Below are 56,521 nucleotides of genomic sequence, written 5' to 3' on the forward strand. Positions count from 1 at the left end.
CATGGCAAGTTGAGTCATCCTGACGGACGCATCGTTCGTACCTGGAAGACACGTCTGCCGAAGGACTATCTCAACCCGGCAAAAAGCTTCCAGGCTGGCGAAAAAGCGCTGACCAATGACGAGATGCCGTTCGAGTTCCTGATGAACGCGCTGCGCCTGACCTCCGGGGTGGAATCGCGCCTGTATCCGGAGCGTACCGGGCTGTCGCTGGAAAGCCTCGCCGAAGGCCGGGCAGCAGCAGAACAAAGCGGTCTGTTGCAGGTCGAACCGTCACGTCTGGCGGCCACCGAGCGCGGACAGCTGTTCCTCAACGACTTGCTGCAACAGTTTCTGAACTGAGCCCAACCCTCAACTTCAGCCCCAAGGAAAAACCCATGGATTTGATACTCGACCTGCTCGCCACCGTCTCCCGCTGGAGCCGCAGCAACCTCTCGGAAATCGCCCTGGCGCTGGTCGGCTGCCTGCTGGTGCTGTTCGGTGCCGACTTCAAAGGATGGGTCGAGCAACGCCTGGGCAGCATCGCCGGCGCCCTGCGCATTCCGCTGATGTCGCTGCTGTGCGTGATCGGTAGCGGTGCGGCGCTGATTTACGCCACGCCTTGGGTGATCAAGGGTTTGAGCCAGTTCAACAACTACAGTTTGGCACCCGTCCTGCTGGTAGTCCTCGTCCTCATCGGCGTAGTCGCCGACCGCCGCTGATTCCGCAAACACCCCAAAACAACTGTGGGAGCGAGCCTGCTCGCGAATACGGTGTGTCAGTCAACATCAGTGTTGAATGAACATCCGCTTTCGCGAGCAGGCTCGCTCCCACAGGTTTTATTGCGTAATGCTTAAGCGAGTTTCTCGAACTTCAGATCCCACACGCCATGGCCAAGACGTTCGCCGCGGCGTTCGAACTTGGTGATCGGGCGTTCGGCAGGGCGCGGTACGCACTTGCCGTCTTCGGCGAGGTTGCGATAGCCCGGGGCGACGTTCATCACTTCCAGCATGTATTCGGCGTACGGTTCCCAGTCGGTGGCCATGTGCAGAATGCCGCCAACCTTCAACTTGCTGCGCACCAGTTCAGCGAACGACGCCTGAACGATGCGACGCTTGTGGTGACGGCTCTTGTGCCAAGGATCCGGAAAGAACAGCATCAGGCGATCGAGGCTGTTGTCGGCGATGCAGCGGTTGAGCACTTCGATCGCGTCGCAATCGTAGACCCGCAGGTTGGTCAGCCCCTGGGTCAGCACGCCATTGAGCAGCGCGCCGACACCCGGACGGTGAACTTCAACACCGATGAAATCCTGCTCCGGCGCCGCGGCTGCCATTTCCAGCAGCGAGTGGCCCATACCGAAACCGATCTCCAGCGAGCGCGGCGCCGAACGGCCGAACACTTGATCGTAATCCACCGGTGCGTCGGCCAACGGCAGCACGTACAGCGGCGCGCCCTGATCCAGACCGCGTTGCTGGCCTTCGGTCATGCGCCCGGCGCGCATCACGAAACTCTTGATGCGGCGGTGTTGGCGCTCGTCGCCTTCTTCCGTCTGGATAGGCGTGTCGTTCGATTCAGTCATCAATGGCTCTTACTTGATCAGACCATCCAGCGGCGAAGAGGCGCTGGCATAGAGTTTTTTCGGCATACGACCCGCGAGGTAGGCCAGGCGGCCCGCAACGATGGCGTGTTTCATGGCTTCAGCCATCATCACCGGCTGCTGGGCGTGGGCGATGGCCGAGTTCATCAGCACCGCATCGCAACCCAGTTCCATGGCGATGGTGGCGTCGGACGCAGTGCCGACACCGGCATCGACCAACACAGGAATTTTCGCTTCTTCGAGGATGATCTGCAGGTTGTACGGGTTGCAGATCCCCAGACCGGAACCGATCAGGCCGGCCAGCGGCATCACCGCGATGCAGCCGATTTCTGCCAGTTGACGGGCGATGATCGGGTCATCGCTGGTGTACACCATCACGTCGAAGCCTTCCTTGACCAGCGTTTCGGCGGCCTTGAGGGTTTCGATGACGTTAGGGAACAGGGTCTTCTGGTCGGCCAGCACTTCCAGCTTCACCAGGTTGTGGCCGTCGAGCAGCTCACGGGCCAGGCGGCAAGTGCGCACGGCTTCGATGGCGTCGTAGCAGCCGGCGGTGTTCGGCAGGAAGGTGTAGCGCTCCGGCGACAGCACGTCGAGCAGGTTCGGCTCGCCTTCGATCTGGCCCAGGTTGGTGCGGCGCACGGCGAAGGTGACAATCTCGGCACCCGAGGCTTCGATGGCCTGACGGGTTTCTTCCATGTCACGGTACTTGCCGGTGCCGACCAGCAAACGCGACTGGTAAGTACGACCGGCCAGCACAAAAGGCTTGTCGCTACGAACGATGCTCATGGGGAATCCTCTTTAAGGGTGAGGGTCTTGCAGAATTCTGTGCCCTTGCGGGCCGGGCGATCAGCCGCCGCCGATGGCGTGCACGACTTCAACGTTGTCGCCATCGTTGAGCGTGGTGTCGGCATGCTGGCTGCGCGGGACGATATCCAGATTGAGCTCGACTGCCACCCGGCGTCCGGTCAGTTCCAGACGGGTGATCAGGGCCGCAACGGTTTCACCGTCGGGCAGTTCAAGGGATTCGCCGTTCAACTGAATGCGCATGCGTAACGCCGCCATCATTTTTAGGGGCTGGCATTCTAGCCCGATCAGTCAGGCTGACCCAAGCCATTCGTCTTGAAACCGGTCCCCGCAGGAGCTGCCGAAGGCTGCGATCTTTTGATCTTGAAAGACAACGGCAAAAGATCGCAGCCTTCGGCAGCTCCTACAAGTTGGCGCCAGGCTCAGGTCAGGCGCCAGGCGGCGAGCCCAAGGCACAGCCAACCGACCAGAAATGCCAGGCCGCCGAACGGGGTGATGATGCCGAGCTTGCTGATGCCGGTGATGGTCAACACGTACAGGCTGCCGGAGAACAGCAGAATGCCGACGGTGAACGATACGCCGGCCCAAGTGATCAGTCGGCCCTGAATCTGCGTGGCCAACAGCGCCACACCGAACAGTGCCAGAGTGTGCACCAATTGATAGGTGACGCCGGTGTGGAAAATCGCCAGATACTCAGGTGTCAGGCGGTTTTTCAAGCCATGGGCGGCAAATGCGCCTAAAGCGACACCGGTGAAACCGAAAAAAGCGGCCAGCATCAGAAAGCCACGCAGCATTGGGAACTCCAGTCAGACGCGATCGGCAGGGTCTGTATAATGGCCCGCTCCACCGGTTCGGCCAAGCCATCTCTATGCTGCGTTCAATTTTCCGTCGTCTCACGAAGGCCCTGCTCTGGTTCGCCGGCGGCAGCATCTTGCTGGTCCTGGTGTTTCGCTTCGTGCCGCCGCCGGGCACGGCGTTGATGGTCGAGCGCAAGATTGAATCCTGGGTCGACGGCGAGCCGATCGACCTGCAGCGTACTTGGAAGCCTTGGGACGAGATCTCCGACGATCTTAAAGTCGCGGTCATGGCCGGTGAGGATCAGAAATTCCCGGAGCATTGGGGTTTTGATTTCAGCGCGATCCAGGCAGCGCTGGCACACAACGAACTCGGCGGCTCGATTCGCGGCGCCAGTACGCTGAGTCAGCAAGTGTCGAAAAACCTGTTTCTGTGGGCCGGCCGCAGCTATCTGCGCAAGGGCCTGGAAGCGTGGTTTACGGCGCTGATCGAGGTGTTTTGGCCCAAGCAACGGATTCTTGAGGTGTACCTGAACAGCGTCGAGTGGGATGACGGGGTGTTTGGTGCCGAAGCTGCGGCCCGCCATCACTTTGGCGTGAGCGCCAAGTCGCTGTCACGGCAGCAGGCGAGTTATCTGGCTGCCGTTTTGCCCAATCCGCGCGTCTGGAGTGCCAGTCATCCGACCGCTTATGTGTCGCGTCGGGCCGGGTGGATTCGCCAGCAGATGAGTCAGTTGGGTGGGGATAGCTATTTGCTGGGGCTCAACGATTCGCGGCGAGCGCCTTGGGCGCGGTGATGCCATAAAGCAAAAGATCGCAGCCTTCGGCAGCTCCTACAGGGGATTGCATTTCACCTGTAGGAGCTGCCGAAGGCTGCGATCTTTTGATCTTCTAAATGAAAACGCCCCGATCATCGCTGATCGAGGCGTTTTTTTATTGCCTGCTCGCCGGTTATGCAGCGATCGACAACTTGAGCTTGTTCATCGCGCTCTTCTCGAGCTGACGGATCCGCTCGGCCGACACGTTGTACTTCTGCGCCAGGTCGTGCAGCGTGGCTTTCTCTTCTGCCAGCCAGCGCTGGTAGAGGATATCGCGGCTACGTTCGTCCAGCACTTCCAGCGCTTCGTGCAGGTTGCTGTTGGAGTTGTCGCTCCAGTCGGCATCTTCCAGTTGACGCGCCGGGTCGTACCGGTGGTCTTCCAGATAGTTGGCCGGCGACTGGAAAGCGCTGTCGTCGTCGGCTTCAGCAGCCGGGTCGAAGGCCATGTCGTGGCCGGTCAGGCGACTTTCCATCTCGCGCACTTCCCGCGGCTCGACGCCGAGGCTTTCCGCCACACGGTGGACTTCCTCGTTGTTCAGCCACGCCAGACGTTTCTTCTGGCTGCGCAGGTTGAAGAACAGCTTGCGCTGGGCCTTGGTGGTCGCGACTTTCACAATGCGCCAGTTGCGCAGGATGAACTCGTGAATTTCCGCCTTGATCCAGTGCACGGCGAACGACACCAGACGCACACCCATTTCCGGGTTGAAGCGCTTCACGGCCTTCATCAGGCCGACGTTACCTTCCTGGATCAGGTCAGCCTGAGCCAGACCGTAGCCGGAATAGCTACGGGCGATATGTACAACAAAGCGCAGGTGGGCGAGCACCATCTGCCGAGCCGCCCCCAAATCCTGCTCATAGTAGAGACTCTCGGCCAGTTCACGCTCCTGCTCCGGCGTCAGCAATGGAATGCTGTTGACGGTGTGCACGTACGCTTCCAGGTTCGCACCCGGAACCAACGCATACGCAGGCTGCAAAGAATTGGTCATACGAAAAAACCTCCCACTTACATACTCGTGCCTCTCGGCACTGCGAAAAATTGACCGGGAATTCAAGTACAAGTTCCCAAAAAAACCGCAAGGTCAATCACGCGCAAAAAAGATTCTACTTCGGCGCCAGCTCCCTGAGATGACGTGCGACTGCAATCCATGCACCGATATAACCCAACAGCACCGCGCCAAGCAAGAGCGACAGACCGTCGGCAACTGGCACTCCGGCCAGCGCGAAATCACTGCCGTACAAGCCGGCCAGCCCAACCACCGCATCATTCAGCCAGTTCAAGCCAAACGCCAATACGCCCCAGGACAGTAGCCCCGCACCGAAGCCATACAACGCGCCCATATAAAGGAAGGGGCGACGCACATAGCTGTCAGTGCCGCCGACGAGTTTAATCACTTCTATCTCTGTGCGGCGGTTTTCAATATGAAGACGAATGGTATTGCCTATCACCAAAAGTAATGCAGAAACCAAAAGCACCGTCAGACCGAAGACAAAACGATCGCCAAGCTTGAGGATGGCGGCCAGACGCTCGACCCAGACTAGATCAAGTTGCGCCTGTTGTACCTTGGGCAGTTCGGAAAGTTTTTGTCTTAATGCTTCCAGCGTCGGCTTGTCGACTTCGTTCGGGGTGACCAGCACCACGCCCGGCAACGGGTTTTCCGGCAGTTCGCGCAGGGCTTCGCCCAGTCCGGACTGTTGCTGGAACTCTTCCAGCGCCTGATCACGACCGACATATTCAGCATCCGCTACGCCGGGCATGCCCTTGATCTGTTCACGCAACGACTCGCCCTGCTCCGGACTGGCGTCGAGTTGCAGATACAGCGAAATCTGCGCCGCACGCTGCCACGAACCGCCGAGGCGCTCAACGTTGTTAAGCAACAGCGACAGGCCCATCGGCAGGCTCAGCGCCACGGCCATCACCATGCAGGTGAAGAAGCTGCCGATCGGCTGTTTGCCGAGACGGCGCAGGCTATCGAGCAAGCTGGCACGATGACTTTCGACCCAGGCACGAAAAAGCGTGGCGAAGTCCGGACCGTCGTCTTCGTCGTGTTTTTTCTTCTTCGGCGGCTGCGGATCGGCGGCTTTCGGGGCCACACGTTCGGAAACCTTCGGACTGCGTGTCGCACTCATACCCCGGCCTCCCCGTCGCCGATCAGTCGGCCACGTTGCAGGGTCAGCATGCGGTGACGCATGCGCGCGATCAGCGCCAGGTCGTGACTGGCGATCAGCACGCTGGTACCCAGACGGTTGATGTCTTCGAACACGCCCATGATTTCCGCCGCCAGCCGCGGGTCGAGGTTACCGGTCGGTTCGTCCGCCAGCAGCAAGGCCGGGCGGTGCACGATGGCGCGGGCAATGCCGACACGCTGTTGCTGACCGGTGGACAGATCGCCCGGGTACAGATCGGTTTTATCCGACAGCGCCACGCGCTCCAGCGCCGAATCGACACGCTTGGCGATTTCGGCCTTGGACAGCCCGAGAATCTGTAGCGGCAAGGCGACGTTGTTGAACACCGTGCGATCGAACAGCAACTGGTGATTCTGGAACACCACGCCGATCTGTCGGCGCAGGAACGGAATCTGCGCGTTGCTGATGGTGCTCAGGTCTTGTCCGGCAAGCAGCAGTTTGCCGCTGGTCGGACGCTCCATCGCCAGCAACAGGCGTAACAAAGTGGATTTACCGGCGCCGGAGTGGCCGGTGACAAACAAGAACTCGCCACGACGGACTCGAAAGCTCAGCTCATGCAAGCCGACGTGACCGTTCGGGTAGCGTTTACCGACCTGTTCGAAACGAATCATGAACGCTCCCGCTCGGCAAACAGTGCCTGGACAAAGGGTTCGGCTTCAAAGGTACGCAAATCGTCGATGCCTTCACCGACGCCGATGTAGCGGATCGGCAGGCCGAACTGCTTGGCCAGGGCGAAAATCACCCCGCCCTTGGCGGTGCCGTCGAGCTTGGTCAGCGCCAGGCCGGTCAGTTCGACGGTCTGGTTGAATTGTTTGGCCTGGTTGATGGCGTTCTGGCCGGTACCGGCGTCGAGCACCAGCAGCACTTCGTGCGGCGCGTCGGCGTCGAGCTTGCCGATCACCCGGCGAACTTTCTTCAGCTCTTCCATCAGGTTGTCTTTGGTGTGCAGACGACCGGCGGTGTCGGCGATCAACACGTCGATGCCACGGGCCTTGGCGGCCTGCACGGCGTCGAAGATGACCGAAGCCGAGTCGGCGCCGGTGTGCTGGGCAATCACCGGGATCTTGTTGCGTTCACCCCAGACCTGCAATTGCTCCACCGCAGCGGCACGGAAGGTGTCACCGGCGGCGAGCATGACTTTCTTGCCTTCCAGTTGCAGCTTCTTCGCCAGCTTGCCGATGGTGGTGGTCTTGCCGGCGCCGTTGACGCCGACCACCAGAATCACGAATGGCTTGTTCTGCGAGGCGATCTTCAGCGGTTGTTCAACCGGCTTGAGCATCGCGGCCAGTTCGGCCTGCAGGGATTTGTACAGCGCATCGGAGTCGGCCAGCTCTTTGCGCGCGACCTTCTGGGTCAGGCGCTGGATGATCTGCGTGGTGGCTTCGACGCCGACGTCAGCGGTGAGCAGACGGGTTTCGAGGTCGTCGAGCAGATCGTCGTCAATGGTTTTACGGCCGAGGAACAGGCTGGCCATGCCCTCGCCGATGCTCGCGCTGGTTTTCGACAGACCCTGCTTGAGGCGGGCGAAGAAACCGGCTTTGGTTTCTTCGGTGCGCGGGGCTTCGACAGGGGCTTCAGCGGCCACTTCAACCGGCACGACTGGAGCTGCAACTACGGGAGCAGGTGCCGGTGCTGGCTCGGGCTGTTGCACGACTGGAGCAACTGGAGCATCAACGACCGCAGCAACAGGCTCAGTAGCAATAATTTCAGGAGCAGCTTCAGCCACAACGGGCGCAGGCTCGACAACCGGCTCAACCACAGGCGCCGGCGCCACTTCGGGCACAAACGCAGCAGGCGCAGGAATCACCGGCGTAACGTGCGGCGCAGCCTCTTCAACCAATGCCACCGGCTCTTCCGCCACCGGCAAGGTCAGCCACGGCTCGGCCGCCGGGGTCAGCGGCAGTTCAGCCGCCACTGGCGCTTCTGGCTCTGGCTCAACCGGTTGCAATACCGGTTCGGCAATCGGCAGAACGATCGGTGCCGGCTCTTCTTCTATTACCGGAGCCGGTGCCGGGACGGATTCAGGAATCGCGGGCGGCTGTTCGACAACGGGTTCCTGCGGTTTCTTACGCAGCCATCCGAACAGGCTTTTCTTCTCGCCAGCCGCAGCTGGGGTCTTCTTGTCGTCGTTGGAACCAAACATGGAGGACGGCTATCTCACGGTAGCGACGCGCCATAAGGGCGCCCCGGCAAATAAATATTCGATGCAGAACAGACTGTGTTTCATCCAGCTTGTTCACGCGCAACATTTTGTCGAGGCGCCACAGGCACCTCAAAGGTCGATTAATACGAAGGACTGGAACGGCATCGTCGGCGAAAACGCAGAGTTTAGCTGACAAACTCAAAGCTTCTGCCGGGAACCCATACAACCTATCGACCGATCAGTGGCTTGATAGGCGTGGCCGCCAGTAAAACGGATCAGTATCCTAGCACCTCCTCGCCCGCCTAGGCTAAGACCAAGCGGGCAGCCCAACAGGTTAAAAAACGAATGAATGCTCTAGCCCGCCGCGCTGCAGGCCTGCTGCTCAGCACAGTCTGCCTGCCCCTTTCGGCCCTGGCGGCCGACCCGCAACCGACCCACGAATTCACCCTCGACAACGGCCTCAAGGTCGTCGTGCGCGAAGACCATCGCGCGCCGGTGGTGGTCTCGCAGGTCTGGTACAAGGTCGGCTCCAGCTACGAAACCCCGGGCCAGACCGGTCTGTCCCACGCGCTTGAGCACATGATGTTCAAGGGCAGCGAGAAAGTCGGCCCCGGCGAAGCGTCGCTGATCCTGCGCGATTTGGGCGCCGAAGAGAACGCCTTCACCAGCGATGACTTCACCGCGTACTATCAGGTGCTGGCCCGCGACCGTCTGGGCGTAGCCTTTGAACTGGAAGCCGACCGCATGGCCAACCTGCGCCTGCCGGCCGACGAGTTCGCCAAGGAAATCGAAGTCATCAAGGAAGAGCGCCGCTTGCGCACCGATGACAAGCCGATGTCCAAGGCCTACGAACGCTACAAGGCCATGGCCTACCCGGCCAGCGGCTACCACACGCCGACCATCGGCTGGATGGCCGACCTTGACCGCATGAAGGTCGAAGAGCTGCGCCACTGGTACCAATCCTGGTACGTGCCGAACAACGCCACACTGGTGGTCGTCGGCGACGTCACTCCAGACGAAGTGAAAACCCTCGCCCAACGCTATTTCGGCCCGATCGCCAAGCGCGACGTGCCGCCGGCGAAAAAACCGCTGGAACTGGCCGAGCCTGGCGAACGCCAGATCACCCTGCACGTGCAGACTCAGTTGCCTAGCCTGATGCTCGGTTTCAACGTGCCAAGCATTGCCACCGCTGAAGACAAGCGCTCGGTCAACGCCTTGCGCTTGATCTCGGCCCTGCTCGACGGCGGATATAGCGGGCGCATCCCGACACAACTGGAGCGCGGTGAAGAACTGGTCTCCGGCGGTTCTTCGAGCTACGACGCCTACACGCGAGGCGACAGCCTGTTCACCCTGTCGGCAACCCCGAACACCCAGAAGAAAAAAACCATGGCGCAAGCCGAGGCCGGTCTGTGGAAACTGCTGGAACAGCTGAAAACCACCGCGCCGTCCGCTGAAGAACTGGAGCGCGTGCGTGCACAAGTGATCGCCGGCCTGGTCTTCGAACGTGATTCGATCACCAGCCAGGCCACGGCGATTGGCCAGCTGGAAACAGTCGGTCTGTCGTGGAAGCTGATGGACACCGAACTCGCCGATCTGGAAAGCGTGACCCCGCAAGACATCCAGAACGCCGCCAAGCTGTATTTCACCCGCGAACGTCTCAGCGTCGCCCACGTCCTGCCACTGGAGACGACTCATGAGTGAGCGCAAATCCCCACGCCTGCTACTCGGTTTGATCGCTGTCGCCGTGATCGGCTCCGCCGCGTTTTACCTGACGCCAAGTGCTGACAGCAAAGCGAGCGAAGCCCTCGACAACGCCAAGTCCAGCCAGAAGCTGCAATCGCTGGCCGAACTCGACGGCAAGGCCCCCGCCAGCCGCAAGCTCGATGTGCAGACCTGGAGCACCGCCGCAGGCGCCAAGGTGCTGTTCGTCGAAGCCCATGAACTGCCGATGTTCGACATGCGCCTGATCTTCGCCGCCGGCAGTAGCCAGGACGGCAATGCGTCGGGCCTGGCGGTGCTGACCAATGCAATGCTCAACGAAGGCGTCGCTGGCAAAGACGTCGGCGCCATCGCGCAAGGCTTCGAAGGCCTGGGGGCGGATTTCGGCAACGGTGCTTTCAAGGACATGGCGCTGGCATCACTGCGCAGCCTGAGTGCGACCGACAAGCGTGAACCGGCGCTGAAGCTGTTTTCGCAAGTGGTTGGCAAACCGACCTTCCCGGCCGACTCGTTCGCGCGCATCAAGAACCAGATGCTCGCCGGTTTCGAATACCAGAAACAGAACCCCGGCAAACTCGCCAGCCTTGAGCTGATGAAGCGTCTGTACGGCGATCACCCGTACGCGCATTCGAGTGACGGCAATCCACAGAGCGTGCCGAAGATCATCCTTGCGCAATTGCGTGAGTTCCACGCCAAGGCTTATGCCGCTGGCAACGTGGTGATCGCGCTGGTCGGCGACCTGTCTCGCACGGAAGCCGAGGCGATTGCCAATCAGGTCTCTTCTGCCCTGCCGAAAGGCCCGGCGCTGGCGAAGATCGCCCAGCCGCAGGAACCGAAGGCCAGCACTGGCCATATCGAATTCCCGTCGAAGCAGACCAACCTGATGCTTGCGCAACTGGGCATCGACCGTGACGACCCGGATTACGCCGCGCTGTCGATGGGCAACCAGATCCTCGGTGGCGGCGGTTTCGGCACGCGCCTGATGAGCGAAGTGCGCGAAAAACGTGGCCTGACTTACGGTGTGTACTCGGCGTTCAGCCCGATGCAGGCGCGCGGTCCCTTCATGATCAACCTGCAGACCCGCGCGGAAATGAGCGAAGGCACGCTGAAGCTGGTGCAGGACGTGCTCGCCGATTACCTGAAAACCGGGCCGACGCAGAAAGAACTCGACGATGCCAAACGTGAGCTGGCCGGCAGCTTCCCGCTGTCCACCGCGAGCAACGCCGATATCGTTGGCCAGCTCGGCGCGATGGGCTTCTATAATCTGCCGCTGAGCTACCTGGATGATTTCATGCGTCAGTCGCAAAGCCTGACCGTGGAACAAGTCCGCGATGCCCTGAACAAACACTTGAGCACGGACAAAATGGTCATCGTCACCGCGGGTCCAACCGTGCCGCAAAAGCCGTTACCGGCCCCATCTGATAAACCTGCCGAGCAACCGCTCGGGGTTCCGGAGCATTAATGGCGACTCGTTCCCCAAAAAAACCTGCGCACAACGTCCACAACGGTGTGAACCAGTTGCGCATCATTGGCGGCCAATGGCGCAGCCGCAAGCTGAGCTTCCCCGATGCGCCGGGCCTGCGCCCGACGCCGGATCGCGTGCGTGAAACCCTGTTCAACTGGCTCGCGCCGTACGTTGAAGGGGCCAAGGTGCTCGACCCGTTCGCCGGCAGCGGTGCGCTGTTTCTCGAAGCCCTGTCCCGTGGCGCGGCCATGGGTCAGGCGCTGGATGCCAGCAACATTGCGGTGTCCAGCCTGAAAGAACACCTCGGCACCCTGCGCTGCACCAACGGCCAGGTGCAGACCGCCGACGCTCTGCGTTATCTGGAAACCCAGACCGCGAGCGCGTTCGACTTGGTGTTCCTCGATCCGCCGTTCAACCAGAATCTGTTGCCGGCCGTTTGTACCCTGCTGGAAGAACGCCAGTGGTTGGCCGCCGACTCGTGGATCTACACGGAAAGCGAAACCGCGCCGTCGACGCTGGGTTTACCGGGTAACTGGCGCCTGCACCGCGAGCAGAAATCCGGTCGTGTGTATTACGCGCTATGGCAACGCAGCGCCTGATCAGCGGATTAACCGGCGGTATCTGCGATATATAGATACCGCACGCTGCACCCCGAATCTCGCCACAGTGGTAGCCGCAATCTGCGTTAACCACTTTGGACGATTCATGTATGGATACGTTATGCAGCCGGATGCTGCTCATTCTTTGCCTGGCGCCATTGATGTCTTTGGCCGCCCCGCCCGCGCCGACCCACCGATTCACCCTCGACAACGGTCTGAACGTGCTGGTGCGCGAAGACCATCGCGCGCCCGTGGCGACCTCGCAACTCTGGTTCAGAGTCGGCTCCGCCGATGAGGCACCGGGCCAGAGCGGACTGTCCCACGCGCTCGAGCACATGCTCTACAAAGGCAGCAGCAAGACCTGCGCCGGCGAAGCCTCGGCGATCCTGCAAACACTCGGCGCTCGGGAAAACGCCTTCGCCAGCAAAGATGCCACGGCTTATTACCAGACCCTGGCGCCGCAGTATCTGGGTGTCGCTTTCGAGTTGATGGCCGACCTGATGTCGACCGCCCACCTGCATGGCGAAGACCTGACGACGGAACTGGCGGTGATTCGCGAAGAGCGCCGTACGCGCACCGACGATAATGCCCATGATCTGGCCATTGAACGGTTCACCGCTGTGGCACACCTGGCCAGTACCTATCGCACGCCGATTCTTGGCTGGATGCATGACCTGCACCGATTGAATGTCGACGATCTGCGCGGCTGGTACGAGACCCACTATTCACCGGGTAACGCCACGCTGGTGGTCGTGGGCGATGTGCAGCCGGATCAGGTCAAGCAACTGGCGCAGCGCTACTTCGGCCGGCTGGCAGCGCGAAGCATTGCGCCTGCACGGCGGCCCACCGAACTGGCCCAGCCCGGTGAGCGCAGGCTGACCCTGCATCTTCCCGTCCCCACGCCGCAAATCATCATGGCCTTCAATGTGCCGGCGCTAGCCACCGCGAAAAATCGCCGATCCGTGCACGCCCTGCGCCTGATCGACGTATTGCTGGGGGGTGCCAACAGCGCGCGTCTGGTCAAGCGCCTGCAATTCGCCGAACAATTATTCAGCAATGCCCACACGTCTTACGACGCCTTTACACGGGGCGACAGCCTGTTGTTGCTGACCGCCGAACTGGCCAGCAGCCACGCTGATGATCTCGACGCTGCCGAGGCGCGCGTCTGGCAACTGATTGAAGAACTGCAGGCCAGCCCACCGTCCCCTGCGGAGCTGGAGCGGGCACGTACACACTTGATCGCCCGGCAGATCTACAGGCAGGACTCTATCGTCGAACAGGCCCATCAGTTGGCCACTCTGGAAACTATCGGCCTGCCCTGGCAGTTGATGGAGCAAGATCCCGACGAGCTTGCCCGGGTGACACCGGCTGACATCCAGCAGGCCGCTTCCGTGTTTTTGACCCGCAAACGCCTGACAGTTGCGCATGTGCTCAAGGAGGCGGCTCATGAATAATCGCCTTCGTTACTGGCGGGGCACATTGCTCGGCTTTGGAGTGATCGCCGCCGTGACCGGCATTCAAGCGCTGGCGGATACGGCACTCAGCGCCTCGGCCAACGCTCCGGCGCCACGCCTGCAATCGCTGTCGGGCCTGCTGCCTGTCGCCGCGCCTTCACGCGCGCTGCACATCAAGGCCTGGAAGACACTGAGCGGCAGCAAAGTCTTATTCATTCGCACTACCGAACTGCCGATGTTCGACGTACACGTCAGCTTCGCCGCGGGCAGTGCCCGGGACGGCGATACGCCGGGACTCGCCGCCGCCACGTTCAGCATGCTCAGTGAAGGCGTGGCGGGCAAAGACCTCGCCGCCATTGTCGAGACCGTCGACGGTCTGGGTGCCCAGTTGGAGATGGGCATCGATCATGAGCGCGCCCATCTCGCCCTGCGCAGCTTGAGCGACGCGCGCAAAAGTACCCCGGCGCTGGCGCTGTTCGCGCAAATCCTAGGCAAACCGTTACTCGCTGAAGAGGCTCTGCCAAGGGTGAAAAACGAGCTGCGCGACAGTCTCATGGCAACCTCGCAGGATGCCGACGATCTGGCGGCACTGCGGGCCAAGGCATTGCTTGCCCCGAACAGTCCTTACTCGCGACCGTTCTACGGCACCGATCAGGGACTGCAGGCGCTCACCCGGACCGCCGTGGTTGATTTCCACCAGCGCTTCTATACCGCCGCTCATGCGCAAATCACCCTGGTCGGCGACCTGACACTGGAACAGGCGAAAGCGATCAGCCTGCAGATCAGTAACGAGTTGCCGGTCACACCACCGGGTACACCCGCCACGCCGATGCCCGCGCAGACAACGACCGGCACCGAAATGAGTCTCCATGAGGAACAGACGCTGACCCAGACTCACCTGATGCTTGCCCAACCCGGCGTGTCGCGACGGCACCCGGACTATGCGGCGCTATACGCGGCCAACCTGATTTTTGGCGGTACGGCCAACAGTCGACTGATGAAAGAACTACGGGAAAAACGCGGGCTGGTGTACGACGTTCATGCGCAAAACGCCGATTGGGCGACGACGGGCCTGATGATGATCACCCTGCAAGTCAGCCCGTCATTCAGCGCGGGCACGCTGGCCTTGACCCGGTCATTGTTCAGTGACTATCTGCGCGACGGGCCGACTCAACAGGAACTCGATCAGATCAAGCTGCAAGTGGCCAACATGAGTGCCCTGAACAGCGCCAGCAACCGGCAGATACTCCAGCAACTGGTGGCTATCAATCGCCATGATCTGCCGCTGGACCTCGATTACACCGTGCAGCAGGTGCAACGCCTGACACTCAAGCAAACCCACGAGGCATTGAACCGGCACCTGAGCGCCGACCAATGGCGCGTGGTGACGGTCGGGGCGACCGTCGAGCAACGACCGGTGCCAGCACCATCGGCGCCACCGCCCGACGCTTCATCCGGGAGCATGTGTCGCGCCGCCACAGGCTTTGTGGCAAGTTAGGTGCTTTCACTGAAAACGGCAGACGCCCGCTGCGCCTGCCGTTTCAAGCATGACCTGTCGAGATTTGCCGTGCCTTCACTGACCCCAGCTTCCAGCCCCCGCTTTACACCGGCCTTCGGCCTGGGTAATCCCCACCTGCAAACCTTGTGGGGGCCGCTGTGGCGCAAAACCGTGCATATCGAACGTGAACGCGAACGCCTGTGGCTTGATGACGGCGATTTCCTCGACCTCGACTGGCACGGTCCGCACAGCGCCGAGGCACCGTTGGTGCTGGTGCTGCATGGCCTGACCGGTTCCTCCAATTCGCCTTATGTGGCTGGCATTCAGAAGGCGATGGCTGAGCAAGGCTGGGCCAGTGTCGCGCTGAACTGGCGCGGCTGTTCGGGCGAGCCGAACCTGTTGCCGCGCAGTTATCACTCCGGCGCCAGCGAAGACCTCGCCGAAGCCATTCGCCACCTGCGCGCCAAACGCCCGCTGGCGCCGCTGTATGCCGTCGGTTATTCGCTGGGGGGCAACGTATTGCTCAAGCATCTGGGCGAAACCGGCAGCGCCAGCGGTGTGCTCGGCGCGGTGGCCGTGTCGGTGCCATTCCGCCTCGATCAATGCGCCGACCGCATCGGCCAAGGATTTTCCAGGGTCTATCAGGCGCACTTCATGCGCGAGATGGTCGCCTACATCAAAAACAAACAGCGGCAGTTTCAGCACGATGGGCGTGAAGACGGCCTCGCCGCGCTGGCCGCCCTCGGCTCGCTGGAGAACATGCGCACCTTCTGGGATTTCGATGGCCGGGTGACCGCGCCGTTGCATGGGTTCGAGGATGCCGAAGACTACTATCGCCGTGCCTCGAGCCGCTATTTCCTCGGCGAGATCCGCACGCCGACCCTGATCATTCAGGCGGCGGACGATCCATTCGTGTTCCCGCACAGCTTGCCGCAGGCCAGTGAGCTGTCGGCGTCGACGGCCTTCGAGTTGCAGGCTCGCGGCGGACACGTCGGCTTCGTCGACGGCTCGCTGCGTCAGCCGGGTTATTACCTGGAACGCCGCATCCCGCAGTGGCTGGCCCGCGTGCCTGCATGAGCGATCGGGGCGAGTCGATCCGCTTCTGGCAAACCGCGCCGCTGGCCGGGATCGAGTTGTTGTCAGCGCGCTACATCGAGCATCGCTTCGCCCCGCATGTCCACGACGGATTCGTGATCGGCATGATCATGGCCGGCGCCCAGCGTTATCGCTATCGCGGCGCCGAGCATCTGGCCGGCAGCGGCACGCTGGTGTTGATCAATCCGGACGAATTGCATACCGGTCACAAAGGCACTGAGGACGGTTGGCTGTATCGGGCGTTTTATCCCGATACTTCACAGATCGTTTCGCTGGTGGATGAACTGGAGCTGTCCACCACAAACCTGCCGGCGTTCGGCGCCACGCTGTATCGCGATGCAGATCTGGTCAACGGGTTCGCGCAATTGCATCGTTTGCTCGAAAGCCCGGCCACCGCGCTGCAACAGCAGACGGTGTGGCGCGAGATGATGTTGCTGCTGTTGCAGCGCCATGCGGCAGTGCCGGTGCCCGGTCGAGCCGGTAAGGAACACCGCGCGGTGCTGCTGGGCAAAGAACTGTTGCACGCACAACTGGCAGCGCCACCGTCACTTGAGGAGCTGGCGGCAGCGGTCAATCTGTCGCCCTTCCATTTCGCCCGGGTATTCCGCCGCGCGACCGGCATGCCGCCGCATACCTGGCTGATGCAACAGCGCATCGCCCAGGCCCGCGCACTCCTGCAGCACGGCTGCTTGCCGGTGGAAGTCGCCACGCAACTGGGCTTTGCCGATCAGAGCCATTTGAGCCGGCAGTTCAAGCAGGCTTATGGCGTCGGGCCCGCCGCGTACCGTAGCGCCCGGATAGAAAGCTAAAAGATCGCAGCCTTCGGCAGCTCCTGCAGGGAAATGCATTCCAATGCAGGGGCTGCCAAAGGCTGCGATCTTTTGATCTTATTCGCCGGTGGCAATACCGCGCGAAGGCTCGTTGATCCACTCACTCCACGATCCGGCATACAACGCAGCCAACGGATAACCCGCCAGGCACAATGCAAACAGGTTGTGACACGCCGTCACGCCGGACCCGCAATACGCAACCAGATCCGCAGGCGAACGCTCACCGAGCTTCGCGGCAAAACGCTGCTTGAGTTGATCCGCCGGCAGGAATCGCCCATCGCTGCCGAGGTTGTCAGTGAAGGCCGCACATTGCGCACCTGGAATATGCCCGGCAACTGGATCAATCGGCTCGACCTCGCCTTTGAAACGCGGCAAAGCCCGGGCATCGATCAACGTCAGTGCCGGTTGACCCAGCCGCTGTTGCAGTTGCTCGGCGCTGAGCAGCAAGCTCATGTCCGGCTGGCCACTGAAATGGCCCGTGGTGGTGGTCGGCGCATCCAGACTCAACGGCAAACCCGCCGCATGCCAGGCCTTGAGTCCGCCATCGAGAATGAACACGCCGTCACGCTTGCCCAGCCATGCCAGCAACCACCACGCCCGCGCGGCGTAGGCACCGGGGCCGTCGTCATAAAGCACCACATCGCTGTCATTGTTGATGCCCCACGCTTGCAGACGCTCGTTCAGCGCTGCCGGATCCGGTAGCGGATGCCGACCGGTCACGCCTTTGACCACTTTGCCGCTGAGGTCACGTTCAAGATCGGCGAAGCTCGCCCCGGCAATGTGCCCTTCGGCATAGCTGCGCTGACCGTAGTCCGGGTCTTCGAGGGCAAAACGACAATCGAGAATCACCAGCCCCGGCTGCGCCTTGCGGGCATCCAGTGCTTCGGGGCTGATCAGTTGCGCAATCGGCATAACGGGCTCCTGGGGGATTTCAACAGAACGGTTTATTTCACGTCTTCAAGGGCCTGGGCCAGCGGCACGTAGAACTCCTCGAACAACGCGTTGACCTCGTCTCGCGCCTGCTCGGTGACAAACCCGGCTTCCAGCACCAGCACCTGATACACGCCACGTTTAATGGCTTGCTCACTGAGGTGGTTGGAGTTTTCGCGGGTGGTGCACAGGAAGCGCACCCAGGATGTCAGGATGATCCAGGCATTGAGGGTCAGGGATTCGATCTGCACACGATCCATATCCAGGATTCCGGCAGCAACAAAACCTTCGTAGATCGCTGCGCCCTGAATCACGCAGCGCTGGGAAAATCGCCGATAACGGGCGGCCAGCTCCGGATCGCTGTCGAGCAGATGCTCGAGATCGCGGTGCAGAAAGCGGTAGCGCCACATCGCCGAGAGCAGTTCCTTGAGATAGAAACGCTTGTCCTCGACTGTTGCCGCGCGCCCCTGCGGCGGGCGCAGAAAGCTGTCGACCAGGCTTTCGTACTCACTGAACAACACGGCGATGATCGCCTGCTTGTTAGGGAAGTGGTAGTACAGGTTGCCCGGAGAAATCTCCATGTGGGCGGCAATGTGATTGGTGCTGATACTGCGCTCGCCCTGCTGATTGAACAGTTCGAGGCTGTTGAGCACGATACGCTCGCTGGTTTTTATTCGTGGGGCCATGGCTTGAGCTTTAATTCAGAGTGCGTTGAGGGGCATCTTACGACCTAACCGGAAATGGATAAAACACTGCTGTGCAAGGAAGTCATTTGACTTTCTAGAGCATAGACTCTAAAAAGTTCATCATTACAATAAATCCGGAGCAGACCATGACTGCCGACATTGCTTACCTGCAAACGCTGCAACAACCGCTGGCAGAGCTGGACCGGTTGTTCGAGGCACAGCGGGCCGCGTATGCCGCGAACCCGATGCCACCCGCCGCCCAGCGCCAGCAATGGCTCAAAGCGCTGAGCGATTTGCTGAGTAACGAGCGTCAGGCATTGATCGAGGCGATCAGCTCCGATTTCAGTCATCGCAGCGCCGATGAAACCCTGCTCGCCGAGCTGATGCCGAGCTTGCACGGCATTCATTACGCCAGCCGTCACCTCAAAGGCTGGATGAAAGCTTCGCGGCGCAAGGTCGGTATTGCGTTCCAGCCAGCGTCGGCGAAAGTGGTGTATCAGCCTCTGGGCGTAGTCGGCGTCATCGTGCCGTGGAATTACCCGCTGTATCTGGCGGTCGGCCCGCTGGTCGGCGCCTTGGCGGCAGGCAATCGAGTGATGCTCAAACTCAGTGAATCGACCCCGGCCACCGGCTTGTTGATGAAAGCGTTGCTGGCGAGAATTTTCCCCGAAGACCTGGTCTGCGTGGTGCTCGGTGAAGCCGACATCGGCGTGGCGTTCTCCCGCCTGCGCTTCGATCACTTGCTGTTTACCGGCGCCACCAGCATCGGTAAACACGTGATGCGCGCCGCCGCCGAAAACCTGACCCCGGTGACACTCGAACTGGGCGGCAAGTCGCCGGCTATCGTCTCCCGCGATGTGCCGCTCAAGGATGCTGCCGAGCGCATCGCCTTCGGTAAAACCCTCAACGCCGGCCAGACCTGTGTCGCCCCGGATTACGTACTGGTCCCGGAAGAGCGTGTGGGTGCTTTCGTCGAAGCCTATCGCCAGGCCGTGCAGGGTTTTTACCCGACACTGACCGACAATCCGGACTACACGGCGATCATCAACGAACGCCAACTGGCGCGGCTCAACGGCTACGTAAGCGACGCCACGAGCAAGGGCGCGCTGCTGATTCCGCTGTTCGAGCAGGGTCAGGGCCGGCGCATGCCGCACAGCGTGCTGCTGAATGTCAGCGACGAGATGACGGTGATGCAGGACGAAATCTTCGGGCCGCTGCTGCCGATAGTGCCGTATCAGGATCTGGAGCAGGCATTCGCTTACATCAATCAGAGGCCACGTCCTCTGGCTCTTTACTACTTTGGCTACGACAAACGCGAACAGACCCGCGTGCTGCACGAAACCCATTCCGGCGGTGTGTGCCTGAACGACACGTTGCTGCATGTGGCTCAGGACGACATGCCGTTCGGCGGCATCGGCGCTTCGGGCATGGGCCACTACCACGGTCACGAAGGTTTCCTGACCTTCAGCAAAGCCAAGGGCGTGCTGATTAAACAGCGGTTCAACGCAGCCAGACTGATTTACCCGCCCTACGGCACATCGATGCAGAAACTGATCCAGAAGCTGTTCATTCGCTAAACATTCGTCACCGCCGGGTAATAAAAATAATGCACCCAAGCCTGACCGAAACACCTGCACTGTCACGCCGTGGCCTGCTGAAATTCAGCCTTGGCGCCACGGCATTCCTCGCCACCGCCGGACTCGGCGCCAGCCTCAGCGGCTGCTCGTCGAGCGTCGCGGCCGACGGTTTTGTGGCGTTGCGCGACGGCGACCTGCTGTTTTTGCGCGCCCTGATTCCGGTGATGCTCGACGGCGCCGTGGCGGCCGAGAAAATGCCCGACGCCGTTGCTGGCACACTCAAGTCGCTGGACGACAGCCTCAATCACCTGTCGCCAGAAATGCTCAAACTCACCCGGCAGCTGTTCGACGTTCTCGGCATGGCGGTGACGCGCGGGCCACTCACCGGGATCTGGGGCAGTTGGGAAAATGCCAGCCCCGAGGCGATGCGGCATTTTCTTGATCGCTGGGAAAACAGCTCGTTGAGCCTGCTGCGCATGGGGCATAGCTCGCTGCAGCAGATGGTGATGATGGCCTGGTACACCCGCGCAGAATCCTGGGCGCATTGCGGTTATCCCGGCCCACCCACCGTTTGAGATCGGCGTCGCGACCTTCGCGAGCAGGCTCGCTCCCACAGGGGCCAGCCGCCACACCCTGCATCCAAAAATAATAAAGAGAACCTGATCGATGCCCGTACCCGACCCGTTCCGCGAAGGCCTCGCCCGAGGCTGGAAAACCTACAACGGCGCACAACTGACCGACGACCTGATCCTGGAAGCCGACGTGGCGATCATCGGCAGCGGCGCCGGTGGCGGCACCACGGCGGAAATCCTTAGTGCTGCCGGCTACAAAGTCCTGCTGATCGAAGAAGGCCCGCTGAAAACCAGCTCCGATTTCAAAATGCTTGAAGACCAGGCCTACAGCAGTCTTTATCAGGAAGGCATCGGCCGCATGAGCAAGGACGGTGCGATCACCATCCTCCAGGGGCGCGCGGTCGGCGGCACCACGCTGATCAACTGGACATCGAGCTTTCGCACCCCGGAACCGACCCTCGAACACTGGGCCAGGGAACACAACGTCAAAGGCCACAGCCCCGCCGAGATGGCGCCGTGGTTCGAGAAAATGGAACAGCGCCTCGGCGTTGCAGCGTGGATGGTGCCACCCAACGCCAACAACGACGTGATCCGCAAAGGCTGCGAGCAACTTGGCTATAGCTGGCACGTGATCCCGCGTAACGTGCGCGGCTGCTGGAACCTCGGCTATTGCGGTATGGGCTGTCCGACCAACGCCAAGCAATCGATGATGGTCACGACCATTCCGGCGACGCTGGAAAAGGGCGGCGAACTGCTTTATCTGGCCCGAGCGGAGAAACTGCTGATCAGCGGCGACAAGGTCACTGGCCTGCAATGCGTGGCGATGGACGAACGCTGCGTCGCGCCGACCGGACGCAAAATCACGATCAAGGCAAAGCATTATGTGTTGGCCGGCGGCGGCATCAACAGCCCGGCGCTGTTGCTGCGATCGGACGCCCCGGATCCGCATAAAAATTTGGGTAAACGTACCTTTCTGCACCCGGTGAACATGTCCGCCGCGCGCTTCGACGAAGTCATCAACCCGTTTTACGGGGCGCCGCAGTCGATCTATTCCGACCATTTCCAATGGAAGGACGGCACCAGCGGACCGATGGCTTTCAAACTTGAAGTACCACCGCTGCATCCGGCACTGGCAGCCACGCTGCTCGGCGGCTTTGGTGAGGAAAGTGCACAACACATGGCTGACCTGCCGCACACCCACGCCATGCTGGCCTTGCTGCGCGACGGTTTTCATCCGGACAGCACGGGCGGTGCAGTCGAGTTGCGGGGCGATGGTTCGCCGGTGCTCGACTATCAGGTTTCGCCCTACGCCTGGGAAGGCCTGCGCCGGGCCTTTCATGTCATGGCCGAAATCCAGTTCGCCGGCGGCGCAAAAGCGGTGATGCCGATGCACGCCGATGCCCGTTACGTGAAAACCCTGGCCGAAGCCCGCACCCTGATCGATGGTTTGAGCCTCGAGCTGTACCGTACACGGCTCGGCAGCGCCCACGTCATGGGCGGCTGCGCGATGGGCGAAGACCCGAAAAGCGCGGTCACCGACAGTCTCGGCCGGCATCATCAACTGGCTAATCTGTCGATCCATGACGGCTCACTGTTCCCCACCAGCATCGGCGCCAACCCGCAGCTGTCGGTGTATGGCCTGACCGCGCAACTGGCGACATCCCTCGCCGATCGGCTGAGAAACCCGTGAAAAAACCGATTATTGCCATCGTCTATAGTGCTTTCTTACCCAACAGGCGACTTGGCCGACCGGGACGGCTGCGATACCATCCGACTCCCCAACGGACTCCCGCCAGGACGACGCGATGAACCGAGTGTTGTACCCAGGTACCTTCGACCCTATTACCAAGGGCCATGGCGATCTGGTCGAACGCGCCTCGCGCCTGTTCGATCACGTGATCATCGCGGTCGCTGCCAGCCCGAAAAAGAACCCGCTGTTCCCACTGGAACAACGGGTCGAACTGGCTCGCGAGGTCACCAAACACCTGCCGAACGTGGAAGTGGTCGGCTTCTCGACGCTGCTGGCGCATTTCGCCAAAGAGCAGAACGCCAATGTGTTCCTGCGTGGTTTACGCGCGGTGTCGGACTTCGAATACGAATTTCAGCTGGCCAACATGAATCGCCAGTTGGCCCCGGATGTGGAGAGTCTGTTTCTCACCCCGTCCGAGCGTTATTCATTCATTTCCTCGACGCTGGTGCGGGAAATTGCCGCGCTGGGCGGCGATATCAGCAAGTTCGTCCACCCTGCCGTGGCCGACGCGCTGACCCTGCGCTTCAAGAAGTAGAAGCTGCCGCAGGCTGCGATCTTTTGCTTTTAAAAGATTGCAGTCTCGTGCCCTTGATCGCAGCAACGTGCACTGCGCCCGCCAATGCGGCACAATTGCGCGCATTGATTTATAGCGCCCGGGCCTGCCGCCCCGGCTGGAGTTAGCATGTCCCTGATCATCACCGACGATTGCATCAACTGCGACGTCTGCGAACCCGAGTGCCCGAACGCCGCCATCTCCCAAGGCGAAGAGATCTACGTGATCGACCCTAACCTGTGCACCCAGTGCGTCGGCCACTACGACGAACCGCAATGCCAACAGGTTTGCCCGGTGGATTGCATTCCGCTGGACGAAGCGCATCCGGAGACTGAAGAACAGTTGATGGAGAAGTACCGCAAGATTACCGGCAAGGCCTGATCTAACGGACTTGTAGCGCTCTTACGGGCCTCTTCGCGAGCAAGCTCGCTCCCACATTGAAATGCATTTCAAATGTGGGAGCGAGCTTGCTCGCGAAAGGGCCATCAGCTACACAGCAAATCCCTGATCCGCTCACTCACGCTGCTCAAACCCCTCCCCGATACACCCCAGACACCGCACAAAAGCAGCTTTCGCCGGATCCACCACCAACGCCTGCCCCGCATCGCCCACCCCGCCACCCAGCGCGGTAAACGGCAACGACACGACGAACGCGCCAGCACCAATCACCGTCGCCACCACCAATAAAGGTCGGGCAATCAGCAAGTCGCCGATCATCGCGTAGGCCGGGGGATTCTGGATGGTGTAGCGCGGATCACCGCTGCCATTTTCCGTGGCCTGGACAGCCAGACTGGAACACAGCAGCAGCGTGACAAAGAGGACTTGCAAGGATTTCATGGCACGATCCTTCGGGCTGAACGGTGAGACAACTCACTATAGACCGTAGGACTTTTTCAACTTTTTGCCTCAGCTCTGGCAGCGCGGGCAGAACACACTGGCCCTCTGACCGAGCTTCACTTCACGCAAGCCGGTGCCACAGACCTTGCAGTGTTCACCGCCACGGCCATAGACAAACAGCTCCTGCTGGAAATACCCCGGCTGCCCGTCACCGCCAATAAAATCACGCAACGTCGTACCGCCACGCTCGATAGCGGCGGCCAGAATGCGTTTGATCTCGATCGCCAGTTTCAGATACCGCCCCCGGGAAATCCCCCCGGCCTCACGGCGCGGATCAATCCCGGCGGCAAACAATGCTTCGGTCGCATAAATATTGCCGACCCCGACCACCACCGCGTTGTCCATGATGAACGGCTTGACCGCCATCGAACGCCCGCGCGACAGCTGAAACAAGCGCTCGCCATCGAACAGATCGGTCAGCGGTTCCGGTCCGAGGCGAATCAGCAATTCATGGTTGAGTGGATCATTGCTCCACAACATCGCGCCGAACCGTCGCGGATCGGTGTAGCGCAGCGCCAGCCCCGACTCCAGTTCAATATCGACATGTTCATGCTTGAGCGCCGGCAGACCGACTTCGACCAGACGCAAGTTACCCGACATGCCCAGGTGGCTGATCAGCGTCCCAACCTCGGCGTTGATCAACAGGTACTTGGCACGTCGTTCGACCAGTACGATACGCTGCCCCGACAGGCGCACATCGAGGTCTTCGGGGATCGGCCAGCGCAGCCGGCGGTCACGCACGATCACCCGACTGACGCGCTGGCCTTCCAGGTGCGGGGCAATCCCGCGGCGGGTGGTTTCGACTTCCGGCAATTCAGGCATGGCGTTCTCGGATCAATGCGCGCCGAGGTCGCGGATCGTTTGTTTGAGGGTTTCGAAGTCGTAATCCGACAGTCCTACATAGTCGAGTACCAGCGGCCCGACGGCGTTCCATTCAAAATCTTCGGTCTGGTTGCCCAGCACGCGATACGACGCGCAAATATGCTCGGCCATTTTCAGGATCGCCAGCAGGTTTTTCAGCTGGCTGTTGCGCGACGATTCATCACTGAAAATCGCCAGGGCGTTGTGGTGATTGGCGATGGCTGCGCTGACATGTTCCGGCAGGCGCCAGGACTTGGCGGTGTAGTAGCCGACCACGGCGTGGTTAGTGTTGAACTCGGCGTTTTCGGTATCCACCACACGGCATTCGGCGCTGGCATTGGCGTAAGCCTTTTCCAGCACCGACATGTAATTAGGGAAGCGTTGCAGCATCAACGGCACGCCGCAATCGTGGAACAGGCCCAAGGCGTAGGCCTCGTCGCCCGCCTGGGTGCCGATGCGCTTGGCCAGCGTCAGGCACGTCATCGCTACGTCCTGGGCGGTGTCCCAGAAACGATTGAGGGTGACGATGGTGTCGTCGTTCATTTCGCCCTTGATCGACTGTGCGTTGATCAGGTTGATGATCGAGCGACTGCCCAACAGGTTCACCGCGCGCTGAATCGAGGTGATCTTGTTGCTCAAGCCGTAATACGGCGAATTGACGATTTTCAGCAGCGAGCCGGACAGGCCTGGGTCCTGAGCAATCAGCTTGGCGATCACCTCCAGGTCCGGGTCGGGCATGTACTGCTCCATTTGCAGATCCACCATGATCTGCGGCTGCGCGGGCACACTGATGCCCTGCAGGGATTGTTGAATCTGTTCGGTGGTCAGCTCTTGGGACATAAGTACACACTCTGGGACAGGCGGCGATTCTAACCCCTAAAAACCGCAAGACGACACACCAGTGGGCAATTGTCAGGAACTTTCATTCAAGCCCAGGCTTCGGACTCTGTAATGCCCGACGGTTCATTGAGGTCCCGTGGGGCGGCTATTTCCAACAGACTCAGGAGCTTATCGATGGCCACTTCTCTCAACGGCAAGCGCGTCGCTTTTTTGGTAACCGATGGTTTCGAACAGGTTGAATTGACCGGCCCCAAGCAAGCCCTGGAACAGGCCGGTGCACAGGTCGATATCCTCTCGGCCGAGGAAGGCACGGTCAAAGGCTGGAACCACGACAAACCGGCGGACGATTTCCCGGTCGACCAGACTTTCCAGGCCGCCAGCAGCGAGCAATATGACGCGATCGTGCTGCCCGGCGGCGTGCAGAACTCCGACACTATCCGCATCGACCAGGACGCACAGCATCTGGTCAAGACCGGCACCTCGGCCGGCAAACCGATTGCGGTGATCTGCCATGGCAGCTGGTTGCTGATTTCAGCGGGGCTGGTCAATGGCAAGACGATGACCAGTTACAAGACGCTCAAGGACGATCTGGTCAACGCAGGTGTAAATTGGGTGGATCAGGAGGTGGTCAAGGACGGTCACTTGATCAGCAGTCGCCAGCCGGATGATATTCCAGCGTTCAACAAGGAGCTGATCGACGCGCTGTCGGCGTAGCTCTCAAGACCGCTTTCGCGAGCAGGCTCGCTCCCACAGCGCACTTGTGCCCGACACAAGACCAATATGGGAGCGCACCTGCTCGCGAAGGCGTCATCAGCGTTTCATCGCCGGCCAAGCCCGACACAAGTCGCAACACGGTATACTCCCGCTCTTTTTTCCGGAGCGACGTCATGTCCCTGCCTAGCTTGCGCCTCAAAGCCAACGCCGACCGTCGCCTGCGCGCCGGTCACCTGTGGGTCTACAGCAACGAAATCGATGTAGCTGCCACCCCGCTGCACGGCTTCAATGCCGGTGACCAGGCCATCCTCGAAGCCGCTGGCGGCAAGCCGTTGGGCATCGTGGCGATGAGCCCGAACAACCTGATCTGCGCCCGCCTGCTGTCGCGCGACATTAAAGTTGCGCTGGACAAATCGCTGCTGGTGCACCGCCTGAATGTGGCCTTGTCGCTGCGCGAGCGCCTGTTCGACAAGCCGTTCTATCGCCTGGTCTACGGTGACTCCGATCTGCTGCCAGGTCTGGTGGTCGACCGTTTCGGCGACATCCTCGTCGTCCAGATCGCCTCGGCGACCATGGAAGCGCATAAGGATGACGTGATCGCGGCACTGACCCAAGTGCTCAAGCCAAGCGGCATCCTGTTCAAGAACGACTCCGCCGCCCGTGATGCCGAAGGCCTCAACCGCTACGTCGAAACCGTGTTCGGTCTGGTGCCCGAGTGGGTGGCGCTGGAAGAGAACGGCGTGAAGTTCGAAGCCCCGGTCATTCAGGGCCAGAAAACCGGCTGGTTCTACGACCATCGCATGAACCGCGCACGCCTGGCCCCTTACGCCAAAGGCAAACGCGTCCTCGACCTCTATAGCTACATTGGTGGCTGGGGCGTGCAGGCTGCCGCGTTCGGCGCCAGCGAAGTGTTCTGCGTTGATGCTTCGGCGTTCGCCCTCGACGGCGTTGAGCGCAATGCCGCGCTGAACGGCTTCGCCGACAAGATGACCTGTATCGAAGGCGACGTTTTCGAAGCCCTGAAAGAACTGAAAGCCAGCGAAGAGCGCTTCGACGTGATCGTCGCCGACCCGCCAGCGTTCATCAAGCGCAAGAAAGACATGAAAAACGGCGAAGGCGCCTACCGTCGCCTGAACGAGCAAGCCATGCGCCTGCTCAACAAGGACGGCATCCTGGTCAGCGCGTCCTGCTCGATGCACCTGCCGGAAGATGATCTGCAGAACATCCTGCTGACCAGCGCGCGTCACCTGGACCGCAATATCCAGTTGCTGGAGCGCGGTGGTCAGGGCCCGGATCACCCGGTGCACCCGGCCATCGCTGAAACGCGCTACATCAAGAGCATCACCTGCCGCTTGCTGCCCAACAGCTGATCCATGCGGAAAAAGGGGAGCCAGCAGGCTCCCCTTTTTTTTGGCGCGCCCCCCTTCCTCCCCGCTATTTCCCAATAATTCCTACAAGTACTTTCTCGCTGACGTGCAGGATATTTCCTTACGCCCTTTAATTATCGAAACTTGGCCTACAAGTTTATTCGCGACTAAAGACCACTCCGACAAAATTACTGGAAATTTCCTACTTAATATCCCCTTGCCAATAATCCATTACAAACTATTATGAAGTTGTCACCACGAGGTGACTTCAACTTTAAATGAACAAGGAGTTCACATCATGAAACGTATTTCTCTGGAAAGTAAAAAAATCGCAAACCTGGCTTTTCTGGTTGCCCCTAAAGCCCGCTAAGTAAGTCAGGACGCTGGGAACTGCCGGCAACCCGGCGTCCTTTTGACTTTTTCCAGAGTGAATCGACAGACATGTACATCAACCCCTACTTATTTATATTGCCGCGCTCACCCGGGCAAATCGTGTGGAACTATAAAAACCACACACAGTACGAACTTGATCTGAATTATGCCAATCGACTTGCACAACTAATCCATAACCCGGGACTTTTCGACGCCCACAACATAATAGACACACAATTATTAAGCGCGGGCATTCTAACTGTTTCACAAATAGACAGTCCGCCATGGGGTTGGGATGAGCTGTCGAAGATTTATCACATCGGCACGCAAAATATTCCCTGCGAACATACCCCACAGAATATTCACGAATGGTCCAGACAATATCTGGCGCACTGCAACGAAGTACTGGCCACCCAACAGCCTGCTACAGATCGCCCGACGCCAGCACCCGCGCAGCGTATCGCCCTGCCTGCGCCGTGCGCTTTGAATGACGACCGTCTGGGAAATGTTCTGCGGCAGCGCAAAACCTGCCGTTCCTATACAGGTGCAGCGATAACGCTGAAGGACGTCGGCACCCTGCTCTACCTCGCCCTCGGCTATCTCCAGGAACGTGACCATGACCGCGACGACAGCATCGCCCAAGGGCTCGGCGCACGCCGCAGCAGTCCTTCCGCTGGCGGCCTGAACGCTTGCGAAGGCTTTCTGCTGGTGCAGAACGTCGATGGCCTGGAACCCGGCATCTATGCCTATCATCCGGCCGAACACACCCTGAGCCGGGTCAATCCGCTGCCTGAACCGGCGCTCGGCCACTTGCTCGGCGGGCAGCATTTCATCAACAACCTGCCATTGGGGTTGTTCATCACCGCCCGTTTCGACCGGCTCTGGTGGAAGTACGAACACTCGCGGGCCTATCGCATGGCTTTCGTCGAAGCCGGCCACCTGTCGCAGACCTTTCAACTGGTCGCCACGGCATTGGGCCTCAACACGTGGTTGACCGGCGCGTTTGCCGACCAGCAGGTCGAAGCACTCCTCAAGCTTGAGGGCAGTGCTGAACAACCGCTGTTCTTCGTTGGTTGCGGACAAAGCGACGGGCAAGTGATGTGTCACGAAATGCGCGAGCTGTTGCGCGAGGGGCAAGCATGACGCTGTCGATTGCCGCCCCGGATGAAGCGCCGGTGTGCTGGGCACTCAAATTCACCTTGGGGGACTGGGACAGCCGTGCCTCGGTGCGTAGCAGTACCCACGATTATCAATTGCCTGATGACGTGCCGCTGCAACTGCAAACCCGCCACTGGTTTCCACCGGCGTTTCTACCTTATCTGGCACACCCGGCTATCCAGGCGGCGGGGCGGGATGTGTTGCACCGACTGTCAGCCAATCACCTGGTGCACTTTCTCGATTACACCACCCTGCTCGAACACCGCATCGTCAACCGCGCCGTGGAAGTCATCGTGCACCACGAACTGCCCATTCACGTGCCTCTGGAAATGAAAAACGCCGCGCTGCAGCTCTACACCGACGAGGGTTATCACGCGTTGTTCTCCAATCGCCTCGCAGAGCAGATCGCCGCGTTTTACGGGTTCACCGGACGTCCGGTGATTGCGAAGCGCGTCACCCGCATGAACGCTCTGATTACCCGCACCCCGGAAAAGAACCGGGCACTGGCATGGTTTCTGCTCGGTTTCGTCTCGGAAACCATCATTGCCCGGGAGCTGCTGGACGTTTGCCGCGACAGCCTGGTATCCAGCGTGAGCGACATGCTGCGCGACCACCTGACTGACGAAGCCCGCCACAGTCGCTACTTCAGCGAAGTGTTCCATTATCTCTGGCTGTCGATGAACAGCCGCCAGCGTACGTTTGTGAGCAGAACACTGCTGGAGATCATCGGGATTTTTTTCGAGGCCGACGAAGTCTGGCTGCAACAGAGCCTGCGAGGAGCCGGCATCGCCGACAGCGACGTGATGGACATCGTCGGCGGCATGGCAACGGTGCTGGCCAATCGTGCTCGTGCGCGATCAGGTTCCATCGCTACGCTCGACGCACTGCGCAAGGCGGGTTTTTTCGCACTTGCCCATAACCAGAAGCTTTTTGCCAAGGCAGGACTGATCGATGGATAACGGACAATCCAAGACAACCACAAGACAGCGCCGCGCAGCTGTCAGCCTGTTGCTGGCCATGGTGCTGCTGGGCGTGTTTCCACTGGATGTTCTGCTTCCTTCATTTCCAGCACTCGCGGCGCACTTTCGCAGAACACCGGCAGACATCGCGCTGTCCATCAGCCTGTTCGCTGTGGGGATCGCGTTTGCTCAGGTGCTGATCGGCCCCCTCTCGGACGTGATCGGCCGCAAGGGCCTGTTACTCGCCGGCATGAGCGTATCGATGCTGGGTGCGCTCGGTTGCGTGATGACCTCCGATTACACGCTATTTCTCATATTCCGGGTGATGCAGGCCCTGGGATGTGGATGTTTCGTGCTGTCCCAGGCGCTGGTGCAGGATCTGTTCGAAGGTGAGGAACGCGACCGTTTGCGGATCCTGATGGTCACGGCCACCGGGATCTTCATCTCGGTGTCGCCGCTGGCCGGCACCTTTCTTCAGGCCTCACTCGGTTGGCGCGGCAGCTTCTGGGTGTTTACCGCGCTGGCCGCCACGGTGCTGATCAAAGCCTGGCTGTTTTTACCAAACAGCCGTCCGGCCTACAGCGGCACACGGCTCGGTTTCATTCAGTCTTACCGCCGCGTGCTGGGGGATTTCGAGTTTGTCGGCTACTGGCTGATTTCAGCGTTCGCTTTCGCCTGCCACTTCTCGTTCATCGTCATTTCGCCGCTGATTTTCATGGATCAATTGCAGCTCGCGCCCTACGATTTTTCACTGATCCTGCTGGTTTACGGTGCGGCCTATGTCGTCGGTGGCATCCTCGCCACCGTACTCAATCGACGGATCACTCCTCCCCAGCAAGTCTTCACCGGGCTAAGTCTGATACTGCTGTCGGGGCTAACGATGCTGTACCTGGCAGCCAATCACGGGTTGGCGCCAGCCACTGTGTTGATCCCGATGTTGATCTGCACGGCGGGCACCACCATTGCCCGCCCCGCCGCCACCTCCCGGGCCATGGGCCTGTTTCCTGAAAACGCCGGGACCTCGGCCTCGGCGGGCAGCACGATCATCTTTATTTGTGGTGGGTTTATCAGCGCGTTGATCAGCCTCAGCCCAGCCAATCTGCAAACGACGCTCGGCTACAGCTTTGTGTTGCTGAGCGCGATAGCGCTGGTGCTCAACAACAGGCTCAGCCGCCGCGCCGCAAACGTTGAAGCCAATGCCGCTGTACAGGCCGACGGTGATTAAACCCGCCGGTCGTCATTCCATATACGCCGTCTGGACTGGAACAACACTTTGCGCCATTCCCTCCAGACGCCAGCGGTGTAGAATCGGCTGATTCATCGCCATTCATCCCCCGGCGGGTTTATGAGCTCAGGCTGAGACCAGCGGCGATCCCGCAACGTCATCGGCAACTTCACGGACACACGGCCATTTCTGAGTGTTCCAGACGTCAATAGAAGCTCACTCCCCTTTGATACCTGATTAGCCGCCCGGAGTGCTCCATGCCAGATTACCGTTCAAAAACATCCACCCACGGCCGCAACATGGCCGGTGCCCGCGCATTGTGGCGCGCCACGGGGATGAAAGATGACGACTTCAAAAAGCCGATCATCGCCATTGCCAACTCGTTCACCCAGTTCGTACCGGGCCACGTACACCTGAAGGATCTGGGCCAGCTGGTCGCCCGCGAAATCGAACGCGCCGGTGGCGTGGCCAAGGAATTCAACACCATTGCCGTCGATGACGGCATCGCCATGGGCCACGACGGCATGCTCTATTCGCTGCCGAGTCGCGAGATCATCGCCGACTCCGTCGAGTACATGGTCAACGCCCACTGCGCCGACGCCATTGTCTGCATTTCCAATTGCGACAAGATCACCCCGGGCATGTTGATGGCTGCCTTGCGCCTGAACATTCCGGTGATCTTCGTTTCCGGCGGCCCGATGGAAGCCGGCAAGACCAAACTCGCTTCCCATGGCCTCGACCTCGTCGACGCCATGGTGATCGCCGCCGACGCCAGCGCTTCTGACGAGAAAGTCGCTGAGTACGAGCGCAGCGCCTGCCCGACCTGCGGTTCGTGCTCCGGCATGTTCACCGCCAACTCGATGAACTGCCTGACCGAAGCCCTCGGCCTCGCATTGCCGGGCAACGGTTCGACCCTCGCTACCCACAGCGACCGCGAACAACTGTTCCTGCAGGCCGGCCGCACCATCGTCGAGCTGTGCAAGCGTTACTACGGCGAAAACGACGAATCGGTGCTGCCGCGCAACATCGCCAACTTCAAGGCGTTCGAGAACGCGATGATGCTCGACATCGCCATGGGCGGTTCGACCAACACCATCCTGCACTTGCTCGCTGCCGCCCAAGAGGCCGAGATCGATTTCGACCTGCGCGACATCGACCGTCTCTCGCGCAGCGTTCCACAGCTGTGCAAGGTTGCGCCGAATATCCAGAAGTACCACATGGAAGACGTGCACCGCGCTGGCGGCATCTTCAGCATTCTCGGTTCGCTGGCCCGTGGCGGCCTGCTGCACACCGACCTGCCGACCGTGCACAGCCGCAGCATGGAAGAAGCCATCGCCAAATGGGACATCACGCAGACCACCGATGAAGCGGTACACCACTTCTTCAAGGCTGGCCCTGCCGGTATCCCGACGCAGACGGCGTTCAGCCAGTCGACCCGTTGGGAAACCCTCGATGACGACCGTGAAAACGGCTGCATCCGCAGCTTCGAACACGCCTATTCACAAGAAGGTGGCCTGGCCGTGCTGTACGGCAACATCGCCCTCGACGGTTGCGTGGTGAAAACCGCCGGTGTTGACGAATCGATCCACGTCTTCGAAGGCAACGCGAAGATCTTCGAAAGCCAGGACAGCGCCGTGCGCGGCATCCTCGCTGATGAGGTGAAGGAAGGCGACATCGTCATCATTCGCTACGAAGGTCCGAAAGGTGGTCCGGGCATGCAGGAAATGCTCTACCCGACGTCGTACCTGAAATCCAAAGGCCTGGGCAAAGCCTGCGCGCTGCTCACCGACGGGCGTTTCTCCGGCGGTACTTCCGGCCTGTCCATCGGCCACGCTTCGCCTGAGGCTGCGGCCGGCGGTGCGATCGGTCTGGTGCAGGATGGCGACAAGGTGCTGATCGACATTCCGAACCGTTCGATCAACCTGTTGGTCAGCGACGAAGAACTGGCTGCACGCCGCGCCGAACAGGACAAGAAAGGCTGGAAACCGGTCGAGATCCGTCCACGCAAGGTGACCACCGCCCTCAAGGCCTACGCCCTGCTGGCAACCAGTGCCGACAAAGGTGCTGTGCGTAACAAAGCGATGCTCGACGGGCTGTAAGGCTCATCCGTCGCGTATAAAAATGCCCCGCCAAGTGCGGGGTATTTTTTTGCCTTATCGATCGTTCCCACGCTCTGCGTGGGAATGCCTGAAGGGACGCTCTGCGTCCAGTGACGCGGAGCGTCACGGGCTGCATTCCCACGCAGAGCGTGGGAATGATCAGCCTGCAGAGCGAGCCTGCTCGCGATGAAGGCGACTAGGTGTTACTGGATTTCCTCTGGTTTGACGATCACCCAGTTCTTGTCCGCCGTCACCGGCAAACCTTCCTTGGCCTGCGCCGCCGCGTGCTTGGCCATCATGCCGTTCAACTGCGTCATGTATTTGTCCTTGCGGTTGATCCACAAGTGAATCCCGCCCTTGGCCACGTCAACATCGTGGAACAGCATGTAACCGTCGCTGGTCGGCGTATCGCCACCCACCAGTACCGGTTTTTTCCACTCGTCGATGTAGGTGAGGATCGCCGCGTGCTTGCCGGCCATCCACGTCGCCGGGGTCCACAGGTACGGGGTCAGTTCGAGGCCAAGGTTGGCCTTCTCGTCATATTTGCCGGCCGTGATCTGTTTGCGCGCAGTGGTCAGCTCATTGGTTTCGCGATTCTTCAGCAGCGTGGTCACGCCAATGACGTTCTGCGGTTTGACGTTGTAGCCGTACTTCGGATCCGCTGCGACCATACGCACCAGTTCTTCAGAAGCAGCGGTCATCACGTAGACCTCGATGCCGTTCTCCATCAACTTGTTGTACAGCTCAACCTGGCCGGTGAAGATTTTCGGCGGCTGCACGTCGAGGTTCTTCACCACATCGCCTTCGTAATAGGTCGCCGGCACCGGTTTGCCCGAGGCCATCAGTTCATCGACGTAGCCCTTGAGTTCCTTGAGAGTGAAGCCCGAGAACACCTGCGCCACCCACGGGTAGCAGACCATGTCGTCGACTTCGCAGAGGCGATAGTAGTAACTGAACAGGCTTTCCTTGTGGTCGGCGGTGTCCTTGAACGGCATCAGTTTCAGGGAAGGGTCGAGTTTGTCGCGGGTGATCAGGCCCTTGTTTTCCATGAACGGCAACAAGGACTCTTCGAGGTCGTAGCGGTAACTGGTGTTGTCCATGTCGAACACCGCGTAGTTACCCTTGTTGGCATTGGCGGCGATCATCGCATCCAGCGCCTTGGCCTGATCGGCCGGCCAGTGTTTCAGGTCGGTGGCGAACGCCTGAGTAGCCAGGCTCATGCCCAACGTCAGTGCGACAGCCAGAAATTTCGGTGCGAACTTCATAAGCCTCTTCTCCCTGATTCAAAGAGATCGACGCTAACAAATAAGTGTGACAGTCCTCGTCTGTCCACGACCGCTAAGGCGCCTATTTGCGCCAGCTGCATTGCCGAGAGCGACACAGGCTTATTCCAAAAACGACGGACACCCTGCGATTTCGGTATTAAATCATTGCAAATCAAACTGTTAGGCTTGCCGGTTCGCAGTTGCCCAAGAATGCGACTGGCATACGTCTTATCGGAGTTTTCATGAATCTGCCGCTGATCCTCAATCTGCTGGTGTTCCTCGCCCTGCTCTTCGGTCTGGCGCAAACCCGCCACACCACGTGGAGCCTGGCGAAAAAAGTCCTGCTCGCGCTGGCGATGGGCGTCGCGTTCGGCGTGGCCCTGCACACTGTTTACGGTGCCGGTAACCCGGTGCTGAAAGCCTCGATCGGCTGGTTCGATCTGGTCGGTAACGGCTACGTGCAGTTGCTGCAAATGATCGTCATCCCGCTGGTGTTCGCCTCGATCCTCAGCGCCGTGGCGCGCCTGCATAACGCTTCGTCGCTGGGCAAGATCAGCTTCCTGACCATCGGCACCCTGCTGTTCACTACCGCGATTGCGGCGCTGATTGGCATCGGCCTGACCAACCTGTTCGGCCTCACCGCCGAAGGTCTGGTCGCCGGCACCCAGGAAATGGCCCGTCTGCAAACCATTCAGACTGACTACGCCGGCAAGGTTGCTGACCTGAACGTGCCGCAACTGCTGCTGTCGTTCATCCCGCAAAACCCGTTCGCCGATCTGGCCCGGGCCAAGCCGACTTCGATCATCAGCGTGGTGATTTTCGCCGCGTTCCTCGGGGTCGCGGCGCTGCAACTACTCAAGGATGACGTCGAAAAAGGTCAGAAAGTGATCAACGCCATCGACACCCTGCAAGCCTGGGTAATGCGTCTGGTGCGTCTGGTGATGAAGCTGACCCCTTACGGCGTACTGGCGCTGATGACCAAAGTGGTCGCCGGTTCCAACCTGCAGGACATCATCAAGCTCGGCAGTTTCGTCGTGGTCTCGTACTTGGGTCTGGGCCTGATGTTCGTGGTTCACGGTTTGCTGGTGTCGGCGGCCGGGATCAACCCGCTACGTTTCTTCCGCAAGATCTGGCCAGTGCTGACGTTCGCGTTCACCAGCCGTTCCAGTGCCGCGAGCATTCCGCTGAGCATTGAAGCGCAGACCCGTCGTCTGGGGATTCCGCAATCGGTGGCGAGTTTTGCCGCATCGTTCGGCGCGACCATCGGCCAGAACGGTTGCGCCGGTCTGTACCCGGCAATGTTGGCGGTGATGGTTGCGCCGACTGTTGGTATCAACCCACTGGATCCGCTGTGGATCGCGACGCTGGTGGCGATTGTGACCTTGAGTTCGGCGGGGGTTGCCGGTGTCGGTGGCGGCGCAACGTTCGCGGCGCTGATCGTGCTACCGGCGATGGGCCTGCCGGTGTCGCTGGTGGCGTTGCTGATTTCGGTTGAGCCGCTGATTGATATGGGCCGCACGGCGTTGAACGTGAGCGGTTCGATCACGGCCGGTGCGATTACCAGCCAGGTGATGCAGCAGACCGATAAAGAACTGCTGGATGCCGATGAGCATGCGGAGTTGGCGCAGGCTTAACCCAAGATGATCGTTCCCACGCTCCGCGTGGGGATGCAGCCCGTGACGCTCCGCGTCACCTGGACGCGGAGCGTCCGTTAAGGCATTCCCACGCAGAGCGTGGGAACGATCTATGCGCGCTCCCAAACCTCGAAGTTGTACGCGGGCTTATCTTCAACCGCCGGGTTTTCAACGTTCGACACCAGTTTCCACTGGTGCAAATCAAACTCCGGAAACCACGCATCGCCTTCCGGGCTCAACGCCACACGGGTCAGGTACAGACGATCCGCATCAGCCAGCCCTTGCGCATACAACTGCGCGCCACCAATCAGCATCAACTCATCGACGCCCTGCGCTTTCGCCCATTCCTCGGCGCGAACCACCGCTGCTTCCAGCGACGGATAAACTTCCGCACCTTCAAGCACCAGATCGGTCTGACGGCTGACCACAATGTTCAAGCGACCCGGCAACGGCCGACCGAGCGAATCCCAGGTCTTGCGCCCCATGATGATCGGCTTGCCCAAGGTCGTAGCCTTGAAGTATTTGAAGTCCCCCGGCAGGTGCCAGGGCATGCTGTTGTCGACGCCGATCACGCGGTTTTCACCGAGGGCTGCGATCAGGCTGAGGGGGAGTGATTTAGTCATGCCGGCGAGGATACCAGAGCCGCGCTTACCCCGATAAGCGCCACAGCGGTTATGCTCTTCAATCAATTAAGCGACGGGACGCCGCGTGACTGAACTGACTCCACTGCAAAACCTCTGGCTGACCGAGACCGTGCGCCTGCGCGAAGAACACGCAGGCCCATTGGATGATCTGGAAGCCAACCGACTGGCGCGCACGACCGGCGGTGATCTGCCGAGCCGTATTCAACGCAGGGCGTTATGGCTGGCCGAACGTGACGGGCTGACGGCAGCACTCAAACACTGGCTGCAAGGCGCACGTCTGGCGCTGGTGTTGCTGATGATCTTCGCGGTGTTGAGCGGCGCCGGTCTGGCCTTCGCCGCACTCGGCCAGACACCGGTCAACGTGTTTTGGGCCTTGGGCAGTCTGCTCGGGCTGAACCTGATTCTGTTGCTGAGCTGGTTGCTGGGATTGATCTTTGCCGGCGAACACGGCGCCACGCTCGGACGATTGTGGTTATGGCTGAGCGAAAAACTCGCTCGCGATGCCAAAGCCGCGCATCTGGGGCCGGCACTGCTCTTGATGCTGCAACGCAAGAAACTCAATCGCTGGGCGCTCGGTACGCTGGTCAACGGCTTGTGGTTGCTGGCGATGCTCAGCGCATTGATTCTGCTGCTGACGCTGATGGCGACCCGGCGCTACGGCTTCGTCTGGGAAACCACGATTCTCAGCGCCGACACCTTTATCCACGTCACCCACGCGCTCGGCTATCTGCCGTCGCTGCTCGGTTTCAACGTGCCGACGGTGGAGATGATCCGCGCCAGCGGCGACGGCGCGCTCGACATCGAAAGCGCCCGACAGGCCTGGGCGACCTGGCTGGTCGGCGTGTTGGTGGTGTATGGCGTGCTGCCGCGTCTGCTGCTGGCACTGTTATGTTTCTGGCGCTGGAACAGCGGCAAATCCGCGCTGCGCCTGGACTTGAACCTGCCCGGCTATGCCCAACTGCGTGAACGCCTGATGCCGACCAGCGAACGCCTCGGCGTCAACGACCCGGAGCCGGCGCAGCTGCACCGCGTGGCAAGCAGCGTCGGCGAACTCGCCAGTGAAGGCGCATTACTGGTCGCCATCGAACTCGACGAACAACGCCCATGGCCACCGGCATTGCCGAAAAACGTCAGCAACGCCGGCATCCTCGACAGCCGCGAATCACGCCACAAACTCCTCGAACAATTGAGCCGTTTCCCGCCAGCACGGCTGGCGATTGCTTGCGACCCACGGCGCTCGCCGGATCGCGGCAGCCTTGCCTTGATCGCCGAACTGGCGCGCAACGCCGGCGAAACCCGTGTCTGGCTGCTGCAAGCGCCGCCGGGCGAAGCACTGGATGCCGAACGCCTCGGCGACTGGCACGTCGCGCTGCAACAGCTTGATCTGACGTTTGCCGATTGCGCGCCGCTGAACTGGCTGGAGACTGGCCATGACTGATGCCTGGAAAGCGCCGTTGAAACTCGCGGTGGTCGGCCACACCAACGTCGGCAAGACCTCACTGCTGCGCACGTTGACCCGCGATGTGGGCTTCGGCGAAGTCTCCCATCGCCCGAGCACTACCCGACATGTCGAGGGCGCGCGGTTGTCGGTAGACGGCGAGCCGCTGCTTGATCTCTACGACACACCGGGGCTGGAAGACGCCATCGCCCTGCTCGATTTTCTCGAACGTCTGGAGCGCCCCGGTGAACGCCTCGACGGCCCGGCAAGACTGGCGCGGTTTCTCGACGGCAGCGAGGCGCGACAGCGTTTCGAGCAGGAAGCCAAAGTGCTGCGGCAACTGCTCGCCTCCGATGCGGGCTTGTATGTGATCGACGCCCGCGAACCGGTGCTGGCCAAGTACCGCGATGAACTGGAAGTGCTTGCCAGTTGCGGCAAACCGCTGCTGCCGGTGCTGAATTTTGTCAGCAGCGCCAACCATCGTGAGCCGGATTGGCGCGAGGCTTTGGCCCGGCTCGGATTGCATGCGCTGGTACGTTTCGACAGCGTGGCGCCGCCCGAGGATGGCGAGCGACGGCTGTATGAAAGCCTCGCGTTGCTGCTGGAAAACGCCCGCCCGCAACTGGAGCGGTTGATTGCCGATCAGCAGGCCCAGCGCCTCGCCCGGCAGCAAAGTGCGGCGCGATTGATCGCTGAGTTATTAATCGACTGCGCCGCGTGCCGACGCAGTGTGGTCAGCGAAGCGGCGCAGGAACAGCAAGCCATCAGCGAACTGCGCAAAGCCGTACGCCAGCGCGAGCAAAAATGCGTCGAGGCATTGCTCAAGCTCTACGCATTTCGCCCGCAGGATGCGGCGGCCAGTGATTTGCCGTTGCTCGATGGGCGTTGGGGCGATGACTTGTTCAATCCGGAAACCCTCAAGCAACTGGGTGTGCGGGTCGGTGGCGGAATCGCCGCAGGCGCGGCGGCGGGGGCTGGCGTCGATTTGTTGGTCGGCGGGATTACGCTCGGCGCTGCAGCGTTGGCTGGCGCGATTGCTGGCGGTGCGCTGCAAACGGCGCGCAGTTATGGCAGCCGCCTGCTCGGCAAGATCAAAGGCCAGCGTGAGCTGACGGTGGATGACGCGGTGTTGCGGCTGTTGGCGTTGCGCCAGCGCCAGTTGTTGCTGGCGCTGGATCAGCGCGGGCACGCAGCGATGGACGCCGTTCAAGTGGCGACGCCGCAAGACAAGACCTGGCGCGAGGGCAAGTTGCCCGAGGCGCTGAGCAAGGCGCGGGCGCATCCGCAGTGGTCGTCGTTGAATCCGCAGGCGAAGTTGAATCAGGCGGAAAGGCAGGAGCAGATTGAGGGGCTGGTTGAACGGGTGCTTGAGCTTTAGATCGCTACCCCCTCACCCCAGCCCTCTCCCCCAAGGGGTAGAGGGGAAAGGGAGCCGATCTTCAAGCTTTCCAAACCTGAGCTCGACTGGATAACTCAGGTCGATGTATCACCTGAGAACAACTCCGTAGGCTCCCTCTCCCTCCGGGAGAGGGCTGGGCGGGCGGCGATCCGATGAGGGCAGCAATCACTCAGCCGACAACAAAACTTCAGCCTTGCGCTTGAGAACTACTAGATCAATCACCGGCACCGCCGTCTCCTTCGCCAGCTCATCCCACTGGCGCATCCGCAGGCTGACCGCACACAACGGATCCCGCTCAAACACATCCGCCTCAGCCTCGGTCATCACCCCGCCCTGATATTCCAGCGTCCGCCGACTCGCCTCACTCAAGCGGGCGAAATACCCCGGCTCACGCAACGTCAGATACCGCTTGGCCTGCACGTGATATTCCACCAGCCGCGCCAACCGCTCGCTGAAACCGGCCTCACGCAAATAATCCGCGCCCAGCCGTTCATGGCTGACCACGCCATAGCCGCCCATATTTTCCGCGCCCTCGGCACACAAATGACCGATGTCGTGGAAGAACGCGGCGAGCACCACTTCATCATCAAAACCCTCTGCCATCGCCAACTGCGCGGCCTGAGACATGTGCTCGATCTGCGACACCGGTTCGCCGATGTAATCGCGGGTGCCGAAGCGTTCATACAACCCGAATACCCGCGCGATGACTGGTTCATGACCTGTCATGCAATTTCCTCCAGCAATTGCGCAACATTGCGCTCGGCCATCGCCGGACCAACGCTCATGCCGACACCAGTGTGCATCAGCGCCACACTCAATCCCGCTGCCGGGCGCAGCAACGAAAACGGCCCCGGCCCCCGGGAACCATAGACGCCTTGCCAGCGCTCGAGCACTTGCACCTTGCAGCCCAGCGTCTGTTCGGCCAGTTCCAGCATCCAGTTGTCCACTTGCTCGGCGTTGAACGGTGAAGGGTCGCTGCCGTAGTGGTGCGAGTCGCCGATGATCAGTTCGCCGTACGGTGTCGGGCTGATCAGCAGGTGGATGCCGTTGTCGTGCAGGTGCGGTTGTTCACGCAGGATCTGCGCCTGCACTGCCGCTGCTTCCGGCAGATCGGCGAAGGCGCCGTAGTGCACGCAGCTCAGGCCGGTGAGCAAGGCGTGCTGCAGATTCAGCGCGATCTGCGGTTTGGCGCGGAGCATTTGCAGGCGACAGATCTGCGGGTCGAGTGCGGCAATCGGCTCGGCCAGCAGGGTTTGATAATCGTGGCCGGAGCAGACGATGATCTGTTTAGCGGTGAACGAGCCGGCAGTGCTGTGCAGGCGCCCAGGTTCGACGTCGCGCACCAGCGTCGAGAAGTGAAACTCGACGCCGAGGTCGCGGCGCAGGTAGTCGATCAGTGCCGGAATCGCTTCGCGTGAATACAGCTGTTGATCGTCAATGCCATGAAGGGCGGCACGGTGGTGGCTGAACTGGCCGCTGTACAGATCGCGCAGTGCTGCGCCGCGCAACAGGTCGACGTTGTAGCTGTGTTCAACCGCACGGCCGGTACTGAAGGCTTCGAGCAGGTGTTCTTCGGCTTCGGTTCTGGCGAAGAGGTACGAGCCGTTGCGCTTGATTTGCAGGCCGGCGAGTTGCGCCCAGTCGCCCCATATCTCGCGGCTGGCCTTGGCCAACTCCAGCATCGGGCCGGGGGGCTGGCCGGTGACCAGCGCCTGGCCGAAGTTGCGCACCGACGCGCCGAGGGGTGTGGCGGTGCGTTCGAAGACGGCGACCTTGAGGCCGCGTTTGGCGGCGGCGTAGGCGTGAGACAGGCCGAGGATGCCGGCGCCTACGATGAGCAGGTCTTTGGGTTGTGTCATCTGGATGATGTCCTGCATGGGAGACCGCTTTCGCGAGCAGGCTCGCTCCCACAGGGGATTTTTGGTGCCCACGGACTTTGTGTTCACTGAAGATCCAATGTGGGAGCGAGCCTGCTCGCGAAGGGGCCCTGTCAGTCGATAAAGGTCTTACTTGGCGGCGACTTTCTCGGACTTGCCGTCATAACGCTTGCGCCATTCGGTGAGGATCTCGTCGCGATTCTTCGAGGCCCAGGCAAAGTCGTTCTTGATCAAACGCTGCTCGTAATCCGCCGGCAATTCGGTCTGCGGCTTGGCGATACCCGGCTGCGCGAGAACAGCGAAGTTCTCCTTGTACAGATCCATCGCCTCGGCACTTGCCGAGAAGTCAGCCAGTTTCTTCGCCGCTTCTTCATGCGCCGTGCCTTTGATCACGGCGGTCGCTTCGATCTCCCAGCCCAGGCCTTCCTTCGGCAGGATGATGTCCAGCGGCGCCCCCTGACGCTTCAACTGAACGGCCGGGTATTCGAAGGAAATCCCGATCGGGAATTCCCCTGCCGCCGCCAGTTTGCAAGGCTTGGAGCCGGAGTGAACGTACTGGCCAATGTTCTGGTGCAGGCCGTCCATATAGGCCCAGCCCTGCTTTTCGCCGAAGGTTTGCAGCCAGGCACTGACGTCGAGAAAACCGGTGCCGGACGATGCCGGATTCGGCATGACGATCTTGCCCTTGTACTCAGGCTTGGTCAGGTCCTGCCAGCTCACGGGCTTGGTCAAACCCTGTTTCTCGGCTTCGACGGTGTTGAAGCAAATCGTCGCGGCCCAGACGTCCATGCCGACCCAGGCTGGCGGGTTGGCAGCGTCGCGGTAGTTCGCGCCGATCTTGCCGAGGTCCTTCGGCGCGTAGCTTTGCAGCATGCCTTGCTGATCGAGGATCGCCAGGCTCGACGCTGCCAGGCCCCACACCGCGTCAGCCTGTGGACGGGCCTTTTCAGCGAGCAGTTTGGCGGTGATGATCCCGGTGGAATCACGTACCCATTTGATCTCGACGTCCGGGTTGGCCTTTTCGAACGCTTCTTTGTAGGACTTCAATTGCTCGGCTTCGAGGGCGGTGTACACCGTCAACTCGGTTTTTGCCGCAAAGGCATTCAGGCTGAAAGTAGCGAGCACAGCAGCGGCCAGGGCCATAGGCTTGAACATGATCGTTTTCCTGTAGTGAGTTGAACGGGGTTGGAATCAGTGACCGGGCGCGGTTTGCCGCCAGGCCTGGGAACGGCGCAGCAAGCCGCGCGAAGCCCACGCCAGCAGCAAGGACACGCCCGCCGAGGTGAACAGAATCAGGGTCGACATCGCCGCCGCGCCGCCGACATTGCCAGCGTCATCCATGTTCAGCACCGCGACCGCCGCGAGGATGGTGTCGGGGCTGTAGAGGAAGATCGCTGCGGAGACCGTGGTCATCGCCGAGACGAACAGGTAGCGCACGATGTCGAGCAGCGCCGGCAGGCAGATCGGCACGGTGACGCGCAGGTAGTGCCGATACAGCGGCGCCTTCAGCGACAGCGCAGCCGCTTCGAACTCGGCGTCGAGTTGGCGCAGGGCGGTGGTCGCGGTCATTTGTGCGGTGGTCAGGTAGTGCGCAATGGTGCAGACGATCAGCAGCGTCATCGTCCCGTACAGCACATGCAGCGGGTTGCCGCTGAGGTTGAAGAAGAAAACGTATCCGAGACCGAGCACCAGCCCCGGCACCGCCATCGGCACGAAGCTGAGCATGCGCAAGGTCAGGTTAAGGCCGCGTTGGCTGCGGGTTTTTTCCATCAGGTAGGCGCCGGTAAAAATCAGCACGCTGCCGATCAACGCCGTGCCCAAGGCCATCTTCAAACTGTTGCTGTAGGCCAGCCAGCCACCGCCAGCGGTTTCGTTGAACTGGTAATGATTGAGCGACAGCGACAGGTTGTACGGCCAGAACTTCACCAGCGAAGAGAACACCGCCATGCCGAACACCAGAATCAATGCGGCGCTGATCAGCAAAACAATCGCCAGATAGCAGCCGTCGCGGAGTTTCGACGGTGCTGGTTTGAACACCTGCGCACGCCCGCTCATGGAGTCGCCGTGACGTCGACGCAGCCAGGCATCGACGCCGAAGCTGAACAGCGCCGGCAGCAACAGCACCATGCCGATCAATGCGCCGCGACCGAATTGTTGCTGGCCGACCACGGCTTTGTAGGCTTCCAGCGCCAGCACTTGATAGTCGCCCCCGACCACCACCGGCACACCGAAATCGGTGATGGTCAGGGTGAACACCAGACAGAACGCGGCGAACACAGCCTGTCGGGTCGCCGGCCATGTGATGCTGCGAAAGGCCTTCGCCGGACTGGCGCCCATGCTCGATGCGGCATCGAACAGGCGTGCATCGGCCAGCGACAGCGCCGACAGCAAAATCATCAGCGCATGCGGGAAGGTGTAAATCACCTCGCCCAGCACAATCCCCCAGAACCCGTAGATGTTGTCCGAGAGCAGCCCGCGCAACATGCCCTGGTTGCCGAACAGATAGACCAGCGCAATACCCGGCAGCATCGACGGCGCCATCAGCGGCAGCAGGGAAATCCCGCGCCAGATACCCTTCGCCGGAATCAGCGTGCGTTGCAAGGCGTAGGCAAACAGATAGGCCAGCGGCACGACGATGGCCGCGACACTGAGGGAAACCTTCAGGCTGTTGCCGAGCAACCAGTGGAAATTCTCGCTGGTCACCAGTTCCTTCGCCGCAACCCAGCCACCGCCCTGCCCGGCTTCACTGCTGAAGCCGCGCCAGAAGATCGCCAGCAACGGCAACAGCACCGCAACGCCAAGCAATACCAGCAAAAGGACTTTGCCGCCGACGACAAAAATGCGGTCGCCGATCTCGGCTTTCGAAGACTGTCGCACCTGCTTGTGCGGTAGCGGCAGCGCGAGGTTGCTGTTCATCAGGCAAACACCTGCAGGCTGCGCGGCGGCAAGGCGACCATGATTTGCTGAGCGCCGAGGCGCGGCATGGCTTCCGGGGCGAGTTCGGCGAGCAAGGCGTGGCCCGGCAATTGATCGAGTTCGAAGCTCATGCGGCAGCGGTTGCCGAGGAAAGTGATCTCGCGGACTTTGGCCGGGAACAGGTTTTCTTCATGCACCAACGGATTGACGTTGATCGCTTCCGGGCGGCAAAACAAACGACCCGAGGCGCGCTGGACGCTGCCGTCGCTCAGGCGCAGGTTCATCCCGCCGACCTGCGCATGGCTGTCGCTGCTGCGCTGGAACGGCAGCCAGTTACCCTGCCCGACAAACTCGGCCACGAACGGCGTAGCCGGGCGATTGTAGATTTCCTGCGGGGTGGCGTACTGCTCGACGCGGCCGTTGTTCATCACCGCAATGCGGTCGGCCATCAGCATGGCTTCATCCTGATTGTGCGTGACCATCAGCGTGGTGATACCGAGGTTGCGTTGCAGCTGGCGCAGCTCGGTGCACAGATGCTCGCGGACGCGGGCGTCGAGGGCGGACATCGGTTCATCGAGCAACAACAGCGACGGTGCCGGCGCCAGAGCACGAGCCAGCGCGACGCGTTGCTGTTGGCCACCGGACAATTGACCGGGGTACTTTTTCTCGCTGCCGGTGAGGCCGACCAGCTCCAGCATCTGCCCGACGCGGCGGCGCACTTCGTCGCGACCGCTGCCGGCCAGGCCGTAGGCAATGTTCGCTTCGACGGTCAGATTGGGGAACAGCGCGTAGGACTGGAACAAAATCCCGTAGTCGCGGGCTTGTGGGGCGAGGTGTGAGACATCGCGATCGCCGAGGTACAGCTCGCCGCTGTCCTGCTTTTCCAGGCCGGCGATGCAGCGCAGCAACGTGGTCTTGCCGCAGCCCGACGGGCCGAGCAGGCACACCAGCTCACCGGCGGCGACGTCGAGGGAAACGTTATCCAGCGCAGTGAACGCGCCGAAGCGTTTCTGCACGCCGCGCACTTTCATCGGCGCACCGGGGTTGGTCAGGGCAGTTGCGATGGCAGGATTCATGGACAGACCTCATCAAGCAGATGAGGCCAATCCTAGAGTTGTAATGCGTCCGTCATGTGGCAGTGAGGCAAAAACGGCCGATAGTGGTATTCGGGGATTTTGGTTGGAGATCAAAAGATCGCAGCCTTCGGCAGCTCCTACAGGGGGACGCATTCCAATGTAGGAGCTGCCGAAGGCTGCGATCTTTTGATCTTCAAGCCGGGGACATTTCCTGCGCCAACCCCAGAAACGCCGCCGGCAACCGCGCGCCCTTCCTCTCCTTGAGGCAATACAGATACTCGGGAATCTGCGGCGCATTCTCGATGGTCAACACGCGCAACTGCGGATCATGCGGCACTTCCTGCCGGGCAATGATGCTGATGCCGATATTGCGCAGCACCGCCTCACGGATCGACTCGCGGCTGCCGATCTCCAGCAACGGCCCGAAACTCACCCCGGCACTGGCCAGCAACTCTTCCGTCAGCCGCCGCGTCGTCGAACCCGACTCCCGCATCAACAAGGTATGCCCGGCCAGCGCACTCAGGGCCACATGCTCCTGCGTCGCCAGCGGATGATTGCGATGCACCGCCAGCACCAGCGGATCAGTGCCCAGCACCCGGCGAATCAGCCGCGCATCATCGAGCAACTGCGACGACGCCGCGATGTCCACCCGGTAATCCTCCAGCGCTTCGAGCACCTGCTGCGAGTTGCCGATTTCCACCGACACCTCCACGTGCGGCAGACGCTCGCGGAAGGTTTTCACCAGATCGAGGATGTAATACGGCGCCGTCGCGGCGATGCGCAACGTGCCCTGCACCTGGCCGCTGTTGCGCAGGAAGAACTCAATGTCGGCTTCCTGCTGCAACAGCGTCTTGACCATCGGCAGCAACCGCGCGCCTTCGTCACTGACACTCAGGCGCCGGCCACCACGGTAGAACAACTCCACCGAATACTGACTTTCCAGATGGCGGATCTGCGTGGTCACGGTCGGTTGGCTGAGGCCGAGTTTTTTCGCCGCCAGCGTGATGCTGCCCAGGCGGGCGACCATGTAAAACGCTTTCAGCTCGGCACTCAGCACAACCTTTCCTCATCTATTTGCGCAGCAGGCGCAAACCGTTGAACACCACCAACAGGCTCACGCCCATGTCGGCGAACACCGCCATCCACATGGTGGCGAGCCCGGCGAAGGTTACCGCAAGAAAGATAGCCTTGATCACCAGGGCCAGCGCGATGTTCTGTTTCAGGATGCTCGCGGTGTTGCGCGACAGGCTGATGAAGGCCGGGATCTTGCGCAGATCGTCGTCCATCAGGGCGACATCGGCGGTTTCGATCGCGGTGTCGGTGCCAGCCGCGGCCATGGCAAAACCGATCTCGGCGCGGGCCAGCGCCGGCGCGTCGTTGATGCCGTCGCCAACCATGCCGACCCGGTGGCCCTGTTTGTACAGGTCCTCGATGGCTTGCAGCTTGTCGCTTGGCAGCATGTCGCCCTTGGCTTGGTCGATACCGACCTGAGCGGCAATCGCCTGCGCGGTGTGAACGTTGTCGCCGGTCAGCATCAGGGTTTTCACGCCCAGCGCATGCAACTGACGTATCGCCTCGCGGCTGCTCTCCTTGACCGTGTCGGCCACGGCAAACAGCGCCAATGGGCCGGACTTGTCGAGCAACAACACCACGGATTTGCCCTGCTTCTCCAGCGCAAACAGCTTTTCTTCCAGTTGCGGCGAGCACAGGCCCAGCTCTTCGACCAGACGATGGTTGCCCAAGTGGTAGGTCTGGCCGTTGATCTCGCCTTTCACACCACGGCCGCCGAGTGCTGCAAAGTTATCCACAATCAACGGCGTGAAGTTTTTATCCACAGCCGCATTGGCGATGGCCAGTGACACCGGGTGGTCGGAACGCCCGGCCAGTGCCGCCGCGATTGCCGGCGCCGTAGCCTCCGCCGTCGGGTCGAGGGACAGGTAATCGGTCTGCACCGGTTTGCCGTGGGTGATCGTCCCGGTTTTATCCAGCGCCAGATAAGCGAGCTTGAAGCCGCCCTCCAGGTACACGCCGCCCTTGACCAGAATGCCTTTGCGCGCCGCTGCCGCGAGGCCGCTGACGATGGTTACCGGGGTGGAAATGACCAAGGCACATGGGCACGCGACCACCAGCAGCACCAGCGCGCGATAGATCCAGTCGAACCACACCGCGCCCATGAACAGCGGCGGGATGATCGCCACGGCCAGGGCCAGAACGAACACCACCGGGGTGTAGATTTTCGAGAATTGATCGACGAAACGCTGGGTCGGCGCCCGTGCGCCCTGGGCTTGCTCGACGGCGTGGATGATGCGTGCCAGGGTCGAGTTGTTCGCCGCCGCAGTCACCGTGTATTCCAGCGAGCCGGCCTGGTTGATGGTGCCGGCGAAGACTTTGTCGCCGACGGTTTTTTCCACCGGCAAGCTTTCACCAGTGATCGGCGCCTGGTCGATGGTCGAACTGCCGCTGAGCACTTCGCCGTCCAGCGCGATGCGCTCACCGGGTTTTACCCGTACGCGGGCACCCAGTTCGACGACTTTAACCTCCTGTTCAAGCCAGCTGCCGTCAGACTGCTGCACGGTCGCCTGCTCGGGTGTCATCTGCATCAAGCCACCGATTGCGTTACGCGCACGATCCAGCGAGCGCGCTTCGATCAACTCGGCGACGGTGAAAAGGAACATCACCATCGCCGCTTCCGGCCACTGGCCGATGAGGATGGCACCGGTGACGGCGATGCTCATCAGCGCATTGATGTTGAGATTGAGGTTCTTCAGGGCAATCCAGCCCTTTTTATAGGTGGTCAGGCCACCGCTGAGGATCGACACCAGCGCAATGATCGCCACCACCCAGGTCGGCGCGGCGTTGGTGAAGTGAATCACTTCGGCAGCCAGTGCACCGACACCGGACAGCGCCAGCGGCCACCAGTGTTTTTTCACTGGCGCGGGGGCTTGGGTTTCAACGCCCGCTTCCAGCGGTTCGGCGTGCATGCCGAGGGATTTGATTGCCTCGGTAATGGGCTCGGTGCCCGGCAGCGTGTGGGTCACGCCGAGCACACGGTTGATCAGGTTGAATTCCAGCTGCTCGACGCCGGCCAGTTTGCCAAGCTTGTTCTGGATCAGCGTCTGCTCGGTCGGGCAGTCCATCGCCTCGATGCGGAAACTGCTCAACCGCGCATCGGCGCTGGTCTTTTCGCTCAGCTGCACCAGCGCAGGCGCGGCGGCTGCCGACGAGCAGCAGGAATCTTCGTGCGCATGAACCGGTGCCGGTGCGGCGACTTTCGATCCGCAGCAGGCATCGCCGCCATGGGAATGCTTGTGCACAGGCTGCAATTTATGACTGTGATCGTGCCCGTCGCCGGGTTTGTGGGTGTGCTGGGAATCGCTCATTGGTCGCGTCCATGAAGGTGCCTGTTGCCAAGTAAAGACCCTGTAGCCACTATAGGGTCAAGCACCCTTTTGGAGATTGCCGTCATGAAGATCGGAGAACTGGCGAAACTCACCGACTGCGCCGTGGAAACCATCCGCTATTACGAGCGCGAAAACCTGCTGCCAGAGCCGGCCCGCAGCGACGGCAACTACCGCGTCTACACCCAGGCCCACGCCGAACGCCTGACCTTCATCCGCAACTGCCGCACCCTCGACATGACTCTCGAAGAGATCCGCAGCCTGCTGACCTTGCGTGACAGCCCGCAGGACCAATGCGAAAGCGTCAATGCGCTGATCGACGAGCACATCCAGCATGTAAAGGCGCGTATTGACGGGTTGCTGGCGTTGCAGGCACAACTGCTCGACCTGCGCCAACGCTGTGGCGAAGGGCCGGGGGCGGATCAATGCGGGATTTTGCAGCGACTGGAAGTGAGTGGCGGGGTTGTCGCGACGGAAGTTGAGCATTCGCATGTGGGCCGTAGTCACGGCCATTGAGCCCTTCATAAAACCCAATGTAGGAGCTGCCGCAGGCTGCGATCTTTTGATCTTATAAACAGCAAGATCAAAAGATCGCAGCCTTCGGCAGCTCCTACACAGGGGTGTTGCGTACTACTTGTCAGACCGCCATTGGCGCAGTCATCGGCGCGTGGTGCTCATAGCCTTCCAGCGAGAAATCGCTCGGCTCGACCAGTTCCAGCCATTCCGGTTGATACACGCCAGTCTTGGCAAACTCCGGCACACGATCCGAAATCTTCAGCTTGGGCATGGCGAACGGCTCGCGCTTGAGCTGTTCGTTGAGCATGTCCAGGTGGTTCTCGTAGACGTGCGCATCACCAATGAAATAGGTGAACCAGCGCGGCGTGTAACCGGTCAGGCGACCGATCAGGCTCAGCAGCGCGGCGCCTTCGGTGAGGTTGAACGGCGTGCCCAGACCCAGATCGTTGGAACGGATGTAGAGGGTCAGAGAAATCTCTTTGGTCTCGACATTCGGGTGGAACTGATACAGCAGGTGGCACGGCGGCAGGGCCATTTCATCCAGCTGGGCGACGTTCCAGCCGTGGAACAGGATGCGACGGCTGCCCGGATCGTTGATGATCGTGTCGACGCACTGGCGCACCTGGTCGATGGCTTTGTACAGCACCACGTAAGCCTGGCCGTCTTCTTCGCCCTGAGCGATCTGCTTGTAGCCGTTGCTCAAGGTTTGTTCGATGGCGGCGGTGTTACTTAGCGGGATCTGCTTGTACGCCGGCCACTTACGCCATTGCACGCCGTAGATTTCGCCGAGGTCGTCGTCACCCTGACGGAACGGGTTGGCCAGCCACTGCGCGTTTTCGTTGGCGTTCTGGTCCCAGACCTTGCAGCCCAGCGCACGGAATTCAGCGGCGTTGTTCACGCCACGGAGAAAACCGCACATCTCGCCGATGGCCGACTTGAAGGCCATCTTGCGGGTGGTGATCGCCGGAAAACCTTCCTGCAGATCGAAACGCAGCATCGCACCCGGGAAGCTGATGGTGTTGATGCCGGTGCGGTTGGCCTGTTTGCTGCCGTTCTGAATGACGTGCGAGACCAGTTCGAGATATTGCTTCATGAGTTACCTGTGTCCTTTGAGCCCCGGCGTCGCGCGCCGGGGTTCGTAGTTTAAGCCGTCGGCGCGAGCGGTGCTGCCGGTGCGCGACGATAGGCCAGCCAGATCAGGAACAGCCCGCCGACGATCATCGGCACGCAGAGTACCTGGCCCATGGTCAGCCAGTTCCAGGCCAGATAGCCCAGTTGCGCATCCGGCACGCGAACGAACTCGACGATGAACCGGAAGATGCCATAGAACAGCGCGAACATGCCCGAGACGGCCATGGTCGGACGCGGTTTGCGCGAGAAAATCCACAGGATCAGGAACAACGCCACGCCTTCGAGCGCGAACTGATACAGCTGCGACGGGTGACGCGGCAGCTGCGCCGGATCGCTGAACGGCGGGAAGACCATGGCCCACGGCACGTCGGTGGCTTTGCCCCACAATTCGGCGTTGATGAAGTTGCCGATACGTCCAGCGCCCAGACCAATCGGCACCATCGGCGCGACGAAGTCCATCAACTGGAAGAACGACTTGCCGTTGCGCTTGCCGAACCACAACGCGGCCAGCATCACACCGATAAACCCGCCGTGGAACGACATGCCGCCCTTCCATACTTCGAAAATCAGCGTCGGATTGGCCAGATAAGCGCTCAGGTCGTAGAACAGCACGTAACCCAGACGTCCGCCGACGATCACGCCCATCGATAGCCAGAACACCAGATCGGAGAGTTTCTCCTTGGTCCAGGTCGGGTCGAAACGGTTGAGCCGGCTCGATGCCAGCAGCCACGCACCGCCGATGCCGACGAGGTACATGAGACCGTACCAGTGGATTTTCAGCGGACCGATGGCCAGGGCCACCGGGTCGATCTGCGGGTAAGGCAGCATTGCGACTCCTCGTTAGAGTTGAAACCAAAATTCCCGGGCGACGCTGCCACCTCAGGATTAAGCCAGGATTGCGACGGTTAAAGCAGGAAGCTCACACCCACGCTGAACAGCAAAGCGGCGAACAGGCGTTTCAGCAAGCGCGGCGACAATCGGTGCGCCAGACGCGCGCCGATGCGGGCGAAGACCATGCTGGTCAGGGCGATGCCCAACAACGCCGGCAAATACACAAAACCGAGACTATGCGGCGGCAACAACGGATCGTGCCAGCCCAGAATCATGAAACTTAATGCACTGACCAAGGCGATCGGCAGACCGCAGGCCGACGAGGTCGCCACGGCTTGCTGCATCGGCACACTGCGCCAGGTCAGGAACGGCACGGTCAGCGAACCGCCACCAACCCCAAAAATCGCCGAGGCCCAGCCAATCACACTGCCGGCCACGGTCAGACCGAGTTTGCCCGGCACCGTTCGGCTGGCCTTGGGTTTGATCTCCAGCGCCAGTTGCACCGAGATGATCAAGGCAAACACGCCGATGATCTTTTGCAGGTGCGGCCCGGAGATCGCCTCGGCAGTCAGTGCGCCGAAACCTGCACCGAGCAGAATGCCAACGGCCATCCACATAAAGATCGGCCAGCGCACCGCGCCGCGACGGTGATGCTCACGCACAGCGTTGACCGAGGTGAAAATAATCGTCGCCAGCGACGTGCCGACCGCCAGATGCGTAAGGATCGACGGATCAAAGCCCTGCAGGGTGAAACTGAACACCAGCACCGGGACGATAATGATCCCGCCACCGACGCCAAACAGTCCGGCCAGCACGCCCGCACAGGCGCCCAGCGCCAGATAGAGCAGAAATTCCATGACCGTCTCCCCAGACCGCATCCGCAAAACCGGAGCGGCATGGTAACGGATGCACACCCATCTGCTCCACTGGCGATGGATGCACGGACGCTGGATGCGTAGAGTGGACAAAAAACACACAAGGACCACCTTATGTGCCTGATTGTTTTCGCCTGGCGCCCGGGCCATGCCCAGCCGCTGATCGTCGCGGCCAACCGTGACGAGTTTTACGCAAGGCCCAGTCTGCCGCTGGCGCAATGGCCGGAAGCACCCCATGTGCATGCCGGGCGCGACCTTGAAGCGGGTGGCACCTGGCTGGGGATTGGCGCCAATGGCCGCTTTGCCGCGCTGACCAACATTCGCGACCCGCATCAGCCACCGGCGCGCAAGTCGCGGGGTGAGTTGGTCGCGCGGTTTCTCACCGGTGATGCGTCGATTGATGATTATTTGAACGATGTGGTCGGACGTGCGCCGGAATATGCCGGGTTCAATCTGCTGCTGGGCAATAGTCATGAGCTGTGGCACTTCAATGCGCGGATGTCAGAGCCGGTGATGCTCGAGTCCGGCGTCTACGGGGTGTCCAATGCGGGGCTGGATACGCCGTGGCCGAAGTTGCTCAAGGCCAAGGCTGCGTTGGGCGCGGTGCTGGAGGATCCGCAGCCTGAGCGGTTGCTGGAACTGCTGGGCGATGCGCAGACCGCGCCGTTTGCCGAGTTGCCGGATACCGGGGTGGGTCTGGCGACTGAATCACTGCTGTCGAGTGTGTTTATTGCCAGCCAGAGTTACGGGACGAGGGCGAGTACGGCGTTGATTGTGCAGGCGGATGGGATGCGGCGGATGGTGGAGCGGAGTTTTGGGCCGTATGGCGGGCATCTGGGCGAAGTGGAAATAACAGTTTAAAAGCCGACCCTCACCCCAGCCCTCTCCCAAAGGGAGAGGGGGCCGACCGTGGTGTCTTGAGCCATACATCGACCTGAAAGACCGAGTCGATTATGGATTCAGCAGCACCTCGTCGGTGTGATTCGATTATGGATTCAACACAACACTTTCAGGTCGGCGTACCTCTACAGCATCCCCCAATCAGTCCCTTCTCCCTTTGGGAGAGGGGTAGGCGGGCGGCGTTCCGATGAGGGGCTTTTGATCTTCAGAGGGCCTTGACGACCGCCGGCGGATTCATCTTCGACAACCCGAGGTTCTTCAACGCCAATTGCAGCGAGCTGTGGATCACTTGCGGGTTATCGATGGTCATCAGCTCCGCCAGCAATTCCTTGGCCTTGCTCAGATTGACCTGACGCAGCATCCACTTCACCTTCGGCAAGTTGGTGGCGTTCATCGACAGGCTGTCGAAACCCATCGCCATCAACAGCACCGCCGCCGCCGGATCACCGGCCATCTCGCCGCAGATACTCACCGGTTTGCCTTCGGCATGGGCGTCGCGCACCACGGTTTGCAGGGCTTGCAGCACCGCCGGGTGCAGGTAGTCGTAAAGATCGGCTACACGCGGGTTGTTACGGTCGACCGCCAGCAAATACTGGGTCAAGTCGTTGGAACCGACGGACAGGAAGTCGACCATCCGCGCCAGTTCCTTGGTCTGGTACACCGCTGCCGGAATCTCGATCATCACGCCGATCGGCGGCATCGGCACGTCGGTGCCTTCGTCGCGCACTTCGCCCCAGGCCCGGTGGATCAGGTGCAGGGCTTCTTCGAGTTCGTGGGTGCCGGAGATCATCGGCAGCAGAATCCGCAGGTTGTTCAGGCCTTCGCTGGCCTTGAGCATCGCGCGGGTCTGCACCAGGAAGATTTCCGGGTGGTCGAGGGTGACGCGGATGCCGCGCCAGCCAAGGAACGGGTTGTCTTCCTTGATCGGGAAGTACGACAGCGACTTGTCACCACCGATGTCGAGGCTGCGCATGGTCACCGGTTGCGGGTGGAACGCGGCGAGCTGCTCGCGGTAGATCGCCAGTTGTTCCTTCTCGCTCGGGAAGCGCTGGTTGATCATGAACGGCACTTCGGTGCGGTACAGGCCGACACCTTCGGCGCCACGCTTTTGCGCCCGCGCCACGTCCGCCAGCAAACCGGTGTTGACCCACAGCGGCATGCGGTGGCCATCGAGGGTCACGCACGGCAGGTCGCGCAGGGTGTCGAGGCCCAGCGCCAGTTGTTTCTCTTCTTCGACGACTTCGGCGAACTGCTTGCGCAGCACTTCGCTCGGGTTGGTGTAGACCTCGCCGCGTGTGCCATCGACGATCATTTCGATGCCGTCGACCTTGGCGTATGGCAGGTCGACCAGACCCATCACCGTCGGAATGCCCATGGCCCGGGCAAGAATCGCTACGTGGGAGTTGCCCGAACCGAGTACCGAGACCAGACCGACCAGCGTGCCTTCCGGCACCTCGCCGAGCATCGCCGGCGTCAGTTCTTCGCTGACCAGAATGGTTTTTTCCGGATAGACCAGGTTCTGCTGACGCTCTTCCTGCAAATAGGCGAGCAGGCGGCGGCCGAGGTCCTTGACGTCCGAGGCACGCTCACGCAGGTAAGCGTCGTCCATCAGCTCGAAACGGTTGACGTGTTCGGTGACCACCTGACGCAGCGCGCCCTGGGCCCACTGGCCGGTCTTGATCACGGTGGTGATTTCGCTGCCCAGCGAGGCATCGTCGAGCATCATCAGGTAGACGTCGAACAGCGCGCGCTCTTCCGGGCGCAACTGGGTCGCAAGCTTGGCGGACAACGCGCGCATGTCGGCGCGTACGCCTTCGATGGCGGTCTTGAACAGCGCCAGCTCAGCGTCGATGTCAGTGATGTTTTTGTCCGGCACCACGTCGAGATCGGCCGGCGGCAGCATGACCACCGCAGTACCGACCGCCGCACCCGGCGAACCCGGCACGCCGACGAACTTGGCTTCCTGAATCCCTTTGCCCTGACGGCCCAGACCACGGATCGAACCGGTGGCCTCGGCGTGGGCGATGACGCCGGCGAGCTGCGCGCTCATGGTCACGAGGAAGGCTTCTTCACCTTCGTCGAACTGACGGCGTTCTTTTTGCTGGATAACCAACACGCCGACGACGCGGCGGTGGTGAATGATCGGTGCACCGAGGAACGAGGCGTAACGCTCTTCACCGGTTTCGGCAAAGTAGCGGTAGCGCGGGTGATCCGCAGCGTTTTCGAGGTTCAGGGGTTCTTCACGCGTGCCGACCAGACCGACCAGACCTTCGTTGGGTGCCATGCTGACCTTGCCGATCGAGCGCTTGTTCAAGCCCTCGGTGGCCATCAGGACGAAGCGGTTGGTCTCGGGATCAAGCAGGTAGACCGAGCAGACCTGGCTGCCCATGGCCTCTTTGACGCGCAACACAATAATCCCCAACGCCGCCTTGAGATCCTTGGCGGAGTTAACTTCCTGGACGATCTTGCGCAGCGTATTGAGCATGGCTCGGGGTCGAACTCCGTCGTCAGTCGCGCGCTAAAAGGCGCGGGGCAAGCTCTTTGAGGGCGCGGCGATACACCTCGCGCTTGAATGTCACCACCTGGCCCAACGGATACCAATAGCTGACCCAGCGCCAGCCATCGAACTCCGGTTTACCGGTCAAATCCATCCGCACCCGCTGCTCGTTGGAGATCAGGCGCAGGAGAAACCATTTCTGTTTCTGGCCGATGCACAGCGGTTGGCTGTGCGTGCGCACCAGGCGTTGCGGCAAACGATAGCGCAACCAGCCCCGAGTACAGGCCAGTATTTCAACATCTTCACGTTCCAGGCCAACTTCTTCGTTCAGCTCGCGGTACAAGGCGTCTTCCGGCGTCTCCTCAGGGTTGATTCCCCCTTGCGGAAACTGCCAGGCATCTTGATTGATACGGCGAGCCCATAGCACCTGGCCGGCGTCATTCGTCAGAATGATCCCGACATTGGGGCGGAAACCATCGGGGTCGATCACGGCAACAACCTCGCAAACGCATGTCGCCGCATTGTTCCACAAAGGTTGATAAGGCGGCAACGAAGCTTCCTACCTTATGTGCACTCTTGTGAAAAG

At 60.9% G+C, this 56,521-nt stretch carries 54 protein-coding genes (1 of these 54 cut by a window edge); 27 read left to right on the plus strand and 27 right to left on the minus strand.

Annotated elements, in window-relative coordinates; all coding sequences use genetic code 11:
* A protein-coding gene (hemW, locus tag P3G59_RS27515; RefSeq protein WP_277759705.1) for a radical SAM family heme chaperone HemW crosses the window boundary here: on the plus strand, positions 1 to 339 show its 3' end. The gene continues 867 nt to the left of window position 1, outside the view; only the last 339 of its 1,206 coding nucleotides appear in the window; the start codon falls outside the window, past its left edge; it ends in the stop codon at positions 337 to 339.
* Positions 340 to 374: 35 nt separating this feature from the next.
* Positions 375 to 698 carry a DUF3392 domain-containing protein gene (locus tag P3G59_RS27520; RefSeq protein ID WP_034153666.1) on the plus strand — a complete coding sequence of 108 codons (324 nt, stop codon included), beginning with the start codon at positions 375 to 377 and terminating at the stop codon, positions 696 to 698.
* A 131-nt stretch (positions 699 to 829) separates the two neighbouring features.
* Here the strand turns inward: P3G59_RS27520 and trmB are convergent, their stop codons facing one another.
* The 4 genes from trmB to P3G59_RS27540 form a co-directional block, all read right to left on the minus strand.
* A complete protein-coding gene (gene trmB, locus P3G59_RS27525; RefSeq protein ID WP_007913622.1) occupies positions 830 to 1,555 on the minus strand; it encodes a tRNA (guanosine(46)-N7)-methyltransferase TrmB in 726 nt (241 codons plus the stop codon).
* A gap of 9 nt (positions 1,556 to 1,564) precedes the next feature.
* Positions 1,565 to 2,359, minus strand: a complete 795-nt coding sequence (locus P3G59_RS27530; protein ID WP_007913621.1) for a thiazole synthase — start codon at positions 2,357 to 2,359, stop codon at positions 1,565 to 1,567.
* A gap of 60 nt (positions 2,360 to 2,419) precedes the next feature.
* A complete protein-coding gene (thiS, locus tag P3G59_RS27535; RefSeq protein WP_122604433.1) occupies positions 2,420 to 2,620 on the minus strand; it encodes a sulfur carrier protein ThiS in 201 nt (66 codons plus the stop codon).
* A 179-nt stretch (positions 2,621 to 2,799) separates the two neighbouring features.
* Positions 2,800 to 3,171, minus strand: a complete 372-nt coding sequence (locus tag P3G59_RS27540; RefSeq protein ID WP_277759706.1) for a DUF423 domain-containing protein — start codon at positions 3,169 to 3,171, stop codon at positions 2,800 to 2,802.
* A gap of 74 nt (positions 3,172 to 3,245) precedes the next feature.
* Between P3G59_RS27540 and mtgA the strand changes: the two genes are divergently transcribed.
* On the plus strand, positions 3,246 to 3,968 hold the full coding sequence (mtgA, locus tag P3G59_RS27545) for a monofunctional biosynthetic peptidoglycan transglycosylase (RefSeq protein WP_277759707.1): 723 nt from the start codon (positions 3,246 to 3,248) through the stop codon (positions 3,966 to 3,968).
* Positions 3,969 to 4,122: 154 nt separating this feature from the next.
* Here the strand turns inward: mtgA and rpoH are convergent, their stop codons facing one another.
* The 4 genes from rpoH to ftsY all read right to left on the minus strand — a co-directional run bounded on the left by rpoH (position 4,123) and on the right by ftsY (position 8,318).
* Positions 4,123 to 4,977: an RNA polymerase sigma factor RpoH gene (gene rpoH / locus P3G59_RS27550; RefSeq protein ID WP_007913617.1), complete on the minus strand. Its 855-nt coding sequence runs from the start codon at positions 4,975 to 4,977 to the stop codon at positions 4,123 to 4,125.
* 115 nt (positions 4,978 to 5,092) lie between these two features.
* The gene (gene ftsX / locus P3G59_RS27555; protein ID WP_077574909.1) at positions 5,093 to 6,118 is read right to left on the minus strand and encodes a permease-like cell division protein FtsX; all 1,026 of its coding nucleotides are present in this window, start codon (positions 6,116 to 6,118) and stop codon (positions 5,093 to 5,095) included.
* Entirely contained in the window at positions 6,115 to 6,786 is a 672-nt protein-coding gene (gene ftsE / locus P3G59_RS27560; RefSeq protein ID WP_003229148.1) for a cell division ATP-binding protein FtsE, read from the minus strand. Before ftsE ends, ftsX begins: the two co-directional genes overlap by 4 nt.
* Positions 6,783 to 8,318, minus strand: a complete 1,536-nt coding sequence (ftsY, locus tag P3G59_RS27565) for a signal recognition particle-docking protein FtsY (RefSeq protein WP_277759708.1) — start codon at positions 8,316 to 8,318, stop codon at positions 6,783 to 6,785. Before ftsY ends, ftsE begins: the two co-directional genes overlap by 4 nt.
* Between ftsY and P3G59_RS27570 the strand changes: the two genes are divergently transcribed.
* From P3G59_RS27570 to P3G59_RS27605, 8 genes are all read left to right on the plus strand, one after another.
* Positions 8,317 to 8,511, plus strand: a complete 195-nt coding sequence (locus P3G59_RS27570; RefSeq protein ID WP_025112092.1) for a hypothetical protein — start codon at positions 8,317 to 8,319, stop codon at positions 8,509 to 8,511. The genes ftsY and P3G59_RS27570 overlap by 2 nt on opposite strands.
* Before the next feature lie 152 nt (positions 8,512 to 8,663).
* A complete protein-coding gene (locus P3G59_RS27575; RefSeq protein WP_025112091.1) occupies positions 8,664 to 10,019 on the plus strand; it encodes a pitrilysin family protein in 1,356 nt (451 codons plus the stop codon).
* Positions 10,012 to 11,499: a pitrilysin family protein gene (locus tag P3G59_RS27580; RefSeq protein WP_277759709.1), complete on the plus strand. Its 1,488-nt coding sequence runs from the start codon at positions 10,012 to 10,014 to the stop codon at positions 11,497 to 11,499. The genes P3G59_RS27575 and P3G59_RS27580 overlap by 8 nt, the downstream gene beginning before the upstream one ends.
* Positions 11,499 to 12,101 (plus strand): 16S rRNA (guanine(966)-N(2))-methyltransferase RsmD, encoded by a 603-nt coding sequence (rsmD, locus tag P3G59_RS27585; protein WP_277759710.1) that lies wholly within the window; start codon positions 11,499 to 11,501, stop codon positions 12,099 to 12,101. The genes P3G59_RS27580 and rsmD overlap by 1 nt, the downstream gene beginning before the upstream one ends.
* Before the next feature lie 110 nt (positions 12,102 to 12,211).
* On the plus strand, positions 12,212 to 13,555 hold the full coding sequence (locus P3G59_RS27590) for a pitrilysin family protein (protein WP_277759711.1): 1,344 nt from the start codon (positions 12,212 to 12,214) through the stop codon (positions 13,553 to 13,555).
* Positions 13,548 to 15,053: a pitrilysin family protein gene (locus tag P3G59_RS27595; protein ID WP_277759712.1), complete on the plus strand. Its 1,506-nt coding sequence runs from the start codon at positions 13,548 to 13,550 to the stop codon at positions 15,051 to 15,053. The genes P3G59_RS27590 and P3G59_RS27595 overlap by 8 nt, the downstream gene beginning before the upstream one ends.
* A 78-nt stretch (positions 15,054 to 15,131) precedes the next feature.
* Positions 15,132 to 16,130: a hydrolase gene (locus P3G59_RS27600; RefSeq protein ID WP_277762205.1), complete on the plus strand. Its 999-nt coding sequence runs from the start codon at positions 15,132 to 15,134 to the stop codon at positions 16,128 to 16,130.
* On the plus strand, positions 16,127 to 16,957 hold the full coding sequence (locus P3G59_RS27605) for an AraC family transcriptional regulator (protein WP_277759713.1): 831 nt from the start codon (positions 16,127 to 16,129) through the stop codon (positions 16,955 to 16,957). The genes P3G59_RS27600 and P3G59_RS27605 overlap by 4 nt, the downstream gene beginning before the upstream one ends.
* Before the next feature lie 78 nt (positions 16,958 to 17,035).
* Here the strand turns inward: P3G59_RS27605 and P3G59_RS27610 are convergent, their stop codons facing one another.
* Together P3G59_RS27610 and P3G59_RS27615 are read right to left on the minus strand one after the other, a co-directional pair.
* Positions 17,036 to 17,890 carry a sulfurtransferase gene (locus P3G59_RS27610; RefSeq protein WP_277759714.1) on the minus strand — a complete coding sequence of 285 codons (855 nt, stop codon included), beginning with the start codon at positions 17,888 to 17,890 and terminating at the stop codon, positions 17,036 to 17,038.
* A 32-nt stretch (positions 17,891 to 17,922) separates the two neighbouring features.
* Complete coding sequence (locus P3G59_RS27615) at positions 17,923 to 18,594, minus strand: TetR/AcrR family transcriptional regulator (protein WP_007913599.1); 672 nt, start codon at positions 18,592 to 18,594, stop codon at positions 17,923 to 17,925.
* A 146-nt stretch (positions 18,595 to 18,740) separates the two neighbouring features.
* On the opposite strand from P3G59_RS27615, the gene P3G59_RS27620 reads away from it, so the two are divergent.
* The 5 genes from P3G59_RS27620 (at position 18,741) to P3G59_RS27640 (ending at position 23,427) form a co-directional block, all read left to right on the plus strand.
* Entirely contained in the window at positions 18,741 to 20,171 is a 1,431-nt protein-coding gene (locus P3G59_RS27620) for a coniferyl aldehyde dehydrogenase (protein ID WP_277759715.1), read from the plus strand.
* Positions 20,172 to 20,200: 29 nt separating this feature from the next.
* Entirely contained in the window at positions 20,201 to 20,746 is a 546-nt protein-coding gene (locus tag P3G59_RS27625) for a twin-arginine translocation pathway signal protein (RefSeq protein ID WP_277759716.1), read from the plus strand.
* Positions 20,747 to 20,837: 91 nt separating this feature from the next.
* Entirely contained in the window at positions 20,838 to 22,433 is a 1,596-nt protein-coding gene (locus tag P3G59_RS27630) for a GMC family oxidoreductase (protein WP_277759717.1), read from the plus strand.
* Positions 22,434 to 22,548: 115 nt separating this feature from the next.
* Entirely contained in the window at positions 22,549 to 23,028 is a 480-nt protein-coding gene (gene coaD / locus P3G59_RS27635) for a pantetheine-phosphate adenylyltransferase (RefSeq protein WP_003229157.1), read from the plus strand.
* A 147-nt stretch (positions 23,029 to 23,175) separates the two neighbouring features.
* Positions 23,176 to 23,427, plus strand: a complete 252-nt coding sequence (locus tag P3G59_RS27640) for a YfhL family 4Fe-4S dicluster ferredoxin (RefSeq protein ID WP_003195146.1) — start codon at positions 23,176 to 23,178, stop codon at positions 23,425 to 23,427.
* A gap of 132 nt (positions 23,428 to 23,559) precedes the next feature.
* Here the strand turns inward: P3G59_RS27640 and P3G59_RS27645 are convergent, their stop codons facing one another.
* The 3 genes from P3G59_RS27645 to P3G59_RS27655 all read right to left on the minus strand — a co-directional run bounded on the left by P3G59_RS27645 (position 23,560) and on the right by P3G59_RS27655 (position 25,590).
* Positions 23,560 to 23,883, minus strand: a complete 324-nt coding sequence (locus P3G59_RS27645; protein ID WP_277759718.1) for a multidrug transporter — start codon at positions 23,881 to 23,883, stop codon at positions 23,560 to 23,562.
* A gap of 69 nt (positions 23,884 to 23,952) precedes the next feature.
* A complete protein-coding gene (mutM, locus tag P3G59_RS27650) occupies positions 23,953 to 24,765 on the minus strand; it encodes a bifunctional DNA-formamidopyrimidine glycosylase/DNA-(apurinic or apyrimidinic site) lyase (protein WP_007913582.1) in 813 nt (270 codons plus the stop codon).
* A gap of 12 nt (positions 24,766 to 24,777) precedes the next feature.
* On the minus strand, positions 24,778 to 25,590 hold the full coding sequence (locus tag P3G59_RS27655) for an HDOD domain-containing protein (RefSeq protein WP_277762206.1): 813 nt from the start codon (positions 25,588 to 25,590) through the stop codon (positions 24,778 to 24,780).
* 228 nt (positions 25,591 to 25,818) lie between these two features.
* Between P3G59_RS27655 and P3G59_RS27660 the strand changes: the two genes are divergently transcribed.
* The 6 genes from P3G59_RS27660 to ilvD all read left to right on the plus strand — a co-directional run bounded on the left by P3G59_RS27660 (position 25,819) and on the right by ilvD (position 33,538).
* Complete coding sequence (locus P3G59_RS27660; RefSeq protein ID WP_277759719.1) at positions 25,819 to 26,358, plus strand: type 1 glutamine amidotransferase domain-containing protein; 540 nt, start codon at positions 25,819 to 25,821, stop codon at positions 26,356 to 26,358.
* Positions 26,359 to 26,531: 173 nt separating this feature from the next.
* Positions 26,532 to 27,728, plus strand: coding sequence for a class I SAM-dependent rRNA methyltransferase (locus tag P3G59_RS27665; protein WP_093429813.1), 1,197 nt, complete (start codon positions 26,532 to 26,534; stop codon positions 27,726 to 27,728).
* A 438-nt stretch (positions 27,729 to 28,166) separates the two neighbouring features.
* Positions 28,167 to 29,240 (plus strand): SagB family peptide dehydrogenase, encoded by a 1,074-nt coding sequence (locus tag P3G59_RS27670; protein ID WP_277759720.1) that lies wholly within the window; start codon positions 28,167 to 28,169, stop codon positions 29,238 to 29,240.
* On the plus strand, positions 29,237 to 30,214 hold the full coding sequence (locus tag P3G59_RS27675) for a diiron oxygenase (RefSeq protein WP_277759721.1): 978 nt from the start codon (positions 29,237 to 29,239) through the stop codon (positions 30,212 to 30,214). The genes P3G59_RS27670 and P3G59_RS27675 overlap by 4 nt, the downstream gene beginning before the upstream one ends.
* Positions 30,207 to 31,439 carry a multidrug effflux MFS transporter gene (locus tag P3G59_RS27680; protein ID WP_277759722.1) on the plus strand — a complete coding sequence of 411 codons (1,233 nt, stop codon included), beginning with the start codon at positions 30,207 to 30,209 and terminating at the stop codon, positions 31,437 to 31,439. Before P3G59_RS27675 ends, P3G59_RS27680 begins: the two co-directional genes overlap by 8 nt.
* A 257-nt stretch (positions 31,440 to 31,696) precedes the next feature.
* On the plus strand, positions 31,697 to 33,538 hold the full coding sequence (gene ilvD / locus P3G59_RS27685; RefSeq protein WP_277759723.1) for a dihydroxy-acid dehydratase: 1,842 nt from the start codon (positions 31,697 to 31,699) through the stop codon (positions 33,536 to 33,538).
* A 203-nt stretch (positions 33,539 to 33,741) separates the two neighbouring features.
* Here the strand turns inward: ilvD and P3G59_RS27690 are convergent, their stop codons facing one another.
* Entirely contained in the window at positions 33,742 to 34,803 is a 1,062-nt protein-coding gene (locus P3G59_RS27690) for a haloacid dehalogenase-like hydrolase (protein ID WP_277759724.1), read from the minus strand.
* A 242-nt stretch (positions 34,804 to 35,045) separates the two neighbouring features.
* Between P3G59_RS27690 and P3G59_RS27695 the strand changes: the two genes are divergently transcribed.
* Positions 35,046 to 36,437, plus strand: a complete 1,392-nt coding sequence (locus P3G59_RS27695; protein ID WP_116028425.1) for an L-cystine transporter — start codon at positions 35,046 to 35,048, stop codon at positions 36,435 to 36,437.
* Between the two features lie 110 nt (positions 36,438 to 36,547).
* Here P3G59_RS27695 and P3G59_RS27700 read toward each other — a convergent pair whose 3' ends face one another.
* Entirely contained in the window at positions 36,548 to 37,060 is a 513-nt protein-coding gene (locus P3G59_RS27700; RefSeq protein WP_277759725.1) for a dihydrofolate reductase, read from the minus strand.
* 85 nt (positions 37,061 to 37,145) lie between these two features.
* On the opposite strand from P3G59_RS27700, the gene P3G59_RS27705 reads away from it, so the two are divergent.
* The gene (locus P3G59_RS27705) at positions 37,146 to 38,519 is read left to right on the plus strand and encodes a DUF2868 domain-containing protein (protein ID WP_277759726.1); all 1,374 of its coding nucleotides are present in this window, start codon (positions 37,146 to 37,148) and stop codon (positions 38,517 to 38,519) included.
* A complete protein-coding gene (locus tag P3G59_RS27710; protein WP_277759727.1) occupies positions 38,512 to 39,897 on the plus strand; it encodes a GTPase/DUF3482 domain-containing protein in 1,386 nt (461 codons plus the stop codon). Before P3G59_RS27705 ends, P3G59_RS27710 begins: the two co-directional genes overlap by 8 nt.
* A gap of 186 nt (positions 39,898 to 40,083) precedes the next feature.
* Here the strand turns inward: P3G59_RS27710 and P3G59_RS27715 are convergent, their stop codons facing one another.
* The 7 genes from P3G59_RS27715 to P3G59_RS27745 all read right to left on the minus strand — a co-directional run bounded on the left by P3G59_RS27715 (position 40,084) and on the right by P3G59_RS27745 (position 49,167).
* Positions 40,084 to 40,644 (minus strand): phosphonate degradation HD-domain oxygenase, encoded by a 561-nt coding sequence (locus P3G59_RS27715; protein WP_277759728.1) that lies wholly within the window; start codon positions 40,642 to 40,644, stop codon positions 40,084 to 40,086.
* Positions 40,641 to 41,777 carry a TIGR03364 family FAD-dependent oxidoreductase gene (locus P3G59_RS27720; RefSeq protein ID WP_277759729.1) on the minus strand — a complete coding sequence of 379 codons (1,137 nt, stop codon included), beginning with the start codon at positions 41,775 to 41,777 and terminating at the stop codon, positions 40,641 to 40,643. Before P3G59_RS27720 ends, P3G59_RS27715 begins: the two co-directional genes overlap by 4 nt.
* Positions 41,778 to 41,924: 147 nt before the next feature.
* Positions 41,925 to 42,950 carry a putative 2-aminoethylphosphonate ABC transporter substrate-binding protein gene (locus P3G59_RS27725; RefSeq protein ID WP_277759730.1) on the minus strand — a complete coding sequence of 342 codons (1,026 nt, stop codon included), beginning with the start codon at positions 42,948 to 42,950 and terminating at the stop codon, positions 41,925 to 41,927.
* Between the two features lie 36 nt (positions 42,951 to 42,986).
* Entirely contained in the window at positions 42,987 to 44,711 is a 1,725-nt protein-coding gene (locus P3G59_RS27730; protein ID WP_277759731.1) for a putative 2-aminoethylphosphonate ABC transporter permease subunit, read from the minus strand.
* On the minus strand, positions 44,711 to 45,787 hold the full coding sequence (locus tag P3G59_RS27735; protein WP_166221586.1) for a putative 2-aminoethylphosphonate ABC transporter ATP-binding protein: 1,077 nt from the start codon (positions 45,785 to 45,787) through the stop codon (positions 44,711 to 44,713). The genes P3G59_RS27730 and P3G59_RS27735 overlap by 1 nt, the downstream gene beginning before the upstream one ends.
* A 193-nt stretch (positions 45,788 to 45,980) precedes the next feature.
* Positions 45,981 to 46,844, minus strand: coding sequence for a LysR family transcriptional regulator (locus P3G59_RS27740; RefSeq protein WP_277759732.1), 864 nt, complete (start codon positions 46,842 to 46,844; stop codon positions 45,981 to 45,983).
* A gap of 13 nt (positions 46,845 to 46,857) precedes the next feature.
* A complete protein-coding gene (locus tag P3G59_RS27745; RefSeq protein WP_277759733.1) occupies positions 46,858 to 49,167 on the minus strand; it encodes a heavy metal translocating P-type ATPase in 2,310 nt (769 codons plus the stop codon).
* Positions 49,168 to 49,251: 84 nt separating this feature from the next.
* Between P3G59_RS27745 and cadR the strand changes: the two genes are divergently transcribed.
* A complete protein-coding gene (gene cadR, locus P3G59_RS27750; RefSeq protein WP_277759734.1) occupies positions 49,252 to 49,701 on the plus strand; it encodes a Cd(II)/Pb(II)-responsive transcriptional regulator in 450 nt (149 codons plus the stop codon).
* 121 nt (positions 49,702 to 49,822) lie between these two features.
* On the opposite strand, the gene P3G59_RS27755 is transcribed toward cadR, so the two are convergent.
* The 3 genes from P3G59_RS27755 to P3G59_RS27765 form a co-directional block, all read right to left on the minus strand.
* Positions 49,823 to 50,794, minus strand: coding sequence for a thymidylate synthase (locus P3G59_RS27755; protein WP_127930146.1), 972 nt, complete (start codon positions 50,792 to 50,794; stop codon positions 49,823 to 49,825).
* Positions 50,795 to 50,844: 50 nt separating this feature from the next.
* A complete protein-coding gene (lgt, locus tag P3G59_RS27760) occupies positions 50,845 to 51,660 on the minus strand; it encodes a prolipoprotein diacylglyceryl transferase (protein ID WP_064116307.1) in 816 nt (271 codons plus the stop codon).
* A 77-nt stretch (positions 51,661 to 51,737) separates the two neighbouring features.
* Positions 51,738 to 52,520: a sulfite exporter TauE/SafE family protein gene (locus P3G59_RS27765; RefSeq protein WP_277759735.1), complete on the minus strand. Its 783-nt coding sequence runs from the start codon at positions 52,518 to 52,520 to the stop codon at positions 51,738 to 51,740.
* A gap of 132 nt (positions 52,521 to 52,652) precedes the next feature.
* Here P3G59_RS27765 and P3G59_RS27770 point away from each other — a divergent pair, with 132 nt between their 5' ends.
* Entirely contained in the window at positions 52,653 to 53,399 is a 747-nt protein-coding gene (locus P3G59_RS27770) for an NRDE family protein (RefSeq protein ID WP_277759736.1), read from the plus strand.
* 244 nt (positions 53,400 to 53,643) lie between these two features.
* Here the strand turns inward: P3G59_RS27770 and ptsP are convergent, their stop codons facing one another.
* Together ptsP and P3G59_RS27780 are read right to left on the minus strand one after the other, a co-directional pair.
* On the minus strand, positions 53,644 to 55,923 hold the full coding sequence (gene ptsP / locus P3G59_RS27775) for a phosphoenolpyruvate--protein phosphotransferase (protein ID WP_277759737.1): 2,280 nt from the start codon (positions 55,921 to 55,923) through the stop codon (positions 53,644 to 53,646).
* Positions 55,924 to 55,945: 22 nt separating this feature from the next.
* Positions 55,946 to 56,425: an RNA pyrophosphohydrolase gene (locus P3G59_RS27780; RefSeq protein ID WP_003229203.1), complete on the minus strand. Its 480-nt coding sequence runs from the start codon at positions 56,423 to 56,425 to the stop codon at positions 55,946 to 55,948.
* Positions 56,426 to 56,521 lie beyond the last annotated feature (96 nt).

It is taken from the genome of Pseudomonas sp. A34-9, assembly GCF_029543085.1.
In the GTDB taxonomy this organism is placed as follows: domain Bacteria; phylum Pseudomonadota; class Gammaproteobacteria; order Pseudomonadales; family Pseudomonadaceae; genus Aquipseudomonas.

Coding starts and splice junctions, on each gene's coding strand:
- P3G59_RS27770 (WP_277759736.1), top strand. CDS start 52,653: ATGTGCCTGATTGTTTTCGCCTGGCGCCCGGGCCATGCCCAGCCGCTG.
- ftsX (WP_077574909.1), bottom strand. CDS start 6,118: ATGAGTGCGACACGCAGTCCGAAGGTTTCCGAACGTGTGGCCCCGAAA.
- P3G59_RS27530 (WP_007913621.1), bottom strand. CDS start 2,359: ATGAGCATCGTTCGTAGCGACAAGCCTTTTGTGCTGGCCGGTCGTACT.
- P3G59_RS27605 (WP_277759713.1), top strand. CDS start 16,127: ATGAGCGATCGGGGCGAGTCGATCCGCTTCTGGCAAACCGCGCCGCTG.
- cadR (WP_277759734.1), top strand. CDS start 49,252: ATGAAGATCGGAGAACTGGCGAAACTCACCGACTGCGCCGTGGAAACC.
- P3G59_RS27720 (WP_277759729.1), bottom strand. CDS start 41,777: ATGACACAACCCAAAGACCTGCTCATCGTAGGCGCCGGCATCCTCGGC.
- ftsE (WP_003229148.1), bottom strand. CDS start 6,786: ATGATTCGTTTCGAACAGGTCGGTAAACGCTACCCGAACGGTCACGTC.
- P3G59_RS27575 (WP_025112091.1), top strand. CDS start 8,664: ATGAATGCTCTAGCCCGCCGCGCTGCAGGCCTGCTGCTCAGCACAGTC.
- coaD (WP_003229157.1), top strand. CDS start 22,549: ATGAACCGAGTGTTGTACCCAGGTACCTTCGACCCTATTACCAAGGGC.
- P3G59_RS27615 (WP_007913599.1), bottom strand. CDS start 18,594: ATGGCCCCACGAATAAAAACCAGCGAGCGTATCGTGCTCAACAGCCTC.
- P3G59_RS27715 (WP_277759728.1), bottom strand. CDS start 40,644: ATGACAGGTCATGAACCAGTCATCGCGCGGGTATTCGGGTTGTATGAA.
- mtgA (WP_277759707.1), top strand. CDS start 3,246: ATGCTGCGTTCAATTTTCCGTCGTCTCACGAAGGCCCTGCTCTGGTTC.
- P3G59_RS27520 (WP_034153666.1), top strand. CDS start 375: ATGGATTTGATACTCGACCTGCTCGCCACCGTCTCCCGCTGGAGCCGC.
- P3G59_RS27660 (WP_277759719.1), top strand. CDS start 25,819: ATGGCCACTTCTCTCAACGGCAAGCGCGTCGCTTTTTTGGTAACCGAT.
- P3G59_RS27610 (WP_277759714.1), bottom strand. CDS start 17,890: ATGCCGATTGCGCAACTGATCAGCCCCGAAGCACTGGATGCCCGCAAG.
- P3G59_RS27645 (WP_277759718.1), bottom strand. CDS start 23,883: ATGAAATCCTTGCAAGTCCTCTTTGTCACGCTGCTGCTGTGTTCCAGT.
- trmB (WP_007913622.1), bottom strand. CDS start 1,555: ATGACTGAATCGAACGACACGCCTATCCAGACGGAAGAAGGCGACGAG.
- P3G59_RS27680 (WP_277759722.1), top strand. CDS start 30,207: ATGGATAACGGACAATCCAAGACAACCACAAGACAGCGCCGCGCAGCT.
- P3G59_RS27710 (WP_277759727.1), top strand. CDS start 38,512: ATGACTGATGCCTGGAAAGCGCCGTTGAAACTCGCGGTGGTCGGCCAC.
- P3G59_RS27595 (WP_277759712.1), top strand. CDS start 13,548: ATGAATAATCGCCTTCGTTACTGGCGGGGCACATTGCTCGGCTTTGGA.
- P3G59_RS27730 (WP_277759731.1), bottom strand. CDS start 44,711: ATGAACAGCAACCTCGCGCTGCCGCTACCGCACAAGCAGGTGCGACAG.
- P3G59_RS27640 (WP_003195146.1), top strand. CDS start 23,176: ATGTCCCTGATCATCACCGACGATTGCATCAACTGCGACGTCTGCGAA.
- P3G59_RS27675 (WP_277759721.1), top strand. CDS start 29,237: ATGACGCTGTCGATTGCCGCCCCGGATGAAGCGCCGGTGTGCTGGGCA.
- P3G59_RS27580 (WP_277759709.1), top strand. CDS start 10,012: ATGAGTGAGCGCAAATCCCCACGCCTGCTACTCGGTTTGATCGCTGTC.
- lgt (WP_064116307.1), bottom strand. CDS start 51,660: ATGCTGCCTTACCCGCAGATCGACCCGGTGGCCCTGGCCATCGGTCCG.
- P3G59_RS27630 (WP_277759717.1), top strand. CDS start 20,838: ATGCCCGTACCCGACCCGTTCCGCGAAGGCCTCGCCCGAGGCTGGAAA.
- P3G59_RS27540 (WP_277759706.1), bottom strand. CDS start 3,171: ATGCTGCGTGGCTTTCTGATGCTGGCCGCTTTTTTCGGTTTCACCGGT.
- P3G59_RS27755 (WP_127930146.1), bottom strand. CDS start 50,794: ATGAAGCAATATCTCGAACTGGTCTCGCACGTCATTCAGAACGGCAGC.
- P3G59_RS27735 (WP_166221586.1), bottom strand. CDS start 45,787: ATGAATCCTGCCATCGCAACTGCCCTGACCAACCCCGGTGCGCCGATG.
- P3G59_RS27665 (WP_093429813.1), top strand. CDS start 26,532: ATGTCCCTGCCTAGCTTGCGCCTCAAAGCCAACGCCGACCGTCGCCTG.
- P3G59_RS27765 (WP_277759735.1), bottom strand. CDS start 52,520: ATGGAATTTCTGCTCTATCTGGCGCTGGGCGCCTGTGCGGGCGTGCTG.
- P3G59_RS27625 (WP_277759716.1), top strand. CDS start 20,201: ATGCACCCAAGCCTGACCGAAACACCTGCACTGTCACGCCGTGGCCTG.
- P3G59_RS27725 (WP_277759730.1), bottom strand. CDS start 42,950: ATGTTCAAGCCTATGGCCCTGGCCGCTGCTGTGCTCGCTACTTTCAGC.
- ilvD (WP_277759723.1), top strand. CDS start 31,697: ATGCCAGATTACCGTTCAAAAACATCCACCCACGGCCGCAACATGGCC.
- ptsP (WP_277759737.1), bottom strand. CDS start 55,923: ATGCTCAATACGCTGCGCAAGATCGTCCAGGAAGTTAACTCCGCCAAG.
- ftsY (WP_277759708.1), bottom strand. CDS start 8,318: ATGTTTGGTTCCAACGACGACAAGAAGACCCCAGCTGCGGCTGGCGAG.
- rpoH (WP_007913617.1), bottom strand. CDS start 4,977: ATGACCAATTCTTTGCAGCCTGCGTATGCGTTGGTTCCGGGTGCGAAC.
- P3G59_RS27690 (WP_277759724.1), bottom strand. CDS start 34,803: ATGAAGTTCGCACCGAAATTTCTGGCTGTCGCACTGACGTTGGGCATG.
- P3G59_RS27695 (WP_116028425.1), top strand. CDS start 35,046: ATGAATCTGCCGCTGATCCTCAATCTGCTGGTGTTCCTCGCCCTGCTC.
- thiS (WP_122604433.1), bottom strand. CDS start 2,620: ATGCGCATTCAGTTGAACGGCGAATCCCTTGAACTGCCCGACGGTGAA.
- P3G59_RS27570 (WP_025112092.1), top strand. CDS start 8,317: ATGGAGGACGGCTATCTCACGGTAGCGACGCGCCATAAGGGCGCCCCG.
- P3G59_RS27670 (WP_277759720.1), top strand. CDS start 28,167: ATGTACATCAACCCCTACTTATTTATATTGCCGCGCTCACCCGGGCAA.
- P3G59_RS27745 (WP_277759733.1), bottom strand. CDS start 49,167: ATGAGCGATTCCCAGCACACCCACAAACCCGGCGACGGGCACGATCAC.
- P3G59_RS27700 (WP_277759725.1), bottom strand. CDS start 37,060: ATGACTAAATCACTCCCCCTCAGCCTGATCGCAGCCCTCGGTGAAAAC.
- P3G59_RS27590 (WP_277759711.1), top strand. CDS start 12,212: ATGGATACGTTATGCAGCCGGATGCTGCTCATTCTTTGCCTGGCGCCA.
- mutM (WP_007913582.1), bottom strand. CDS start 24,765: ATGCCTGAATTGCCGGAAGTCGAAACCACCCGCCGCGGGATTGCCCCG.
- rsmD (WP_277759710.1), top strand. CDS start 11,499: ATGGCGACTCGTTCCCCAAAAAAACCTGCGCACAACGTCCACAACGGT.
- P3G59_RS27620 (WP_277759715.1), top strand. CDS start 18,741: ATGACTGCCGACATTGCTTACCTGCAAACGCTGCAACAACCGCTGGCA.